Annotated in this window: 51 protein-coding genes and 1 tRNA gene (1 of these 52 running past the window's edge); 34 read left to right on the top strand and 18 right to left on the bottom strand. The window is 74.2% G+C overall.

The features are described from left to right. The 7 genes in view from steA to ACWPXV_RS14715 are tightly spaced (at most 26 nt apart) and all read left to right on the top strand, a layout consistent with a single transcriptional unit that may run on beyond the window. On the top strand, positions 1–859 hold the 3' portion of the coding sequence (steA, locus tag ACWPXV_RS14745; protein ID WP_454085925.1) for a putative cytokinetic ring protein SteA. The gene continues 353 nt to the left of window position 1, outside the view; the window shows 859 of its 1,212 coding nt (coding positions 354–1,212); the start codon falls outside the window, past its left edge; its stop codon occupies positions 857–859. A gap of 7 nt (positions 860–866) precedes the next feature. Then, entirely contained in the window at positions 867–1,982 is a 1,116-nt protein-coding gene (locus ACWPXV_RS14740; protein WP_454085924.1) for a copper transporter, read from the top strand. Next, the gene (locus ACWPXV_RS14735; RefSeq protein ID WP_454085923.1) at positions 1,894–2,715 is read left to right on the top strand and encodes a hypothetical protein; all 822 of its coding nucleotides are present in this window, start codon (positions 1,894–1,896) and stop codon (positions 2,713–2,715) included. The genes ACWPXV_RS14740 and ACWPXV_RS14735 overlap by 89 nt, the downstream gene beginning before the upstream one ends. A gap of 16 nt (positions 2,716–2,731) precedes the next feature. After that, positions 2,732–4,354 (top strand): murein biosynthesis integral membrane protein MurJ, encoded by a 1,623-nt coding sequence (murJ, locus tag ACWPXV_RS14730; RefSeq protein WP_454085922.1) that lies wholly within the window; start codon positions 2,732–2,734, stop codon positions 4,352–4,354. Between the two features lie 21 nt (positions 4,355–4,375). Continuing rightward, entirely contained in the window at positions 4,376–5,485 is a 1,110-nt protein-coding gene (locus ACWPXV_RS14725) for a glycosyltransferase family 4 protein (protein ID WP_454085921.1), read from the top strand. 26 nt (positions 5,486–5,511) lie between these two features. Beyond that, positions 5,512–7,341 (top strand): CTP synthase, encoded by a 1,830-nt coding sequence (locus ACWPXV_RS14720; RefSeq protein ID WP_454085920.1) that lies wholly within the window; start codon positions 5,512–5,514, stop codon positions 7,339–7,341. Beyond that, positions 7,338–8,036 (top strand): NUDIX domain-containing protein, encoded by a 699-nt coding sequence (locus ACWPXV_RS14715; protein WP_454085919.1) that lies wholly within the window; start codon positions 7,338–7,340, stop codon positions 8,034–8,036. The genes ACWPXV_RS14720 and ACWPXV_RS14715 overlap by 4 nt, the downstream gene beginning before the upstream one ends. A 322-nt stretch (positions 8,037–8,358) precedes the next feature. On the opposite strand, the gene ACWPXV_RS14710 is transcribed toward ACWPXV_RS14715, so the two are convergent. Then, a complete protein-coding gene (locus ACWPXV_RS14710) occupies positions 8,359–9,336 on the bottom strand; it encodes a COX15/CtaA family protein (RefSeq protein WP_454085918.1) in 978 nt (325 codons plus the stop codon). A gap of 133 nt (positions 9,337–9,469) precedes the next feature. Between ACWPXV_RS14710 and ACWPXV_RS14705 the strand changes: the two genes are divergently transcribed. The 8 genes from ACWPXV_RS14705 to ACWPXV_RS14670 all read left to right on the top strand — a co-directional run bounded on the left by ACWPXV_RS14705 (position 9,470) and on the right by ACWPXV_RS14670 (position 14,400). Next, a complete protein-coding gene (locus tag ACWPXV_RS14705; RefSeq protein ID WP_454085917.1) occupies positions 9,470–10,804 on the top strand; it encodes a glutamate-5-semialdehyde dehydrogenase in 1,335 nt (444 codons plus the stop codon). Between the two features lie 71 nt (positions 10,805–10,875). Beyond that, a complete protein-coding gene (locus ACWPXV_RS14700; protein WP_251304871.1) occupies positions 10,876–11,034 on the top strand; it encodes a hypothetical protein in 159 nt (52 codons plus the stop codon). A gap of 2 nt (positions 11,035–11,036) precedes the next feature. After that, a complete protein-coding gene (gene nadD, locus ACWPXV_RS14695) occupies positions 11,037–11,693 on the top strand; it encodes a nicotinate-nucleotide adenylyltransferase (RefSeq protein WP_454085916.1) in 657 nt (218 codons plus the stop codon). Then, positions 11,686–12,780 carry a hypothetical protein gene (locus ACWPXV_RS14690; protein ID WP_454085915.1) on the top strand — a complete coding sequence of 365 codons (1,095 nt, stop codon included), beginning with the start codon at positions 11,686–11,688 and terminating at the stop codon, positions 12,778–12,780. Before nadD ends, ACWPXV_RS14690 begins: the two co-directional genes overlap by 8 nt. Continuing rightward, complete coding sequence (rsfS, locus tag ACWPXV_RS14685) at positions 12,770–13,171, top strand: ribosome silencing factor (RefSeq protein WP_454085914.1); 402 nt, start codon at positions 12,770–12,772, stop codon at positions 13,169–13,171. The genes ACWPXV_RS14690 and rsfS overlap by 11 nt, the downstream gene beginning before the upstream one ends. Continuing rightward, positions 13,168–13,782 (top strand): histidine phosphatase family protein, encoded by a 615-nt coding sequence (locus tag ACWPXV_RS14680; protein WP_454085913.1) that lies wholly within the window; start codon positions 13,168–13,170, stop codon positions 13,780–13,782. Before rsfS ends, ACWPXV_RS14680 begins: the two co-directional genes overlap by 4 nt. Before the next feature lie 74 nt (positions 13,783–13,856). Continuing rightward, positions 13,857–13,929, top strand: a tRNA-Ala gene (locus ACWPXV_RS14675). Between the two features lie 132 nt (positions 13,930–14,061). Further along, positions 14,062–14,400: a TfoX/Sxy family protein gene (locus tag ACWPXV_RS14670; protein ID WP_454085912.1), complete on the top strand. Its 339-nt coding sequence runs from the start codon at positions 14,062–14,064 to the stop codon at positions 14,398–14,400. A 31-nt stretch (positions 14,401–14,431) separates the two neighbouring features. On the opposite strand, the gene ACWPXV_RS14665 is transcribed toward ACWPXV_RS14670, so the two are convergent. From ACWPXV_RS14665 to ACWPXV_RS14610, 12 genes are all read right to left on the bottom strand, one after another. Further along, the gene (locus tag ACWPXV_RS14665; RefSeq protein WP_454085911.1) at positions 14,432–14,626 is read right to left on the bottom strand and encodes a hypothetical protein; all 195 of its coding nucleotides are present in this window, start codon (positions 14,624–14,626) and stop codon (positions 14,432–14,434) included. A 35-nt stretch (positions 14,627–14,661) separates the two neighbouring features. Beyond that, positions 14,662–15,438, bottom strand: coding sequence for an ABC transporter permease subunit (locus ACWPXV_RS14660; protein ID WP_454085910.1), 777 nt, complete (start codon positions 15,436–15,438; stop codon positions 14,662–14,664). Beyond that, on the bottom strand, positions 15,435–16,223 hold the full coding sequence (locus tag ACWPXV_RS14655) for an ABC transporter ATP-binding protein (RefSeq protein WP_454085909.1): 789 nt from the start codon (positions 16,221–16,223) through the stop codon (positions 15,435–15,437). Before ACWPXV_RS14655 ends, ACWPXV_RS14660 begins: the two co-directional genes overlap by 4 nt. Positions 16,224–16,272: 49 nt before the next feature. Next, positions 16,273–18,477, bottom strand: a complete 2,205-nt coding sequence (locus ACWPXV_RS14650) for a peptidase domain-containing ABC transporter (protein ID WP_454085908.1) — start codon at positions 18,475–18,477, stop codon at positions 16,273–16,275. Then, positions 18,474–21,275, bottom strand: a complete 2,802-nt coding sequence (locus tag ACWPXV_RS14645; protein ID WP_454085907.1) for a DUF4135 domain-containing protein — start codon at positions 21,273–21,275, stop codon at positions 18,474–18,476. The genes ACWPXV_RS14650 and ACWPXV_RS14645 overlap by 4 nt, the downstream gene beginning before the upstream one ends. A 73-nt stretch (positions 21,276–21,348) precedes the next feature. Beyond that, positions 21,349–21,546, bottom strand: coding sequence for a class II lanthipeptide, LchA2/BrtA2 family (locus tag ACWPXV_RS14640; protein ID WP_454085906.1), 198 nt, complete (start codon positions 21,544–21,546; stop codon positions 21,349–21,351). A gap of 89 nt (positions 21,547–21,635) precedes the next feature. Further along, on the bottom strand, positions 21,636–24,680 hold the full coding sequence (gene lanM, locus ACWPXV_RS14635) for a type 2 lanthipeptide synthetase LanM (protein ID WP_454085905.1): 3,045 nt from the start codon (positions 24,678–24,680) through the stop codon (positions 21,636–21,638). 78 nt (positions 24,681–24,758) lie between these two features. Then, the gene (locus ACWPXV_RS14630; RefSeq protein ID WP_251840684.1) at positions 24,759–24,953 is read right to left on the bottom strand and encodes a plantaricin C family lantibiotic; all 195 of its coding nucleotides are present in this window, start codon (positions 24,951–24,953) and stop codon (positions 24,759–24,761) included. 220 nt (positions 24,954–25,173) lie between these two features. Beyond that, on the bottom strand, positions 25,174–26,370 hold the full coding sequence (locus tag ACWPXV_RS14625; protein WP_454085904.1) for a sensor histidine kinase: 1,197 nt from the start codon (positions 26,368–26,370) through the stop codon (positions 25,174–25,176). A 72-nt stretch (positions 26,371–26,442) separates the two neighbouring features. After that, positions 26,443–26,628 carry a hypothetical protein gene (locus tag ACWPXV_RS14620; protein ID WP_454085903.1) on the bottom strand — a complete coding sequence of 62 codons (186 nt, stop codon included), beginning with the start codon at positions 26,626–26,628 and terminating at the stop codon, positions 26,443–26,445. Between the two features lie 119 nt (positions 26,629–26,747). Continuing rightward, a complete protein-coding gene (locus ACWPXV_RS14615; protein ID WP_454085902.1) occupies positions 26,748–27,449 on the bottom strand; it encodes a response regulator in 702 nt (233 codons plus the stop codon). Then, entirely contained in the window at positions 27,446–29,227 is a 1,782-nt protein-coding gene (locus tag ACWPXV_RS14610) for a lipase family protein (RefSeq protein WP_454085901.1), read from the bottom strand. The genes ACWPXV_RS14615 and ACWPXV_RS14610 overlap by 4 nt, the downstream gene beginning before the upstream one ends. A 54-nt stretch (positions 29,228–29,281) precedes the next feature. On the opposite strand from ACWPXV_RS14610, the gene ACWPXV_RS14605 reads away from it, so the two are divergent. Beyond that, positions 29,282–29,968, top strand: coding sequence for an NAD-dependent deacylase (locus ACWPXV_RS14605; protein WP_454085900.1), 687 nt, complete (start codon positions 29,282–29,284; stop codon positions 29,966–29,968). A 52-nt stretch (positions 29,969–30,020) separates the two neighbouring features. Here ACWPXV_RS14605 and ACWPXV_RS14600 read toward each other — a convergent pair whose 3' ends face one another. Continuing rightward, positions 30,021–30,932 (bottom strand): AEC family transporter, encoded by a 912-nt coding sequence (locus ACWPXV_RS14600; protein WP_454085899.1) that lies wholly within the window; start codon positions 30,930–30,932, stop codon positions 30,021–30,023. A 69-nt stretch (positions 30,933–31,001) separates the two neighbouring features. On the opposite strand from ACWPXV_RS14600, the gene ACWPXV_RS14595 reads away from it, so the two are divergent. From ACWPXV_RS14595 to ACWPXV_RS14570, 6 genes are all read left to right on the top strand, one after another. Continuing rightward, complete coding sequence (locus ACWPXV_RS14595) at positions 31,002–32,642, top strand: sensor histidine kinase (protein WP_454085898.1); 1,641 nt, start codon at positions 31,002–31,004, stop codon at positions 32,640–32,642. Next, on the top strand, positions 32,642–33,769 hold the full coding sequence (locus tag ACWPXV_RS14590; RefSeq protein WP_454085897.1) for a hypothetical protein: 1,128 nt from the start codon (positions 32,642–32,644) through the stop codon (positions 33,767–33,769). Before ACWPXV_RS14595 ends, ACWPXV_RS14590 begins: the two co-directional genes overlap by 1 nt. 118 nt (positions 33,770–33,887) lie before the next feature. Then, a complete protein-coding gene (locus ACWPXV_RS14585; protein ID WP_454085896.1) occupies positions 33,888–34,466 on the top strand; it encodes an alternate-type signal peptide domain-containing protein in 579 nt (192 codons plus the stop codon). A gap of 37 nt (positions 34,467–34,503) precedes the next feature. Then, positions 34,504–35,010 carry an alternate-type signal peptide domain-containing protein gene (locus ACWPXV_RS14580; RefSeq protein WP_454085895.1) on the top strand — a complete coding sequence of 169 codons (507 nt, stop codon included), beginning with the start codon at positions 34,504–34,506 and terminating at the stop codon, positions 35,008–35,010. Continuing rightward, positions 35,007–35,903, top strand: a complete 897-nt coding sequence (locus tag ACWPXV_RS14575) for a hypothetical protein (protein WP_454085894.1) — start codon at positions 35,007–35,009, stop codon at positions 35,901–35,903. The genes ACWPXV_RS14580 and ACWPXV_RS14575 overlap by 4 nt, the downstream gene beginning before the upstream one ends. Before the next feature lie 15 nt (positions 35,904–35,918). Next, complete coding sequence (locus ACWPXV_RS14570) at positions 35,919–36,260, top strand: hypothetical protein (protein WP_454085893.1); 342 nt, start codon at positions 35,919–35,921, stop codon at positions 36,258–36,260. On the opposite strand, the gene ACWPXV_RS14565 is transcribed toward ACWPXV_RS14570, so the two are convergent. Further along, positions 36,247–37,038, bottom strand: coding sequence for a response regulator transcription factor (locus tag ACWPXV_RS14565; protein ID WP_454085892.1), 792 nt, complete (start codon positions 37,036–37,038; stop codon positions 36,247–36,249). The genes ACWPXV_RS14570 and ACWPXV_RS14565 overlap by 14 nt on opposite strands. Positions 37,039–37,103: 65 nt before the next feature. Here ACWPXV_RS14565 and ACWPXV_RS14560 point away from each other — a divergent pair, with 65 nt between their 5' ends. The 8 genes from ACWPXV_RS14560 (at position 37,104) to ACWPXV_RS14525 (ending at position 44,233) form a co-directional block, all read left to right on the top strand. Next, the gene (locus ACWPXV_RS14560; protein ID WP_454085891.1) at positions 37,104–37,904 is read left to right on the top strand and encodes a fructosamine kinase family protein; all 801 of its coding nucleotides are present in this window, start codon (positions 37,104–37,106) and stop codon (positions 37,902–37,904) included. Between the two features lie 42 nt (positions 37,905–37,946). Next, a complete protein-coding gene (locus ACWPXV_RS14555) occupies positions 37,947–38,285 on the top strand; it encodes an ArsR/SmtB family transcription factor (protein ID WP_454085890.1) in 339 nt (112 codons plus the stop codon). 19 nt (positions 38,286–38,304) lie between these two features. Continuing rightward, positions 38,305–39,282 carry an SRPBCC family protein gene (locus tag ACWPXV_RS14550; RefSeq protein ID WP_454085889.1) on the top strand — a complete coding sequence of 326 codons (978 nt, stop codon included), beginning with the start codon at positions 38,305–38,307 and terminating at the stop codon, positions 39,280–39,282. Between the two features lie 95 nt (positions 39,283–39,377). Further along, positions 39,378–40,313 carry a metal ABC transporter solute-binding protein, Zn/Mn family gene (locus tag ACWPXV_RS14545; RefSeq protein WP_454085888.1) on the top strand — a complete coding sequence of 312 codons (936 nt, stop codon included), beginning with the start codon at positions 39,378–39,380 and terminating at the stop codon, positions 40,311–40,313. Further along, a complete protein-coding gene (locus tag ACWPXV_RS14540; RefSeq protein ID WP_454085887.1) occupies positions 40,310–41,053 on the top strand; it encodes a metal ABC transporter ATP-binding protein in 744 nt (247 codons plus the stop codon). Before ACWPXV_RS14545 ends, ACWPXV_RS14540 begins: the two co-directional genes overlap by 4 nt. Beyond that, entirely contained in the window at positions 41,046–41,927 is an 882-nt protein-coding gene (locus ACWPXV_RS14535) for a metal ABC transporter permease (protein ID WP_454085886.1), read from the top strand. The genes ACWPXV_RS14540 and ACWPXV_RS14535 overlap by 8 nt, the downstream gene beginning before the upstream one ends. Beyond that, on the top strand, positions 41,924–42,928 hold the full coding sequence (locus tag ACWPXV_RS14530) for a metal ABC transporter permease (RefSeq protein ID WP_454085885.1): 1,005 nt from the start codon (positions 41,924–41,926) through the stop codon (positions 42,926–42,928). The genes ACWPXV_RS14535 and ACWPXV_RS14530 overlap by 4 nt, the downstream gene beginning before the upstream one ends. Positions 42,929–42,994: 66 nt before the next feature. Then, complete coding sequence (locus ACWPXV_RS14525; protein WP_454085884.1) at positions 42,995–44,233, top strand: MFS transporter; 1,239 nt, start codon at positions 42,995–42,997, stop codon at positions 44,231–44,233. Here the strand turns inward: ACWPXV_RS14525 and ACWPXV_RS14520 are convergent. The 3 genes from ACWPXV_RS14520 to ACWPXV_RS14510 form a co-directional block, all read right to left on the bottom strand. Further along, positions 44,230–44,910, bottom strand: coding sequence for a hypothetical protein (locus tag ACWPXV_RS14520; protein ID WP_454085883.1), 681 nt, complete (start codon positions 44,908–44,910; stop codon positions 44,230–44,232). The genes ACWPXV_RS14525 and ACWPXV_RS14520 overlap by 4 nt on opposite strands. Before the next feature lie 43 nt (positions 44,911–44,953). Continuing rightward, positions 44,954–46,975: a serine hydrolase gene (locus ACWPXV_RS14515; RefSeq protein ID WP_454085882.1), complete on the bottom strand. Its 2,022-nt coding sequence runs from the start codon at positions 46,973–46,975 to the stop codon at positions 44,954–44,956. A gap of 109 nt (positions 46,976–47,084) precedes the next feature. Next, complete coding sequence (locus ACWPXV_RS14510) at positions 47,085–48,824, bottom strand: pyruvate dehydrogenase (RefSeq protein ID WP_454085881.1); 1,740 nt, start codon at positions 48,822–48,824, stop codon at positions 47,085–47,087. Between the two features lie 463 nt (positions 48,825–49,287). On the opposite strand from ACWPXV_RS14510, the gene ACWPXV_RS14505 reads away from it, so the two are divergent. The 4 genes from ACWPXV_RS14505 to ACWPXV_RS14490 all read left to right on the top strand — a co-directional run bounded on the left by ACWPXV_RS14505 (position 49,288) and on the right by ACWPXV_RS14490 (position 56,295). After that, complete coding sequence (locus ACWPXV_RS14505; protein ID WP_454085880.1) at positions 49,288–52,821, top strand: PQQ-dependent sugar dehydrogenase; 3,534 nt, start codon at positions 49,288–49,290, stop codon at positions 52,819–52,821. Between the two features lie 67 nt (positions 52,822–52,888). Beyond that, the gene (locus ACWPXV_RS14500) at positions 52,889–53,902 is read left to right on the top strand and encodes a sugar phosphate isomerase/epimerase family protein (protein WP_454085879.1); all 1,014 of its coding nucleotides are present in this window, start codon (positions 52,889–52,891) and stop codon (positions 53,900–53,902) included. 17 nt (positions 53,903–53,919) lie between these two features. Next, a complete protein-coding gene (locus ACWPXV_RS14495) occupies positions 53,920–55,200 on the top strand; it encodes a hypothetical protein (RefSeq protein WP_454085878.1) in 1,281 nt (426 codons plus the stop codon). A 69-nt stretch (positions 55,201–55,269) separates the two neighbouring features. Continuing rightward, on the top strand, positions 55,270–56,295 hold the full coding sequence (locus tag ACWPXV_RS14490; RefSeq protein ID WP_454085877.1) for a WxL protein peptidoglycan domain-containing protein: 1,026 nt from the start codon (positions 55,270–55,272) through the stop codon (positions 56,293–56,295). Positions 56,296–56,321 lie beyond the last annotated feature (26 nt).

Below are 56,321 nucleotides of genomic sequence, written 5' to 3'. Positions count from 1 at the left end.
CGGTGACGTCCTCGTGGCCGAGGGCACCGAGCAGACCGAGGAGAGCGTCGCCGCGGCCATGGCCGAGGCCCGGGAGGGACTGTCCGTCCAGCTCGAGGCCTTCGCCGGCAACACGATGGACTTCCTCAACCGCGAGCGTGACCTCCTCCTCGACGGCGTGGGCGTGCCCGAGGTGCACACCGCCATCGAGGGCCGCCACGTCCTCATCGTCGTGCGCGGCTACCACTACAAGGAGGACCTGGCGATGCTGCGGTCCTACGTCCGCGAGTACCGCCCCGTCCTCATCGGCGTCGACGGCGGCGCGGACGCGATCATCGAGGCCGGGCTCACGCCGGACATGATCGTCGGGGACATGGACTCCGTGTCCGACTCCACCCTGCGCAGCGGCGCCGAGATCGTCGTCCACGCCTACCGCGACGGGCGCGCGCCCGGCATGGCCCGCGTCGAGCAGCTGGGAGTGGACCACGTCGTCTTCCCCGCCACCGGCACGAGCGAGGACGTCGCCATGCTGCTGGCCGATGACAAGGGCGCCGAGCTCATCGTCGCCGTCGGCACCCACGCCACCCTCGTGGAGTTCCTCGACAAGGGCCGCGCCGGCATGGCCTCGACCTTCCTCACGCGCCTGCGCGTGGGGTCCAAGCTCGTCGACGCCAAGGGCGTCTCCCAGCTCTACCGCACCCGGATCTCGACGCTGCAGATCGTGCTGCTCGCGCTCGCCGGGCTCCTGGCCATCGGGGTGGCGCTCTTCTCCACCGAGCTCGGCCAGGCGCTGTTCCAGATCGTCATGGCGCGGCTCGACGGCCTGTTCGCCGCCATCAAGGACCTGCTGGGCATCGCCCCGCCCGCGCCCACCTCGTAGGAGCACGATGATCGACTTCCGCTACCACCTCGTCTCTCTCATCGCCGTCTTCCTGGCCCTGGCGCTGGGCATCCTCCTCGGTGCCGGCCCTCTCAACCAACCCCTCGGTGACCAGCTCACCGGTCAGGTCGAGGAGCTGCGCGAGGACCGTGACAGGCTGCGCACCGAGCTCGAGGTCAGCGAGGTCGAGCGCGAGAACCGCGACCAGTTCCTCGAGGAGGTTGCCCCCGCCACCCTCGGCTCGCGTCTCGAGGGCCGCAGCGTCGCCGTCGTCGTCCTGCCCGCCGCGAACGAGGACGACGTCGCCGACGTGCGCCTGCGCCTCGAGCAGGCCGGCGCCACCGTCACCGGCCAGGTCCAGGTGACCGAGGCGTGGACCGACCCGGCGACCGCGACCTTCCGCTCGAGCTTCTCCGGCCAGATCCTCGGCTACCTCGACCCCGCGCCCGAGGACGGCGCCGACGCCGGTGACATCCTCGGCACCGCCCTGGGCCAGGCCCTCACCCGCAGCGACGTCGACGGCACACCCACGACCGACGCCGAGACGCTCCTCGAGCTGCTCGTCTCCGCCGACGACCCGCTCGTCGAGGTCGTCGAGGAGCCGGAGCAGGCCGCCAACGCGACCGTCGTCGTCGCCCCGCGCAGCGAGGCCACCGGCCCCGACGAGAGCCCCGAGCCTGCCGACGTCGAGACCCGTGAGCAGCGCCTCGCCGAGGAGGTCGCCCTGGCCCGCGGCATCGCCGCGACGGGTGAGGGCACCGTCGTGGCCGGCTCGGCCGCCACCGAGCTCGACCTCGTCAGCGCCCTGCGCGCCGGCTCCGAGGCGGCCGAGGCCGTGACGACCACCGACTCCGTCAGCGAGCTCACCGGTCGCCTCAGCGTGCCGATGGCCCTCGCCGTCGACATCTCCGGCGAGGTGGGGCACTACGGCGTCGGGGCCGAGGCCACCGCGCCCGTCCCGCCGCCGTCTACCTGCCCCCGCCGGCCGTGCCCGAGCCCGAGCAGGACGAGGCCGCCGACGAGGACGCCGCCTGATGGGGCGCCTGCGGGCCGCGCTGCTCGGGGTCGCCGCCACCGGTGCGGTGACCGTGGCGGCCGAGACCGCACCGCCCGGCGGGGCTGAGCGCTGGCAGCGCACCAACTACGCCGGCCGGCAGGTGAGCCTCCTCGGTGGCCTCGCCCAGGCCGGCGGCACGAGCCTCGCGCTGCTCGGCTCGGGCCGCACGGGCGCGGCAGCCGCCGTCGCCGCGGGGGCGGCGGGCGCGCTCGGCGCCGTCGACGACCTCACCGAGCGGGACGCCGACCGCCACGTCAAGGGCCTGCGCGGCCACCTCGGCGCGCTGCGCGAGGGCCAGGTCACCACCGGGGCGCTCAAGATCGCCGGGATCGGCGGCGGCGCGCTGCTCGCGGCGTTGATGCTCCCCGCTCGCGGCACGGGGCCCGTCGCGCGCCTCGTCCACCGCGGCACGAGCGCCGCGCTCATCGCCGGGACCGCGAACCTACTCAACCTCTTCGACCTGCGCCCTGGCCGGGCGCTCAAGGTCACCTGCGCCGCGGCGGCCGCCACCACGCTGGCCGGCGGGCCGGGTGCGCCCGTCGCCGCCACCGCGCTCGGCTCGGCGGCCGCCGGGCTGCGCGACGACCTGTCCGAGCGCACCATGCTCGGCGACACGGGCGCCAACGCCCTGGGCGCCACCCTGGGCACGGCGCTGGCCGCCCACCCCTCCCGCGTCCTGCGGGGCGGTGCGCTGGCCGCGGTCGTCGCCCTCACGCTGCTCAGCGAGCGCGTGAGCTTCTCCCGCGTCATCGACCAGACCCCGGCCCTCCACGCCCTGGACCAGTGGGGCCGGCGGTGAGCCCGGTGGCCGGGAGGTGACCGAACCGGTCACCGGCCGCCGCCGCGTCCTCGCCGGGGTCGCCGGCGCCGCGGGCATGATGGCGGCCGTCACGGTGCTCTCGCGCGCCGTCGGCTTCGTCCGGTGGTTCGTCCAGTCGGCGACGCTCGGCGACTCCGCCACCGCCAACGCCTACTCCACCGCCAACACCCTGCCCAACGTCCTGTTCGAGGTCGCGGCCGGCGGTGCGCTCGCCGGCGCGGTCGTCCCGCTGCTCGCCGCCCCGCTCGCCCGTCACCTGCGCGGGGAGGTCGACCGCATCGCCTCGGCGCTGCTCACGTGGACGCTGGCCGTCCTCGTGCCGCTCGGGCTCCTCGTCGCCGTCCTCGCCGGCCCGATCGTCGGGCTGCTGCCCGACTCCGTCGGCTCCGACGTCGAGACGCAGCGGCAGCTGGCCACCTACTTCCTGCGGATCTTCGCGCTGCAGATCCCGCTGTACGGCGTGGGGGTCGTCCTCACCGGCGTCCTCCAGGCACAGCGGCGCTTCCTCCTCCCGGCGATCGCCCCGCTCCTGTCCAGCGTCGTCGTCATCGGCGCCTACCTCGCCTTCGGGACGTTCTCCGGCGGGATGGCCGACGACCCTGAGCGACTGGCGCAGTCCGCGCTCGACTGGCTCGCCTGGGGCACCACCCTGGGCGTCGCGGCGATGAGCCTGCCGCTGCTCGTGCCCGTCGTGCGCAGCGGCGTGCGCCTGCGCCCCGCGCTCCACTTCCCGCCCGGCGTGGGCCGCCGCGCGCTCAACCTCGCCGCGGCCGGGATCGGCGCGCTGCTCGCCCAGCAGGTGAGCGTCGTCGTGTTCATCGTGCTGGCGCGTGCCGGGGGCGTGGAGGGCACGGTCACGATCTGGGAGTACTCCCGCGCCGTGTACTTCCTGCCCTACGCCGTCCTCGCGGTCCCGGTGGCCACCGCCGTCTTCCCGCGGCTGGCCGAGCTCTCCGGGGGCCACGACCGGGCCGCCTTCGCGGCCATGGCCGTCGGCTCCACCCGCTCGGTGCTCGCCGCGTCCTTCGTCGGCGCGGGCATCCTCGCGGCCGTCGCGCCGGGCGTCACGGCCGTCTTCTCCCTCAGCGGCACGATGGAGGGGATGACGACGGCGGTCACCTGGCTGGCCCCCGCCGTCGTCGGCTACGGGCTCGTCTTCCACGTGTCCCGCTGCCTGTACACCCTGGACCGCGGCCGGGCCGCCGTGACGGCGACGGCGGCCGGCTGGCTCGTCGTCAGCGTCGCCGCGGCCGTCCTCGTCCAGGTGACCGCGCCCGACGGCGGGAACGGGCCGGCCACGCTCAGGTCCCTCGCGCTGGGCACCTCGATCGGCATGACCGTCGCCGGCCTCCTGCTGCTGTGGGCGCTGCGGCGGGCCCTCGGTGCCGACGCGCCGCTCGGCGGGCTCGTGCGGACCATCGCGGTGGGCGCGGCCGGGGCGGCCGCCGGGGGACTGGCCGGCCGGCTCGTCACCGACGCCGTGCTCGGGGCGGTGGGTCCCCAGCTCCTGTCCGGCCTGCTCGCCGCCGCGGCCGGGGGCCTGTGTGCCGCGCTGCTCGGCGGGCTCGCGGTGGTGCTCGCCGACCGCACCGCGCTGCGTCCCGCGCGCTGGTCGTGAGGCCGTGACATGGTGAGGGCCATGCGGATCGTCCAGCTGACCTCGACGAGCGCGGGCGGCGTCGCCCGGCACGCACGTCAGGTCGCCGGACTCCTCGCGGACGCGGGGGAGCAGGTGCTCCTCGCCGGCCCGGCCGACGTCGTCGCCGAGTCACCCGTGCCGACCGCCGTCGTCGACATCGCCGACCGGCCGCGTCCCAGCGACGTCGCGGCCCTCAAGCGGCTGCGCGGCGTGCTCGCCGGCACCGACCTCGTCCACGCCCACGGGCTGCGCGCCGGGGCCGCCGCCGTGCTCGCCACCCGCGCGATGCGGGCGAGGCCCGCCGTCGTCGTCACCCTTCACAACCTCCCCGTGGGAGGCCCCAAGGTGCAGGCGGTGGCGGCCGTCCTCGAACGCGTCGTCGCGCGCGGCGCCGACCTCGTCCTCGGGGTGAGCGGTGACCTCGTCGCCCGCGCCACCCGCCTGGGCGCCTCCGCGCAGCGGGCCCTGGTCCCCGCACCGGCTCGCGCCGAGAGCGGCCCGCTCGACGACGCCGCCCGGCAGCAGCTGCGCGCCTCCCTCGGTCTCACGGCGCAGGAGCGGCTCGTCCTCACCGTCGGGCGCCTGGCGCCGCAGAAGGGCCTGGGACTCCTCACCGACACCGCCGCCACCCTCGTGCGCAGCGGTGCGCCCGCCTTCCGGTGGGTCGTCGTGGGGGACGGGCCCCTGGCCGATGAGCTCGCCGAGCGCGTCCGTGCCCAGGCGCTGCCCGTCGTCGTCGCCGGCCGCCGCGACGACGTCACCGCGCTCAACGCCGTCGCCGACGTCGTCGTGTCGACGAGCACGTGGGAGGGGCAGCCGCTCGCCGTGCAGGAGGCCCTGCAGGCCGGGGCCGCCGTCGTCGCGACCGACGTGGGCGGCACGCGCGAGGTGACGGCCGACGCCGCCGTCCTCGTCCCGCCGCAGGCCGAGCAGCTCGCCGCGGCCGTCTCCCGGCTGCTGACGGACGACGCCGAGCGGGACCGGCTGCGGGACGCCGCACGGGCCCGGGCGGGTCGCCTCCCCACTCCACAGGACGTCGTCGCCCAGCTGCGCGACGTCTACGCTCGAGCCGTGGTGCCGCAGCGCACTCGCGGCACGGACCGGACCTGACCGACCGACTGCTAAGGTGGAACTCCGTGGTCACCCTTCACCGCACTAGCGGCGACACAGTCCCTCGGCACATCTTCGTCACCGGTGGTGTGGCGTCATCCCTCGGCAAGGGGTTGACGGCCTCCAGCCTGGGCCAGCTGCTCCGGGCGCGCGGTCTGCGCGTCACGATGCAGAAGCTGGACCCCTACATCAACGTCGACCCCGGCACGATGAACCCCTTCCAGCACGGTGAGGTCTTCGTCACCGAGGACGGGGCGGAGACCGACCTCGACATCGGTCACTACGAGCGCTTCCTCGACGTCAACCTCTCGCGCGCCGCCAACACGACCACCGGTCAGGTCTACTCGACCGTGCTCGCCAAGGAGCGCCGGGGGGAGTACCTCGGTGACACCGTCCAGGTCATCCCGCACATCACCGACGAGATCAAGGCGCGGATGCGCGCCCAGGCGCAGCCGGTCGACGGCGCCCAGGCGCCCGACGTCATCATCACCGAGATCGGCGGCACGGTCGGTGACATCGAGTCCCTGCCGTTCCTCGAGGCCGCCCGCCAGGTGCGCCACGACCTCGGCCGCGACAACGTCTTCTACGTCCACGTCTCCCTCGTGCCCTACCTCGGCGCGAGCGGCGAGCTCAAGACCAAGCCCACCCAGCACTCGGTGAGCGAGCTGCGCAGCATCGGTATCCAGCCTGACGCCATCGTCTGCCGCACCGACCGCGAGCTGCCCGAGGGCGTGAAGAACAAGATCGCGCTCTTCTGCGACGTCGACCGCGAGGCCGTCGTCGAGTGCCGCGACGCGTCCTCCATCTACGAGATCCCCGCCGTCCTGCACCGTGAGGGCTTGGACGCCTACGTCGTGCGCCGCCTCAACGTCCCCTTCCGCGACGTCGACTGGAGCGACTGGGACGACCTGCTCCAGCGGGTGCGCAAGCCCCGCCACACCGTCGAGATCGCGCTCGTCGGCAAGTACGTCGACCTGCCCGACGCCTACCTCTCGGTCACCGAGGCCCTGCGCGCCGGCGGTTTCCACCACCACGCCCAGGTGGTCATCCGTTGGGTGCCCGCCGACGACTGCGCCGACCCCGAGGGTGCCCGCCGGGCCCTCAAGGACGTCGACGCGATCCTCGTGCCCGGCGGCTTCGGCGTCCGCGGTATCGAGGGCAAGCTCGGCGCGCTGCGCTGGGCGCGCGAGAACCAGGTGCCCACGCTCGGCATCTGCCTTGGCCTGCAGTGCATGGTCATCGAGTACGCCCGCAACGTCCTGGGCCTGGAGAACGCCTCGTCCACCGAGTTCGACCCCGGCACGCCGGACCCGCTCGTCGCGACGATGGCCGAGCAGGTCGACTTCGTCGAGGGCGGCGGCGGCGACATGGGCGGCACCATGCGCCTGGGCAGCTACGAGGCGGTCCTCACCCCCGGCTCCGTCGTCGCCGAGGCCTACGGCGCCACCCGGGTGACCGAGCGTCACCGCCACCGCTACGAGGTCAACAACAACTACCGCGACGCGCTCGCCGAGGCCGGGCTGCAGATCTCCGGGCGCTCCCCGGACTCCTCCCTCGTCGAGTTCGTCGAGCTGGACCGCGAGAAGCACCCGTACTACGTCGCCACCCAGGCCCACCCCGAGTTCAAGTCGCGGCCCACCAAGGCGCACCCGCTGTTCCACGGGCTCGTCGGTGCGGCGCTCGAGCGGCAGCGCGCCACCCGGCTGCTCGAGGTCGAGGGCGACGGCGTCCCCGCCGCCCCCAGCGGCACCGGCGTGGACGAGGCGGGCGTGCCGCGCACGACCGACCTCGTCGACGAGACGCCCGCGCCCGGCGCTGCCGAGCGGTCCCCGGCCTCCCGCAAGGCCGGCGCGTGAGCATCGCCGACCGGCGGGACGACGACCGCGAGGGCGTCGCCCGCCGGGTCCTGCACGAGGGCAAGGTCTTCGACCTCGCCGGTGAGGACGTGCGCCTGGGCGCCGACGACGCCGAGCCGGTGGTGCGCGAGTTCCTCGACCACCCCGGCGCGGTCGCCGTCGTCGCCCTGCGTGAGGGACCGCAGGGGGAGGAGGTCGCGCTCGTCGACCAGTACCGTCACCCCGTGCGCGCCGTGCTGTGGGAGATCCCGGCTGGGCTGCTCGACGTCGCCGGCGAGGACTACCTCGTCGCGGCGCAGCGTGAGCTCGCCGAGGAGACCGACCTGCAGGCCGGGCGCTGGGACGTCCTCGTTGACTACTTCACCTCACCGGGCGGCTCGAACGAGTCGCTGCGCATCTACCTCGCGCGCGACGTCACCGAGGTGCCCGAGGCGGAGCGCCACGAGCGCGCCGACGAGGAGCGCGACATGACGACCCGCTGGGTGCCGCTCGACGAGGCGCTCTCCGCGGTGCACGAGGGCCGGCTGCACAACCCGAGCGCCGTCGTCGGCATCCTCGCCGCCGCCAGCGCCCGCGCCGCCGGCTGGGCCACCCTGCGCCCCGCCGACGCCCCTGGTTCCGCTAGGTCCCGTTCCGCGCCACCCCCGTCGCCGAGCGCTGACTTGTTCCGCGCGAACCGTGTCGCCGAGCGCTGACTTGTTCCGCGCGAACCTCGTCGCCGAGCGCTGACTTGTTACGCGCCCGCTGCTGCGCCCGCCAGAGAGTTGACGTTGCGCCCTCAGCCCGTCCGTAACAACTCAGCGGTCGGCGCGTGGGAGGGGCCGGTAATAAATCAGCGGTCGGCGCGTGAGGGCCGGTAATAAATCAGCGGTCGGCGCGTGGGAGGGCCGGTAACAAGTCAGCGGTCGGCGCGTGGGAGGGCCGGTAACAAGTCAGCGGTCGGCGCCGGGGAGGGCCGGTAGCAACTCAGCGCTCGGCGAGAAGTGGTTGCCGGGCGCCGGGGAGGGCGGTAACAACTCAGCTGTGGGCGGGGAGGGCGCGCGTGGCCAGGGAGCCGACGGCGTAGACGATGGCGACGACGGTGAGCGCCGCGCCGAGCATGTGCAGGCCGACGAGGAGCTCGGGCAGACCGGTGAAGTACTGGACGTAGCCGATGAGACCCTGCAGCAGCGTGACCGCGAGCAGCCAGCCCCAGGCCCGGAGCGCCGCGGCGTTGCGCTCGCGCCGCGCGAGCAGCAGGCCGACGACGACGAGGACGACGAAGGCCCACACCGCCAGCGCGTGGAGCCGCGAGATGAGCGCCGGGTCCAGCGCCCAGCGGTAGGGCTCGGTCGCGTCACCGGAGTGCGGTCCGGCGCCCGTCGTCACCACCCCGAGGACGAGGAGGACGACACCGACGAGCACGACCAGCCCGCCGACGGTGCGGAAGCGGCCGGAGGACGCGGCCCGGGCGGGCGCGTCGGGCGAGGCCAGGCGCAGCAGCAGGTAGGTCGAGACCGCGACCAGGGCCAGCGAGATGAGCATGTGGGAGCCGACGATCGCGGGGTGCAGGTCCACCCACACGGTGACGCCACCGACGAACGCCTGGATGGCGATCCCGATCAGCGGCAGGAGGGCGAGCCGCTTGAGCGCCGCGGGCCGCGAGGCCGTCGGCTGGCGCCGGTACACCGCCCACACGAGGGCGAGCGCGATGATCCCCAGCACTCCGGTGAGCGTCCGGTTCCCGAACTCGATGTACTGGTGGACACCCATCTCAGGGTGTTCAACGGGGACAAAGGATCCCGGCTCGCACATCGGCCACTCGGAGCAGCCGAGGCCGGAGCCGGTGAGCCGCACGGCGCCGCCGGTGACGATGATCCCGATCTGCGCGACGAGGTTGGCGACGGCCAGCCCCCAGGTGAGGCGGTCGACGAGGCCGTCGCGGGAACGGGAAGGTCCGGGAGTGGCGGTGGCCGGGGGTGTGGCCGACGCGGGCAGGGGACTGGTCGAGGTCACCCCACCAGGGTACGTCGCCGCCACGCGGCGCCGGCTGGGACGGGCGTCACTGCTCGCGCGCCCCGGGGCACGCCGCGACCGCTGCGGGAGACGTGCCTACCGGCTGTCGGCGGTCCGGCCTACCCTGGAGGGCATGACGGACACGCCTGTGCTCGAGCCCGCCCACCTCGTCGCCGACCCAGGTCCCACCGCGCCGGTGACCGTGGACGTGCGCGCCGCCGTGGAGGACGTCGCACGGGCGGCCAAGACCGCCTCCCGGGTCCTCGCCACCGCCACCCGCGCCACCAAGGACGCCGCCCTCCACGCGATGGCGGACGCGCTCGTCGCGTCCTCCGCCCGCATCGTCGAGGCGAACGCCGAGGACCTCGAGCGCGGCCGGGCGAAGGGGATGAAGGACTCCCTCCTCGACCGCCTCGCCCTCACCGACGAGCGGATCGCCGCCATCGCCGAGGCGCTGCGCGAGCTCGCCGCCCTCCCCGACCCTGTCGGTGAGGTGGTGCGCGGCTCCACGCTGCCCAACGGCCTCACCCTGCGCCAGGTGCGCGTGCCCATGGGCGTGGTCGGGATGATCTACGAGGCCCGGCCCAACGTCACGGTCGACGCCGCCGGCCTGGCCCTGAAGTCCGGCAACGCCGTCATCCTGCGCGGCGGCTCGGCCGCGGCCTCCTCCAACGCCGTCATCGTCGAGGTCCTCGGCGAGGCCCTGGAGGCGCAGGGGCTGCCCGCCGAGCTCGTCCAGTCGATCGACGCCCACGGCCGCGCCGGCGCCGTCGAGCTCATGCGCGCCCGCGGGCTCGTCGACGTCCTCGTCCCGCGCGGCGGCGCCGACCTCATCCGCACCGTCGTGCGCGAGTCCCTCGTGCCCGTCATCGAGACCGGCGTGGGCAACTGCCACGTCTACGTCGACGCGGACGTCGACGTCGCCCAGGCCGTGTCGATCGTGCTCAACTCCAAGACCCAGCGCACCGGGGTGTGCAACGCGGCCGAGACGCTCCTCGTCCACCGCGACGCCGCCGCCCAGTTCCTCCCGGTCGCGCTCGCCGCGCTCGGGGAGGCCGGGGTGCGGATCCACGCCGACGACGACGCCGCCGCTCTCGCCCCGCAGGGCGTGGACGTGGTCCCCGCCACCGACGAGGACTGGGCCACCGAGTACCTCAGCCTCGACCTGGCCGTGCGCGTCGTCGACGACTTCGACGCCGCCATCGAGCACATCGGGCGCTGGTCCAGCGGCCACACCGAGGCGATCTGCACCACCAGCCTGCGCGCCTCGGAGCGCTTCACCCGCGAGATCGACTCCGCGGCCGTCATCGTCAACGCCTCCACCCGCTTCACCGACGGCGGGCAGTTCGGGCTGGGCGCGGAGATCGGCATCTCCACCCAGAAGCTCCACGCCCGCGGGCCCATGGGCCTGGGGGAGCTCACCACCACCCACTGGGTCGTGGTCGGCGACGGCCACGTGCGCGAGTAAGGTCCCTACGGTCCCACCTCCCCGACCGTGGGAGACTGGACAGCACGTCTCGACGGAAGGAAGCCGACACCATGACGAGCTCGCTCGTGAACCTCGCCCAGCAGACCGAGGAGCACGCCAACCACCTCCCGATGCCGGCGATCATGTACGGGATCATCGCCTTCGCGATCCTCCTGCTCCTGCTGCTCGTGACGCTGGCCTACCGCAACGTGCACACGCGCCGCCGCTGAGCATGACCCAGCACCAGGCGCGGCGGATCGGCGTCATGGGAGGCACCTTCGACCCGATCCACCACGGCCACCTGGTGGCCGCGAGTGAGGTCGCCGACGTGTTCTCGCTGGACGAGGTCCTGTTCGTCCCCACCGGCGAGCCGGTGTTCAAGCAGGACCGCGAGGTCACCCCCGCGGAGCACCGCTACCTCATGACGGTGGTCGCCACGGCGTCCAACCCGCGGTTCACCGTCTCGCGGGTGGACATCGACCGGCCCGGGCTCACGTACACGATCGACACGCTGCGCGACCTCAAGACCGCCTTCCCCGACGCCGAGCTGTACTTCATCACCGGCGCCGACGTGCTGCCGGAGATCCTGTCGTGGAAGGACGTCGACGAGCTGTGGTCCTTGGCCCACTTCGTGGGGGTGAACCGCCCGGGCCACCACCTCGACGACACCGGCCTGCCGAGCAGCGGGGTCTCGCTCATGGAGGTGCCCGCGATGGCGATCTCCTCCACCGACTGCCGCCGCCGGGTCCGGGAGGGCATGCCCGTCTGGTACCTCGTGCCCGACGGCGTGGTCCAGTACATCCACAAGCACGGCCTGTACCGGTCGCCGGTCCCCTCCGACGCCGGTGCGAAGCCGCCCAGCCGTGAAGGAGGACGAGCCGATGACTGAGGGGACGGACCGTCCCGCGGGGGAGCGCCGCCGTCGCCGAGAGGCCGAGCGCGCCGCCGCCCGGGCCGCCGAGCAGACCGGTGCCGACCGGCCGCTGACCCGTCGTGAGCTGCGCTGGCAGCAGGCGGAGGAGGCCGCGCGCCTCGAGGCGATCGCCACCGGTGAGCTGCCGCTCGGCCAGCACCACGAGCGCCCGGTGCCGCCGCCGATGACGACCCCCGACTCGGCGCCGTCGGCCGCCTCCGCGCCGTCGACGTCCGCCGCCCCGACGCCGCAGCCCGGGTCCGCACCGAGCGCACCTTCCGCCCCGGCGAGCGGCACGACGGCGGTCTCCGCGCCGTCGTCGGGCAGCGCACCGTCGGCCGCCTCCGCCGCCTCGAGCAGCGCGCGGACCGGCTCCGAGCAGCCGCGGATCCCCAGCCGCCGCTCCCTGCGGGAGCGCGCGCCCCAGCCGGAGACCGCCGAGCGCCCCCAGGAGCGCACCGCGACCGGCCGGCGACCGGTCGTCCGCACCCCGAGCACCGCCCAGGGCATCCGGGCGCTGGACGCCACGGGCCAGCTCACCGGCATCCAGCCCGTCGTCCGCCCGGACGCGCCCTCCCAGCCCACCACAGCTGAAGCCGACGCCGAGCCGGCCACCGGCCCGGCCGTCTGGTCCGAGCGCGCCACCTTCTCCCTCGACCTCGACGGACCGGCCCGCGCCGCCCGTGCCGCGCTGCCGGAGCCCGACACGGCGGAGAGTGCGGACGAGGCCGAGGACGACGTCCCCCTGCGGCCCCGGTGGGTGGCCATCGACGCCGTCTCCGGCGCCAGCCCCGACGCCGCCGCGGGCACCGCGCCCTCGCGCCGCTCGCTGCGCGCCGGCGACCCGGCGCCCGAGCCGGACTCCCAGCCCGCCCCCGCGACGCGGGCGCCCCAGGAGCACAACCCCGCGGTGACCGTCATCAAGGTCGCCGTGCTCGTGCTCGTCGCCGCCATCATCGGCGCGCTCATCTGGCTGCTCGCCACCGACGCCTTCGCCGGCTCGACCGACGCCTTGACCACCACCATCACCACCACACAACCCGAGGAGTCCAGTGCCAGCTGACGAGAGAGCCCGCCACCTTGCCGTCGTCGCCGCCCGCGCGGCCGCAGACAAGAAAGCCGAGGAGATCGTCGCGCTCGACGTGAGCGAGCGCCTCGTGCTCACCGACGCCTTCGTCGTCGCGTCGGGAGCCACCGACCGCCAGGTGCGCGCCATCGTCGACGGCGTCGAGGAGGCCCTGCACGGCGAGGGCGCCAAGGCGATGCGCAAGGAGGGCGTCACCGAGGCCCACTGGGTGCTGCTCGACTACGGCGACATCATCGTCCACGTCCAGCAGACCGAGGACCGTGAGTTCTACGCCCTCGAGCGCCTGTGGAAGGACTGCCCCGTCATCGAGCTGCCCGCCGACCTGCACGGGCCGGCCGAGGAGGACGACGCCGGCGCCACGGCATGACCGCTCGCACCATCGTCCTGTGGCGGCACGGGCAGACCGACTTCAACGCCTCCGGGCGGCTGCAGGGCCAGTCCGACATCCCGCTCAACGCGATCGGCACCGCCCAGGCCGAGGCCGCCGCCGCCCGGATCGCCGAGCTGGGGCCGACTCGCATCATCAGCTCCGACCTCCAGCGTGCGCTGGCGACGGCGGCGTCCCTCGGTGAGCTCACCGGCGTGCCCGTCGAGCCCGAGCCGCGGCTGCGTGAGCGCTCCTTCGGCCACTGGGAGGGCCTGACCCAGGCCGAGATCCGGGACGGCTGGCCGACCGCCTTCCGCGCCTGGCGGCAGGGGGAGGAGCCGGAGGGCATCGAGGCGGACACGCGCGTGGACGTCGGGCGCCGTGTCGCGGCAGCGCTCCTCGAGACGGCCGGTGAGGTCGAGGACGACGGCGTGCTCGTCGCCGTCGCCCACGGCGCGGCCATCACCCTGGGGCTCACGCACCTGCTCGACCTCGACTCCGGGGCCTGGTTCGGGCTCGGCGGCCTGGACAACTGCGCGTGGGCGCTCGTCGCCCCGAACCCCGGCCGGCGCCCCGGCTGGCGGCTCACCGCGCACAACCTCAGCGCCTGAGCAGTGTGGTGCGCACCACGGCCCAGCGATTGGTCAGCGAGGTCCGCCGTCGTCTAGACTCGGTGACGCAGCAAGGGGCTATGGCGCAGTTGGTAGCGCGCTTCCATGGCATGGAAGAGGTCGGGGGTTCGAATCCCCCTAGCTCCACAGTTGGTCGGAGGCGCGGCACCCACCGGGTGCCGCGCCTCTGGCGTTCCTGGACCGGAAAACCGCTCCGGAGCCCGCCCGTCCGCGGCAGACTCGTCCTCGGGCAGTGTCCGCCGGGACGAGGGAGCCGCGATGACCGCACAGACCGAGCTCGTCGAGCGGGTGCGAGCGCTGCTCGCCGGTGAGGAGCCGGTCCGGGAGGTGACGATGTTCGGCACGCGCTCCTTCCTCGTGAGGGAGAAGCTCGTCGCCAGCGCCGTCAAGGACGGCGGGCTGCTCCTGCGCGTCGACGCCGACCGTCACGAGGAGCTCCTCGCCCGGCCGGGTGCGGCGCAGGCGGTCATGGGACCGGACCGGGACATGGGCCCGGGCTGGGTCGAGGTCGCGGCGACCGCCCTCACCGGGGACGGTCTCGCGTCCTGGCTCGAGATCGCGCTCGAGCACAACCGGACCGTCACCGCGGGAGGGTAGGCCCCGCGCGGAGCCCGGCGGGCGGCGCCGGCTAGGACTCGCTCGTCAGGCCGGTGCGGCGCCGCCGCAGCGTGACCCCCTGCCACACGAGCAGCGCGGCGACGGCGAGGACCACCCAGGTGGCCCCGCCGTACCGCGGCGAGACGAAGAGGCCGAGGACGGCGCACAGCGCCGCGGCCGCGAACGTGACGATCTCGGACGCCCCGGGACGGGCCTGCTGGTTCATGACGGTTCCTCTCCTCGGACGGACGGACGGACGGGTCAGGTCACCTGGTAGCGGCGGAAGCGGTGCGCCCCCACGAGCGCGACGGCAGCGGTGAGGGCGAGCATGAGGATCAGCGCCGTGCCCTGCTCCAGCGCGCTGCGCCCCATCGCCAGGGACATCACCGTGCCGCCGCTGGCGGCGTCCGCGATGCTGCTGGGCAGGTAGTCGGCGGCGCGGCCCGGCAGGGCGATCCGCAGCATCGGCTCGACGGCCTGGCTGAGGACGACGACGGCGACGACGGCGACGAGCTGGTTGCGCACGAGGGCGCCGAGACCGGCGCCGATGACCGCCCACAGCGTGAGGGTGGCGACGGTTCCCCCGAGCCCCTGCGCCACGGCCGACTCCCCGAGGTGCGGGCTCAGTCCCTCCGTGGCGAGGAGGGCGGCGGTCGTGCCCACGCTCGCCGCGAGCGTGGCGGCGCCGAAGACCAGCCCGGACAGGGCCGCCGCGAGTACCTTGGACAGGTACACCGCGCGGCGGTTCGGGTTGGCCAGCAGGGTCTGGGCCATCGTCCCGGTCTGGTACTCCCCGGTGACGACGACGATGCCCGCCACGAGGGTGAAGACGTAGGTGATGCCCGCGCCCAGGCTGTACACGGCCTTGACCCCGGCGACGCTCGAGAGGTCGAGCGGGGACTGCTCGAGATGGAGTCCCGACAGCAGGAGCACCGCGACGAGCGCGGTGGTGCACAGGACCATGGCGGCGCCGATGGCCCACCAGCTCCACGTCGTCGTGAGCTTGCGGAGCTCCGAGGACAGCTGCGCCACCATCATGCCGCCACCTCCCGCTGCCGGGTCAGGGCGAGGTAGGCGTGCTCGAGGTCCCGCTCGCCGCCCTCGGGGGCGGCCACCGAGTCCAGCAGCTCGGCGAGGCCGCCCTGGTAGAGCACGACGCCGTCGCGGATGAGGAGGACGTCGTCGACCATCCGTTGTGCCTCGCTGAGCAGGTGCGAGGCGACGACGACGGTGCGACCCTCGCGCGCGAGGTCGCGCAGCGTCCGGCGCAGCCACAGGATGCCCTCGGGGTCGAGCCCGTTGGACGGCTCGTCGAGGACGAGGATCTGGGGGTCACCGAGGAGCGCCGTCGCCAGGGACAGACGCTGCTTCATCCCCAGGGAGTACGTCCCGACCCGGCGCCCGGCCGCGCCGGACAGGCCGACGAGGTCGAGCAGCTCCTCCACCCGCTCGCGGGACGCGCCGGCCAGGCCGGCCCAGCACCGCAGGTGCTGGCGGGCGGTGCGCGAGGCGGCGAAGGCCTGGCCGTCGAGCGAGGCGCCCACGGTCGTCAGCGGTGAGTCGAGCTCCGCGTAGGGCACGCCGTGGATCGTCACGCCCCCGAAGCTCGGCTCCAGCAGACCGAGCAGCATCCGCAGCGTCGTCGACTTGCCCGACCCGTTGGGGCCGAGGACCCCGACGACCCGCCCGCGGTGGACGTCGACGTCGATCCCGTCGACCGCGCGCACGTCGCCGAAGTGGCGGCTCAGCTTGCGCGCCATGATCACCGGCACGGTGGCCTGCGTCGGCTCGCGGCGGCTCGTCGCGCTCGCGGTGCTGTCCATGGGTTCGTCTCCGTGGTCGGCCGGGTGGGTCGGGTGCTCTCCCACGACGTTAGGAAGCATCGGGGCGCGATGGTGAGAGCCATTCGTCTAGTCCGGATGGCCGGTCCTCACCGGCGCCGGACTCGACCAGGCGCCGGTAGGGGCCGTCCACGGCGGCCAGCTCGTGGGGGGTGCCCGTCTGCACGACGCGTCCCTCGTCCATGACGACAACCCTGTCGGCGTCGCGGATCGTCGAGAGCCGGTGGGCGATGATGATCTGGGTGCACCGCAGCTCCCGCAGCGACCGCGCCACCTGGTTCTCCGTGGCGTTGTCCAGGGCCGAGGTCGCCTCGTCCATGACGAGGACCCGCGGCCGGCGCGCCAGCGCGCGGGCCAGCGCGATCCGTTGGCGCTGCCCCCCGGAGACGTTGGCGCCCATCTCGCGGATCTCGGTGTCGAAGCCCAGTGGCATCGCCAGCACCGCGTCCAGGACGTGCGCCTGGGCGGCCGCCTCACGCACCCGCTCCATGTCCGGCTCCCCGGCGGAGAAGTCGATGTTCGCCGCGATGCTCCGGTTGCTCAGCACGACGTCCTGCGGCACGTAGGCGACGCCGTCGCGGAAGTCGGTCTCGCGGACGGTGGTGATCGGCCGGCCGTCGAGGCGGATCGTCCCCGACGACGCGGGGTACAGGCCCACGAGCACCTTGGCGAGGGTCGACTTTCCCGAGCCGGTGCTCCCGACGACCGCCACCCGCTCACCGGGCTCGGCGCGGAAGGTGACGCCCTGGAGCGCCGGCCGCCCCGCGCCCGGGTAGGAGAAGGTGAGCTCCTCCGCCGCGATGGCGCCGCGCGGCTCGTGGGCGGCGGTGCCGAAGACCGTCTCCTCGGACGGCTGGAGGAGGATGTCGCCCATCCGCTGGACCTGCGCCTGCGCCTGGACGAACTGCCCCACGGTCGAGGTGAGGGACGTCGTCGTGCCCAGGGCGGTGGCGGCCAGGGCCTGGCTCGCGATGACGGCGCCGAGGTCGGCGTGCCCGGACAGCACCATGTTGAGCCCGACGACGAGGATGACGAAGGGCCCGAAGATCTGGACCCCGGAGACGAGCGCGGAGACGTAGCCCTGCAGCTCCATGCGCCGCCGTCCGTGGTGGACGGCCGCCGCGTAGCGCAGGCGCCAGTTGGCGTAGAAGCGCTCACCCATGCCCGAGGTCTTGATGGCCGCGACCGAGGACACCGCCTCCATCTGCACGCCCGAGGCCTCCGCGAGGGCGGTGATCTCCTGGTCGGTGCGGCGGCGCAGCCGGCCCCAGGTGAGGGTGTTGACGAGGACGACGACGCCGATGAGCGCGATCGTCACGGCGCCGAGCCCCGCGGAGCTCTGGGTGACGTAGAGGAGGGCGACGACGAGCGTGCCTGCGTCCAGCAGGGCGGCGGTGACCTGGTTCGAGAGCATGTCCCGGATCTGGGAGACGCTGCTGAGCCGCATCATGAGCTCGCCCTGGGACCGCGTCGCGAAGTACCGGTAGGGCAGCGTGATGAGCCGCCCGAAGGTCGCGGACATGAGGGAGGACCCGACGGTCGCGACGAGGGCCGCGAGGATCTTGGACCGCACCGCGGCGATGAGGACGTAGCCGAGCACCGGCACCGACAGGAGGAGGACCTGGGCCGACGCCGGGGCGGTGAGCAGCTCGGTCCCCGCCCCGTTGACGAGGCGTTCGGTGGCCATGGGGACGGCCAGCACCACCGAGTAGAGCACGAGCGAGAGGGCGCCGGCGGCGAGCATTGGGGGCCCGGTGCCCGAGCGCACCGCGCCGACGACCTCGCGCCACACCGAGCGCGAGTCCTCGGTGCCGCGCTCGAAGTCCGCGGTGGGGGTGCACACGAGGACGAGCTCGGAGAAGGAGCGCTCGAGCTCCTCCAGGCCCACCCGCCGCCGTCCGGACGCGGGATCGACGATCCACGCGCCACGCGGGGTGACCTTCTCGACGACGACGACATGGTTGCCGTTCCAGTGCGCGATGACGGGGGTGTCGAGGCGGGACAGGCCGGCGACGTTGGCGCGGAAGAAGGAGACCTGCATCCCCCGCCCGCGGAGGATCTCGGCGATGTCGCGCAGCGAGAGGCCGTCGCGGCCGGGGTCGACCTCCGACCGCAGGTTCCGGATGGCGGCGCGGCGCCCCCACGCCCCGAGGATCATCGCCGCGCAGCACAGTCCGCACTCGCTCTGCGCGTACTGCTGGACCACAGGCACGCGCTGGTGGGCCCGGGCGCTCACGTGAGGCCGTCCACGAGGCAGGGGACCCGGATGCCGGGGTCGGCGAGCGCGGCGCTGGCGAGGTCCCAGCCGGCACGGCCGACGAAGAAGCCCTCCGCGGCCGGACCGCGTCCCAGGCCCGACGTCCAGCCCGGGCCCTCGGTCTCCTCGAGGAGGCGGTCGCGGCGGGCGCGGGCGCGGTCGAGGAGCTCGGGCCGGTCGAGGTGACGCCCGAGCGTCGTGAGCGCGAGGACGTGCCCCGCGGCGCCGTGGCAGAGGCTGAGGTCGCGTGAGCCGGCGGGCGGGTCCGCGACGAGGACGTCGAGCAGCGCCTCGAGGCGTGCCTCGTGCGCCGTCGTCGGCTCCGCGCCGCTCAGGGCGTGGACACGGACCAGGGCCGGCGCGAGGCCGGAAGCCCCGCGGCACCAGCTCTGCCGCGCGCGCGGGTCCCGGAAGGCCTCCTCGGCGGGCAGGTTGTCCAGCACCCGGCCCAGCCGGGCCGCCACGAGGGCGCGCCACCCGTCCCGCTCCCGTCCGGTGAGACCCGCGACGAGGTCGACGGCCTCGGCGAGGCCGAGCAGCCGGCCGACGTTGCCGTGGGCGAGCCCGGCCTCGGGGGCGTCGAGGAGGGAGTCCAGCCGCCCCATGACCCGGGCGAGGGCGTTCTCGGCCGACGCGGGCCACGTGGGCGGGAGGTCCGCGCCGTCCTCCCACCACAGGTCGCGGAGCCTGTTGAGGGCGGTGAACGCCCCGCCCGCCCCGCCGAGGAGCTCACCGGTGTACCGGCGGCCCAGCTCGTCGAGCAGGGCGGGGAGCTGGAGCGCGGTCCGGGCGAGCTCGTCCTTCGCCCGGTCCGGCGCGAGGATGCCGCGCCCCGCCAGCTCGGCGTCGACGACGGCGTCCGCGAGGGCGCCGGTGAAGGGGGAGTAGACGATCTCGTGGACACCGTCGGGGTCGGCCGGCACGGGGTGGAAGGTGGCGCCGGCGACGACGCCCCGCAGGAGCTCGCGGGTCTCGGCGGTCCGCGCCGGGGCGCGGGTCTCCCACAGGGCGCACAGGACGCCACCGCCCTCGTAGAGAGAGGTCGAGACCGGCGCGAGGTAGAGGCCGTCGCCCACCTGGACGCTGCTCAGCCACGTCGCGGACAGGCCGTCCTCGGAGAGGGTCGGGGCCGGAGGGGGCGCGGGGACGCTGAGGTCCTCCCGCACGCCCCGGTCCGGGCCCGCCTGCCACGCGTCGTCGGCGGCGGCGTCCAGTGCCAGGCGCAGGGTGCGGAGGTGGTCCGCGAGCGGCTGGTCGAGGACGTGGTCCCACCACGCGGTCATCATCTGCGCCGGTGAGCGGTCGAGCCGGGCGAGCGGGACGGGGGAGCCGTTGGCGTGGAGCGCACCGGTGGCCGAGACCTCGAAGTAGGGGATGTCGCCGTCGGCGAGCGCCTCGACCTCCGCGTCGCGCACCGCGACCTGCACGTGCGGCGGGACGCCGCGCGCCGTGGGGGTGAGCAGCCGCAGGGTCGTTAGCCGCCGGTCGCGGCCGGCGAGCCGGGACGGGTGCGTCGAGGACTCGAGGAGGCGGGCGTAGCGCCAGGTGGCGCGGAAGACCTGACGGAAGGCGAGGTCGTGACGGTCGAGCACCGCCTGCAGCGCGCCACGGTGACGGCGGAGGAGGGCGATGCCCTCGGCGTAGCCCTCGAGCAGCTCGGGAGCGTACCGGCGCGGGTCGATCTGCTCGCCGCCGGCGGTGCAGAGCCGGTTGTGCACCTCCTCGAGGGGCAGGTGTGCGGTGTCGAAGCGGATGTCGTCGGTCCCGGCGTCGGTCACCGTGGTGCCCTCGTAGTGGCCCGCGGCCGCCGAGGGGACGCCGAGGGCCGAGAGGTCCAGCGGCATGCGGGCGCCGAGGATCCGGGAGGGGTACATCATCGTGCGCAGCACCCCGGCCTCCACGGAGCGGGCCAGGACCTCGTGGGCGGACCCCCGGCGCTCGAACGTGGGCAGGCTGCACAGCGTCTCGGTGTCGACGACGACGGGCCCGTCGGGCGTGGCGACGACGTTCTCGCGGTGGATGTCGGTGGCGCCGACGGCGTGGAGCAGGGCGGACAGCCGTCCGTACCGGCGCAGGTACCGGGCCGCCGAGGCGTCGGTGAAGGTGCCGGGGGCCACGAAGCGCTGCCACTCGTGGCCGTCGCCGGCCAGGGCGTCGGGCAGGACGGGACCGAGGAGGGATCCGTCGTCGTCGAGGAGGCGGACGAGCTCGGCGAGGGCGGGGTGCACCGTGCTCACCGTCGGCTTGAGCACGAGTCGTGGCCCGCTGCTCCACTCGAGGATGGCGACGGAGCGTCCCCCGCAGTGGGTGTCGCCCTGGCCCAGTCTGACAGCGGTGAGCCGTCCGCCGGTGCCCCAGCGCTCGGCCAGGCGCGCCCGGTCGGCGCCGGCTGCGGCGAGGACCCAGGTGACGTGGTCGAGCCAGCGCGTCGCGGTGAGGTCGAGCAGCCGGTCGAGCTCGGGCAGCTCGGCCCGCAGGTCCACGCGGACGGCGGGCAGCGTCGCGTCGAAGGTGGCGTAGTCGAGGGCCGGGTCGTGCCGGCGGCGGGACTGGAAGAGGGTGATGAGCGTCCGGACCGCCAGGGCGTCCAGGCGCAGGGCGAGGTCGGTGAGCAGCTCGGTGCGCACCCGGGTCGCGAGGGCGTCACCCAGGACGCCGTCGAGGGCCCGCGCCACCTCGTGCAGGTGGGCACGGTGGAAGGTGGGGAACCTGCCGTCGACGGCGTGCAGGGCGAGCTCGACGGACGCGTCGAGGGCCGTGGTGCTGGTGGTGTCCATGTCCCTGTCCCTTGGGTCGGTGCGTCGAGCCGGGGCCGTGCGGAGCACGGCCCCGGCTCGACGCGGGCTCAGCTCAGCAGCGCGTCGTACATGCGCCGGTCGGGCAGAAGTCGGGCAGGGCGGCCGAGATGGCGATGACGCCACCGCCGATCGCGCAGGGGACGGTGGTGGTCCCGGCGGCTGCGTCGACGACGGTGTCCTCGGTCAGCTCGACCAGCTCCGCATCACTGACGTAGCCGTTGGCAGGGGTGTAGTCCCTCGTGGTGAACATGGTGCTCTCCTCTCGTGTGTCGTGCGGTGTGCTTCCCGGCCGTCGTGACCGGGTCAGTCGGCCGGGTCGGCCGGCTGAGTCGTGGGCCCCTACTCCAGCGTGAGGACGTCGGGGCAGTCGGCCGGAGCCGTGGTGCGCAGCAGCGCGTGCAGCGCTCCGGCACGGCCGACCATGAGGCTGTCGGTGCCGGTGTAGCGGTCGCGGGCGGAGGAGTGGTCGCGGACCGCGGTGCGCCCGGCGCGGGACCGGGTCTCCGCCGTCCACCGGCGCCGGGCGGCGTCGTCCCCGGTGTGCACGGCGAGGCGGTGCAGTGCCGCGAGCGAGCCGAGGTCTCCGTGGCAGTACGTCGGGTTGTTGCCCAGGCCGCGGTCCTGCGTCTGGCGGCCGAGGGCGAGGAGCAGCCGCTCCGGCACCTCGGCGCCGAGCTCGGCCACCTCCAGGAGGCCGAGGAGGACACCGGGGGCGCCGTGGCACCACGCCCACGAGGAGTCCGACCCGCCGACGGTCCGGGGGAGGTCGCCGTCCTCGCCGGTCTGCTCGAGGAGCAGGCCCAGCAGGGCGGACCCGAGGGCGGCGAGGCGTGCGGACAGCTCGGGGTGCGTCCCGGACAGGGCGTGCGCGGCGCGGTGGGCCGGCGCGAGCATCCCCGCCAGCCCGTGCGCGTAGCCGGTGAAGACCGGCTGGTCGCCGTCCGTGGAGGCGGTGGTCACCCGCTCCAGCCCGGGCAGCACGCGGGCGGCCAGCCGGGCGAGGGCGTCGGTGGCGGCCTCACGGTCGATGTCCACGACCCGTCGGACGATCCCGCAGCCCGCGGCCAGGGCACCGGCGAGTCCGGCGGTGAGGTCGGGAACGGTGTCGGGTCGGACGGTGGTGGCCAGCGCGTCGACGAGGCGGGCGTGGTCACCGGTGCCCCGGCCGGACAGCCGGTCTCCGGCGGCGACGGCCCAGACGGTCCCGCCCATGCCGGTCATGCCCCCGGCCGAGACGGGCTGGCCCTCCAGGGCGCCGCCGAGGACCTGCGCGCGGATCGGGTCGAGGACGGCCCCGGCCACGTCGCGGGCCCGGGGCAGGTCGTGCAGCTGGCCGGCCTCGGCGAGCGCGAGCGCCACGCCCACGCTGCCGCCGTACAGGTCGTAGCCCAGGGAGCCCGGCGTCCACTGCGAGGCGTCGGAGGTGGTGACGAGGGGCCCCCAGAACGTGCCGGGGTGGGCCGGGTCCGTCGCGGGCACCCAGCGGGACAGGAGGCGGTCGACGGTGCCCGTGACGACGTCGCGGTCCGGCGCGGGCGGCGGCGTGGTGCGCGCGAGCGGGGCGGTGCGCTCCCCGCCGTCGGGGATGCGCGGGACGAAGGCGACGTCGACCAGGTCGGCCTGCCGCGTGACCTCCGCCTCGTCCAGCGCGTGCAGCCGCGAGAGCACCCGGTCCACCGGGGTGGCGTCGAAGAAGTCGGGGCCGAGCGTGCGGCGGCCGCGCGCGTCGAGCAGGTCGGTGCCGTGGGCGTCGACGGTGAACAGCGGCACGTCGTCGCCCAGCAGCTGGGCCACCTCGTGACCGGCCGCGGAGCGGGCGGCGGTGCCGCGCAGGCTCACCCGGCCGAGGACGGCGAGGTGGGCGTCGGGGTCCTCCAGGAGGTCCGGGTGGGAGCACATGCGCAGCAGCTGCGCGTAGAACACCGTGGGGATGTTGACGTGCCGGACCCGCACGCCGGTGAGCTCCCGGCGGACCAGGCCCTCGACGACGTCGCGGTGCTCGACCACGCGGCGCAGGGTGTCCTCGAGGCCGCGCCGCACGCCGTCGCGGAAGCCGACCACGGCGTCGAGGTCGGTGCCGGCGTGGGGGTTGGCGTTGCCCGTCCCCACGCGCCCCGGCTCCAGGACGATGTGCATGTCATCGCGCCCGGCGTCCCGCACGGCCAGACTGCGGAAGGGGGAGGCCTGCCCGGCGGTCATCGAGCCCGACGCGCCGATGTCGAGGGACTCCGGGCGCCCGGGGACGCTGACCCGCAAGGGCAGGAGCCCGATGCCGATGACGGAGTCCTCGAGCAGGGCCCGCGCGTGCCGTGAGCCGGCGCCGTCCGCGTAGCTGGGCTCACGGACGGGGGCGGCGGACAGGATGGTCTCGGCGTCGACGACGACCGGCCGGCCGGCCGCGTCGGTGACGACGTTCTCGTAGTGCATGTCGGTGCTGCGCAGCAAGTACAGGACGGCGGCGAGCTCGCCGAGCCGGTACGGGTGGCGGCCGTCGGACGTCGGGGCACCGGTGCCGTCGATGAGCTCTGCCCAGCCGTGGTGGTCGCGGGTGAGGGTGCGCGGGACCCGCAGCGACGTTCCCAGCGCGGCGTTGAGGCCCCGGGCGAGACCCTCGAAGGCGCGATCGGCGGCGAGGCTGCGGGGCTTGTAGACGACGTGACCGTGCGGTCCGAGGTCGAGGAGGCCGACGGTCCGGCCGCCGTCGTGGGTGTCGCCTGCTCCCAGGTGCAGGGAGTGGACGCGGACGTCGCCGTCGAGGCCGGGCAGGGTGGCCCGCAGGTCGGGGAGGTCGGCGAGAAAGCGATCGAGAAGCTCGCGCACGCTGCGGGAGCGGCGCACGACGAGCGCGTGCGCCCGGACCACGGCGGTGGGGTAGCGGCGCGCGAGGGCCGAGGCGCCGTCGGGGGAGCCGATCCATGCCCGGAAGTCGTCGAATCGCGCCTCGGGGGTCGCGCCGGTCAGTGCGCCCGCCTGCCGGCGCTCGGCCAGCACCTCGACGAGCGTCCGGACGAGGGTCTCGCTCGCGAGGGCGACCCCGTCCTCGACGAGTGGACCGACGAAGGCCGCGCCGTCGGCGAGGGCGGGGTGGGAGGACAGCGACTCGTGCTCGGCTCGCAGCCAGGCGCCGACCAGCACGCGGGACCACCCGATGAACCGGGGGTCCCGGCCGTCCTCGGCGCCGCTCGCGGGGCCGGGGGCCGGGTCGAGGAAGGGTGCGAGCAGCTCGTGTGCGAGCCGGGTGCGGTCGCTGCCGCCGAAGGTCTCGTCCCGGTCCCGGCGGTGGTGGGAGAGCAGAGCGGTCAGGCTCGGACGCCTCGTCCCGGCGAGCTCGGGGACGTAGGTGGCGACGGCCTGGTCGAGGCCGGCGGTGCTCGCGATGGTCATGGGATGCCCCTCGGCGGACGGATCGGGTGGACTCGGCGGCGGTACCGGTGCCCGGCTCGCGGGCACCGGTACCGGGCCTCACGAACAGTTCTTCTGGCACTCCACCGTGGCGGTGCAGAAGTTGCCGTCGTTGCCGATGGCCCAGCTGACGCCGTAGCAGGTCAGCGTGGTCACGATGGTTCCCCAGCCCTGGCCGGCCTGGTCGGCCGTCACCGCCTGGTCGTCGATCTCCATCAGGACGTCGGCATTGGGGCTGAACTTCGGCTTGCTCATTGGACTCCTCACTCTCGTCGTCGAGCTGCTGCGGGAGGTGACTCCCCGGATGCGTCACCGACCCGGTCCACCGTGGACAGGAGCGCTGGTGACGGGCACCACTCCATCGGAGGCGCGGGCCGCGGCCAATGTCCGTGCGTCCAGAGCGGCCGGGCGGAACGGCACCCGTCCGTTGGCCATCGGGCTGGCCGATCGGTCAGCCCGTCGGGGCAGCGGTGCCCTAGAGGGGCAGGGCCACCTGGACCGACCAGGTCGAGCCGACCGGCCCGATGATCGCCTCGCCGCCCAGCAGGGCCGCCCGCTCCTGCATGCCGATGATCCCCTGGCCGGTCCCGAGCTCGGGGCTCATCCGGCGACGTGCCGGGGCCACCTCGGACTCGACGGTGAGGGACAGCGCCTCGGGGGAGAGGCGCACGGCGATGACCACGGGAGAGGCAGGAACCGCGTACTTGACGACGTTCGTCGTCGCCTCCTGCAGGATTCGCAGGATGGACTCGACGGTGGTCCGCGGCGTCCTGATCTCCCTGGGCGCGTCGATGGTCAGGTCGACGGGGAAGCCGAGGTCGAGCAGGCGCTGGGCGAGGTGGTGCACGCCGTCGTGCAGGCCGACGTCGACCAGGCCGTGCGGGGTGGGGTCCGCCTCCGTGCCGACGCCCGAGGAGTCACGCAGCACGCGCAGCAGCTTGCGCAGCTCGACGAGCGCCTCGCGGCTGAGCTCGCTCGTCTCCTGGAGTGCCGACCGGAGCTTGTCGGGGTCCGAGCTGCGTGCGCGGCTGCCCCCGACGAGCGAGATGAGGGTCAGCTGGTGGGCGACGACGTCGTGCAGGTCGCGCGCCAGGGACTCGCGCTCGCGGGCGCGGACCTCGGCCTGGCGCCGGAGCAGCTCGCGGTTGTGCCGCTCGGTACGGGAGGAGTGCAGGCGCAGGCGCCCGAAGGCGAGCCCCACGAGCGTGGCGGGTACCGCGAAGAGGAGGTACGGGCCGAGGTGGGTGAGGTCGCCGTACACGGCGACGGAGACGCCGGCCGCCCACGCCGTGAGGACGGCCAGGACGACGGCGGCCGCCCGTGCGCTCGCGACCGTCGCGACGACCGCGACGAGCACGCACGCCATGATGGTGACGATGCCGATCCGGTCGGTGGCGACGGCGGCGACGGCGCTGCCCGGGAGGAACAGGGCGGTCGCTGCCGCCGGGTAGCGGGTGCTGACGGGCAGGCCCAGGCAGGCGAGGCCGAACAGCACGCACCGGAGCAGCTCGGCGAGCGTGACGACCGGGGTGTCGAGGAGGAAGTCGAGGAGCAGGACGGCGCCGAGGAGCGCGAGGACGGTGGCGGCCACCCTGGACAGCGGGCTGGGAGCCGCCTGGAGCACGCGCCCCAGCCGGCGGAGAGTCCCCCTCGGCTCACCGTCGTCGGCCATCGCCCGGACGATAGCACCGGGGCGTGCGGGTGGGGCTGGTGACGGTGGTCAGTGACGGTGGTCAGGCGCGGTTCAGCACTTCTCGAAGAAGTCCCCGAGCACCTGGCACGCGAGGTCGCCGAGGAAGGTCGCCGGCTCCGCGACCGGCGGGGACGGGGCCCCGACGGCGGGGCCGGTGTCCGCGGCCAGGGCCGGTGGCCCGAGGACGACGGCGGCGGACAGGACCAGGGACGCTGCGGCGATGCGGCGAAGCCTCACGGGAGGAACCTCCTGCACTGGAGTCGGTGTGACGTTCGCCAGTCTGCCCCCGCGCGGCCCGCGCCCGCGATGGCCCATCGTCCACTGCTGCGTGGACGGTCGGCCAGTGCGCGGCGCCGTCAGCGGTAGCGGTCCATCGCCGTCTCCGGCTTGAGCAGGCTGGGGGTGACGAGCCCGAGCTCCACCGCCCGGACGAGCAGCTGGACGCGGTCACGGGCACCGAGACGGTCGCAGGCGCGGCCGAGGTGCAGCTTGACGGCGCCCTCGGACAGGTGCAGCTCGGCCCCGATCTCCCGGTTGCTCAGGCCACCGGCGAGCAGCTGCAGCACCTGGTACTCGCGCTCGGAGAGCTCCGGCGCGTCAGGTGCCGGCTGCGGGGTGGCGGTGGCCGGCAGCGTGGTGACGTGAGCAGCGAGGAGCTTGACCACGGACGGGGAGAGCACCATGGAGTCCTCACGCACCTGGCGCACGGCGTCGACGATCTCCTCGGGGGTGGCGTCCTTGACGAGGTACCCGCTGGCGCCGGCGCGCAGCGCCGCCAGCACGAGGTCCATGGAGGAGAAGGTCGTCAGGGCGATGCTCCTGACCTCCCCGCCGGTGGACAGCTCCCCGATCGCCTCGACGCCGCTCATCACCGGCATGTCGAGGTCGCACAGGAGGATGTCGGCGCCGCTCTCGCGGACGATCTGCACCGCCTCCGCGCCGTTGCTCGCCTGTCCGACGAGCTCGAGGTCCGCCTCGCTCTCGACGAGCTCGCCGATGGCTCGTCGCATGAGCGGCTGGTCGTCAGCGACGACGACGCGCACGGCCGGTGTGCTCATGGGTGTGATCGTAGCGGCGCCTCCGGCCCGGCGTCGCGGACCGAGCGGCAGTCCCGCGGGACGGGAGCAGCGCTGAGCCGCTCGGCCGTCCACGCGAGGAGCTCGGGGACGAGCGGGGAGTCGGCCGCCACGAGCGAGAGGTGGTCGCGGCCGTCGTAGGTGCGGTGGTCCACGGTGGCGCCCTGCGCACACAGCCGCCCGACGTAGGCGTCCTGGACCGCCGGCGTGATGAGCGTGTCCGCCCCGCCCTGCGCGAGGAGGACCGGGAGCGGCGGGGGCGGCGGCTCGTTCTGTGCCAGGCGTGCCCCGAAGGGTCCGGATGCCGGGTCGGTGGCGAGGAGCGTGGGCTCGGCGGACAGGGCCAGCGCCGTGAGGACCGAGACGAGCACGCCCGGCGGCTCGAGGCACCGGTCGGCCATCTGCCGCAGGACGACCTCGGCGCCCGGCCGGACGTACTGCCGCCACGTGACGTCGTCGTACTCGGCGGCGTAGGCCGCGGCGACGTAGGAGGCGAGCACGCTGCCCCCGGTGACGTCCTCGAGACCCGCGACGAGGCCCCGCAGGTCGCTCGCGGGGGCGAGGGCGGCCACGCCCGCCAGCTCGACGTCCGGCGCGTACTCCGGCTGGAGCGCACCGCTCCACAGGGCGGCGCCGCCACCCTGGGAGTGGCCCCACGCGACGGTGCGGTCGTCGAGGTCGACGAGCTCGCGCGCCGCGCGGACCGCGTCGAGGGCGGCGTGCGCGCTGTCCGGTCCGACGAGGTAGGGGTGGGGCCCGCTGGTGCCGAGCCCGATGTAGTCGGTGGCGACCAGCGCCCACCCGGAGTCGAGGACCTCCGGGAGGACGAGCAGCGCACCGGACGCGAAGGGCTCGGGCGACAGCGACGGCGCACAGTGCTCGGCGACGCCGGTGGTGCCGTGGTGCCAGTCGACCACCGGCCACGGGCCCTCGCCCTCCGGGACGACGACGAGACCGCTCGCCACCGCCGGGGTGCCGTCGCCCCTGGTCGTCGTGTACAGCACCCGCCAGCCACGGGCACCCTCCGGGACGTCGCGGGTGAAGTCCTCCGCCCGGACGAGGCGTCCCGGCTCGTCCGGGACGTCGCGCGGCGCGGCGTAGAAGTCGTCGCTCACCGTCGAGCCCTCGCGGAGCGTGCCGCTGAGCACCGCCGCGCCTGCCGTGACCGCCACGGCGGTGAGTGCGGCGACCGCGCGCCTGCGGGGCCGGTGGCGGGGCGAGCGGCGGGTGCCCGCCGTCGTCCACGCCAGGGCGACACCGCTCATGACGAGCCGAGCGCCGACGGCGACGGCCGTCGCCAGCGAGGTGATGTCCGGCCAGGCGAGGGCGAGGAGGCCGAGGAGGACACCGGCGGCGCCGAAGGCGGCGTCGGCGAGCCGGTCGGCGCCCGCCCGGCCCCGCCGGAGCGCCGAGATCAGGAGAAGCGCGCCGTGGACGAGGAGCGCGACCGCGACGACGACGGCGAGCGCCCGGACCGTGAGCCCGGGCAGGAGGAGCACGACGACGCCCGCGAGGACCCAGCCGGCGGCTGCCACGACGGCGCGCCCGCGGGCGCCCGGGGACGCGCCGACGAGCTCGACGACGCCCTGGACGACGAGCCCGGCGCCGAGCAGGAGTGCGATGGCGCCGAGCGAGGACGTGGGCCGCAGCACCGTGAGGACCCCGAGCGCGGTGACGGCGGCCGCGAGCAGGAGCCGGCCCCAGCGCGGGACCCGGTCGAGCGCACGAGCGGCACGTCGCAGGACGGGGCGGGGGCTCACCGCCCCACCGTAGCGGCGGGCGCGAGCGGCGCGGGGTGCACGCACAATGGCGTCATGCGCGTCGTCGTCCTCACCGGTGCCGGGATCTCCGCAGAGTCGGGGGTGCGGACCTTCCGCGACTCCGGTGGGCTGTGGGAGGGCCACGACGTCGAGGACGTCGCCACCCCCGAGGGCTTCACCAGGGACCCGGCGCTCGTCCACCGCTTCTACGACGCCCGCCGCCGCGACCTCGCGCTCGTCGAGCCGAACCCTGCCCACCGGGCGCTCGCGGCCCTGGAGGAGACGCTCGGGGAGGACCTGCTCGTCGTCACGCAGAACGTCGACGACCTTCACGAGCGGGCGGGCTCACGCCGCGTCGTCCACATGCACGGCGAGCTGCGCCGGGCCCGCTGCGAGGCCTGCGGCGCCCGGCCCGGCTGGGACGCTGACCTCCTCGACGCCCCGCCCTGCCCCTCGTGCCGACAGGCCCGGCTGCGCCCCGACGTCGTGTGGTTCGGCGAGGTGCCCTACGAGCTCGACAGCATCCACGGCGCCGTCACGGCCTGCGACCTCTTCGTCGCCGTCGGCACGTCCGGGGCGGTGTACCCGGCCGCAGGCTACGTCGCCCTGGCGGCGAGCAGCGGGGCCCGGACGCTCGAGCTCAACCTCGAGCCGAGCGAGGTCTCGCGCTACTTCGACGAGGTCCGGACCGGGCCGGCCGCCCGGCTCGTGCCCCAGTGGGTCGCCGAGCTCGTCGGCTGACGGACGGCGGGCGGAATCCAGCTGTCGGCGGGAAGGGGGGCGGGGGAGGGCCTCAGCCGAGCCGGGGGAGGCCGAGGGGCATGGCGACGATGCCGACGAGGATCGTCACCGAGGTCATGAACGTCGACAGCTCGACGTCGCCCCGCACCTCGGCGGTGTAGCCCGGGGCCATCGCCGCGATCGGCGCGAAGTACACCATGCAGAGCACGATCTTCACCTCCGTGGGCACCGGCAGGAGCAGCCACGTCCCCAGCGCGAAGAGGACGGCGTAGCCGTAGCGCACCGTGAGCAGCATGAGGGCCTGGCGGTACTTGGCCCGCGGCAGCCGTAGCTCCAGCCCCACGCCGATCATGAACATCGCGAGAAAGGTGTTGGCGGCGCCGATCGTGCCGGTGAGCTCGATGACGGGGTCGGGCAGGCGGAGGTCGAGCAGCCGCAGCGGCAGCATGACGAGGTAGGTGACGAAGATCGTCGAGCGCAGCATCGTGCGCACGAAGCCACCCAGGCCCATCCGGCGCTCCCCGGGGACCAGTGCCACCGCCCACGCGTAGCCGATGCCCGCGGCCGCCACGGCGTTGCCGACGTCGAAGAGCGAGGCGAGGACCAGGGCCTGGGGACCCATGAAGCCGGCGAGGTAGGGCATGGCGAAGGCGCCCATGTTGTAGCTGCCGACGTTGAGGACGCCGAAGGCCTGCGCCTCCCGGCCCTTGCGGCGCCCCATGAGCATGCCGGTGCCCTGCTGGAGGACGTTGACGACCAGCCCCACCACCGCCAGGGACAGCAGCGCCCACGTGAGGTCGAAGTCGTTGAAGCCCGTGATGATCGCCGCGGGCAGGGTGATCCGCAGGACGATGGTCGCGAGGACCGGGAAGTGGGCCACCGACACCCAGCCGAGCCGCTTGACCCCGAGGCCCAGCGCGATGATCGCCACGAGCGACAACGCCTGGACGAGAACGTCGCCCACCACGCCTCCAGTCCGGCCGGCCGCGCGCCGCCCGCGCCACCCTACGCCGTGCAGCCTAGGCTCGGACCCGTGCCCCGCCAGCAAGCCCCCGTCGCCGACGAGACCACCCAGCGCCGCTTCGCCGTCCTCGGCCGGCAGCTGCCCTTCTTCGTCGTCTACGGCGTCATGACCGTCGCCCTGGTCGCCTGGGACGAGTTCGGTCAGGGCGTCCCCGACGCCGTCCTCGTCGGCGCGGCGGTCAACCTTCTCGCGACCGCGGTCGCCGCCGTCGTGCCCTGGCACCTGCTGCCACGCGGGGCCGAGGGCGTGGTCCCGCTGCTCGACATGCTCGCCGTCGTCTGCCTCCTCAGCGTCGGGGCGCGTGCCTCGGTGCTCCTTCTTCTCCCGGTCGTGTGGCTCGCGCGGATGGGGTGGGGCGCGACCACGACGGCCGTGGCCGCCGGCGTGGCCTCCTCCATGGGGGTGGACATCGTCCACGCGTTCCAGGCCGACGCGCTGTCCATCACGCCGGACAACGCCGCCCGGATGTTCACCGTCCCGGCCGCGATCATCGCCGTCGCCAGCTCCCTGCACCTGTCGGAGAAGAGGTCCGCGGCGCGACGCGAGCTCCTCGCGGGGCAGAGCGCGCTCGTCGAGGAGCTGCTCGAGGAGACGGCGCTGGACCGCGCGCGTCTCGAAGGCGTCCTCAACACGATCGACGCGGGTGTCGTCGTGCTCGACCCCAAGGGCACCGTCGTCGTCGCCAACAGGGCGCTGCGCGAGGCGAGCGGTGGCGGCTTCGCCGTCGGCTCCCACCTCGTCGACGCCGCGCCGCGGCTCTTCTCCGCCGACGGCACCACGCCCGTGGACTCCGAGCGGCTCGCCGCCGTCGCGGCCGGCGAGTCGCTCGACCGCAGGGTCGTGTGGTGGGAGCGGGCCCCGGGTGACCGCGCCGCCTTCCGCATCAGCGCCAGCCGCCTCCCGCACGAGGACGGCGGCAGCGAGGGCTCGGTCGTGGCCCTGCACGACATCACCGACGAGCTGCTCGCCCTGTCCCAACGCGACGACTTCGTCTCCTCCGTCTCCCACGAGCTGCGCACCCCGCTCACCTCCGTCGCCGGCTACCTCGACCTCGCGATCGACGACCCCGCCCTGCCGCCGCACGTCAGGGGCCACCTCGAGGTGGCCGAGCGCAACGCCGGTCGCCTGCGCATCCTCATCGACAACCTCCTCAGCGCTGCGCGCACCGCGTCCGACGTCGGCTCGCGGGAGGACGTGGACCTCGCCGCCGTCGTCGACGACGTCGTCGAGTCCCAGTCCCCGCGCGCCGCCGACCGCGACATCGAGATCGCGGTCTCCACGTCGAGCGCCGCCGTCGTCTGCGCGGACGTCGGGCGCCTCACCCAGGTCGTCGACAACGTCGTCTCCAACGCCGTCAAGTACTCCCACCAGGGGGGCCACGTCAGCATCGAGATCAGTGACAGGGGCAGCCGGGTGTGCCTCACCGTGACCGACGACGGTCCCGGCATCCCCACCGCGGACCAGGCCCAGCTCTTCAGCCGCTTCTACCGGGCGCCGCAGGTGCGTCACACCTCGGTCCAGGGCACCGGCCTGGGCCTGCACATCAGCCGCCAGATCGTCGAGGCTCTCGGCGGCTCCATCACGCTCACCTCCGAACCCGGTCGCGGTACCCGCGTCGATGTCGTCCTCCCGGCCGGGAAGGGCAGCTGATGCTCGACGCCATGACGCTCTACGTCGTCTCGATCGTCGTCATCACGCTCATCGCGACCGCCTTCGTCATCGAGGTCGCCAGCCGGGGACGCTCGCCGGTGGACCTCCTGTGGACGCTCGCGCTCAGCAGCGCCGTCACGACCGCCCTGTTCTACCTGGCCGCGTCGGCGAGCGAGACGCTCTGGTGGTTCGTCGCGCTGGGCAACGCCTCCTCCGTGGTCACCACCCTGGCGATGTGGAACGGCATCCGCGCCGACGACGGGCGGCGCCCGCTCCTGGGCGTCACGAGCGGGTTCGCTGCCCTGGCCGGGCTCGCGGTCCTGCCCGCCGGCCCACTCGCCCCCGTCGGGGCCGGCGGGCGGCTGGGGGGCGCCGAGGCGTTCCGGGGCCGGCGGATGGGGCACCGGCTGAGCCCGGTGCTCGGCGGGATCCTGCTGCTCGTCGGCGTCTACTACGGCGCGCGCCTCGCGGTGTACCTCGCGCAGGGACCGGACTCCCCGACGTTCACCGGACCGCTCGGCACGTCGACGACGCTGCTCATGCTCATCGTCCTCATCACCACGGCCGGGCACTGCATGGTCATCATCCGGACGGATGAGGTCCACGCCCGGGAGACCCGGACGAGCGCCTTCGACCCGCGCACCGGCCTGCGTACGCCGACGAGCTTCGTGCCACGGGCCCGTGAGGCGGTACGGGAGGCGCAGCGCGCGGGGGACCCGCTGGGTGCCGTCGTCGTCGTCATCGAGGGCCGCGACAACCTCACCACCGCCTTCGACCGGACCGTGGCGGAGGCGGCGCTCGTCGCCGTCGTCGACAGCGCCCGCGTCCTCGCGCCACCGTCCAACTCCCTCGCCGGGCGCGTGGACGACGACGCGAGCGACGTCTTCGAGGTGCTCCTGCGCGGCTTCACCGGCGTCGAGGCCCACGCGTGGGCGGAGAACCTGCGCCGCCGTGTCATCGCCGTGCCCCTCCGGGTCGACGGCGCCCGGCTGCGCCTGCGGGTGAGCCTGGGGGTGGCCGCCGACGCCGAGACCGGCTACGAGCTCGACGCCCTGCGCGAGCTGGCTGCGCGGCGGGCGGAGCGGGCCGTGGCGGAGGGTGGCAACCGGGTGCTCAGCTGGCTCTGAGGAATCCTGAGCCAGTCCTGAGGTGGGACTGAGGTGCGGGGGAGGGGTCGCTGAGGTCGGCCGCCGATATTTGGTGCAGCGCCGGACAGACCGGCACCCCGCACCGAGAGGCACGACCATGGCTCGCTCCACCACCTCCCGCTCCACCGGCACCACGTGGAAGGCCGTCGCGGCCACCGCCGTGGGTGTCGTCGTCCTCGGCGCCGGCGGCGCCACCTTCGCTGAGTGGTCCGACTCCGAGGCCGCGGCGACCGACACCGCGATCACCGCCGGTGTCCTCGACCTCGCCGCCGGCCAGGGCACGTGGACCAACGTCGCCGGCGCGGACGTCACCGCCGCCGTCGCGGACGGGTCCTATCTCGTCGTCCCGGGCGACGCCCTCACCTACAGCGAGACCATGACGATCGACGCGCGGGGCGACCTGCTCCGCGCGACCGTCGCCCACAACCTCGAGGGCCTCACCGGCGACGCCGAGCTCCTCGCCCAGCTCCGCGAGAACGCGACGATGTCGCTCAGCGGTGAGGCCGTCACCGGCACCTCCGCCGCCGTCGTCGCCGAGGACGAGAAGCAGACGCTCGACGTCGCCGTCACCGTCGCCTTCGACGCGACCACCGCCAAGCTCGTCGGCCAGGGCCAGGATGTCTCCCTCGGTGGCCTGGACGTCACGCTCCAGCAGGACACCGTCCCCGCCCGCTGACCCGCACCCGCACCACCCACCGGAGAGGAGAACCATCGTGCCCAGCCGCCTGACCCGCGCCGCACTCGCCGCAGTCGTCGCGGTGGTCCTCCTCTCCGGCAGCGGGACCACCCTCGCCGGGTGGAACGACGCCGAGCTCCGCGAGGGGCAGGTCGTCTCCGCCGGTGAGCTCACCGTCGAGCCGGGCAGCTCGAGCACCGTCGTCCTGCGGCCCGGCACCCCCCAGCCGCTGCCCACGAGCACCCCGCTCGTCCCTGGCGACGTCGTGCGCCTCACCTCCACGGTGAGCGTGAGCGCCGCCGGTGAGCTCCTCACCGGCACTCTCGGCCTCGAGGTCACCGGCCTGCAGGGCCTGACCCGCTCCGCCCCGCGGGTGACGACGACGCTCCCGGCCGCCGGCACGCGCGGCTGGACCGTCACACCCGCCGACGACGGCGCCACCGTCACCGCCGTCGTCGACCTCACCGTCCCGGCGACGGTCGCGCAGCACACCACCCTCGACGCCGGCGCGATCCGCTGGACGCTCACCCAGGAGATGCCATGACCACGCGGCTCACCGCCTGCCTCCTCGCCCTCGCCGTCGTGCTGGGCGGGGTCCTCCTCCTGCGTCCGAGCGAGTCCACCCTCGCCGCGTGGAGCGACGAGGCCTCCGTGCCCGTCGCGCAGCTGCGCACCGGCGGCGTCCAGGTGGACGTCACCACCGCCGGCACCGGCACCACGGCCACCCTCGGCATGTCCGGTGACACGAGCGGCACGTGGCGCCCCGGCGCCGTGACCGTCACCTCCGGTGGACGCGCCCTCACCGGCGCCGAGCTCGACGGCTCCCGCGTCGACTACCGCCTCGCCGGCAAGAACGGCACCTGCGCCGCGACGGACCCGGTCGCCTACACCGCCGGCCTCAGCGGCGCCCGTACCTCCTTCACCGTCACCGGCGGCGAGCGTCTGAGCGGCGCCCGCACCCTGTGCCTCACCTTCGTCCCCTCCGACCAGGTCCGCGTCCAGCTCGGGGGCCGCACCCTCGCCTTCGCCACGGCCGTCGACGGCGTCGCCACCGCGGGCACGTGGACCGCCGCGAACACCTGGACCGCGACCCACCAGCTGCCGGCCGCCCCGAGCGTCTCCGCCATGCGCTGCACGCCCGGCTGGCTCAACCAGTGGGTGACCCTGGGCTGGGACTGGGACGCCGGTGGTCTCAACCAGACCGTGGCCCGGTGGAGCCTCCAGCTCGAGGACCGTGGGACGTGGCGCGAGGTCGGCACCGTCCCCGCCCGCCAGCGCACGACGACGGTCAGCCCCTACCAGTTCGACTTCGTCAGCTTCGACAGCTACACCATGCGCGTGGCCGCGGTGCTCACCGACGGCACGACCGTCCCGGCGCCGTCGAGCACCAAGGTGCGCGTCGAGCGTGTCGGCATCGGCGCGGCGTACTGTGGCTGAGCTCGGACGGACACCGTGACCGGGGACCTGCTGGACCGCGGTCCGCTGACCGACCTCGTCGCCCAGGTGGGGGCGCAGGCAGCAGCCGGGATGATCGACCGCTTCCTCGACATGACGGGTGAGCGGCTCGCCCGGCTCCGGCAGGCCGTGGCCACCGGCGAGGACCTGCGGGACGTGTCCCTCAGCCTCGCGTGCTCCGCGCAGATGCTCGGCGCGCTCGCCCTCGCGGACGCCGCCACCCGGTGCCGCACCGCGCAGGGCGCGGGGGTCGAGCGGGCGCTGGCCGAGGTCGAGGCCCTCGCCGGGCCCACGTGCCACGCGCTGCGCGGGGCACGGGCAGCCCTCAGCGGGCGTTGAGCGCCAGCCGGTAGCCCACGCCGCGGACCGTCTCGACGTACCGCGGGCTGGTGGCGTCCTCGCCGAGCTTGCGGCGCAGGTTGGCGACGTGGACCTCGACCGAGCGGCGGTCCGCGTCGGTTGCCTCGAGGCCGGTGTCGTAGCCGTTCTCGGACCACAGCACGCCGGCGAGCTGGGACTTGCTCAGCACACGCCGCGGGCTGGACAGCAGCGCGGTGAGGATGTCGAACTCGCTGCGGGTCAGCTCCAGCGGCGTCCCGCCCAGCTCGACGACGCGGGCGTCGCGGTCCAGGCGCAGGTCGCCGTGGACGAGCAAGGCGTCGTCCTGCGTCCCCGCGGCCTCGGCCGCGGCGGGCAGCTCGGCGGGCGGTGCCGCGGGCGGCGCCTCACCGGCCACCGTGCGCGGACGGCGGAGCAGGGCCTCGATGCGGGCCCGGATCTCGCGGGGCCGGAAGGGCTTGGTCACGTAGTCGTCGGCCCCGGCCTCGAGCCCGAGGAGGGTGTCGATCTCGTCCGCCCGGCCGGTGAGCATGAGGATGTAGGTGTCGGAGAAGGCGCGGATGCGCCGCGCCACCTCGAAGCCGTCGAAGTCGGGCAGGGAGATGTCGAGGGTGGTGATGACGGGTTGCAGCTCGCGCACCGCGTCGACGCCGGCCTGCCCGTTCGGCGCCGACGTCACGGCGAAGCCGGCCTGACCCAGGGTGACCTCGAGGAGGAACCTGATGTCGGCGTCGTCCTCGATGACCACCGCGTTGCCCCGCGCGCCCGTTTCACTCACGGTGACGACTGTAGCGAACCGGGCCTACCCTCGCCGGGCGGCCCACGCCTTGCCACGATGGCCCCATGAGCTCCTTCCACAAGACCGACGAGCCGGTGACGCTGCGCTTCGAGGCGGCCGGCCTGCGCTGGCTCACCGAGGCGGTGGAGGAGGGTGGCGCGCCCGTCGTCGAGATCCTCGCCGAGGGGGAGGGCTGGATGGACCTCGTCCACCTGCCCTCGGCCGAGCCGACGGCGCAGGCTGCTGCGGCCCTCGGCCGCGGCCTGGCCCACACGCACGCCGCCGGCGCACCGTCCCTGGGCTGCACCCCGCCCGGGTGGCGCGGGGAGGTCCCGCGCAGCTCGGGGCCGATGCCCCTGCACGAGCACGACGCCGACGCGCCCTTCACCCGGTGGGGGGAGTTCTACGCCGAGTACCAGCTGCGCCCGTACGTGCCGCGTGCGCTGGCGAACGGCTCCATCGACGACGACGGCGCCCGCGCCCTCGAGCGCGTCGCCGACCGGCTCGCGGCCGGGGACCTCGACCACGACCAGCCCGGCCTCGTCGGGGACGGGGCCGCGCGCCTCCACGGTGACCTGTGGGGCGGCAACGTCGTGTGGACCCAGCGGGACGGCGCCGTCGCGGGCGTGCTCATCGACCCCGCGGCGCACGGCGGGCACGCCGAGACCGACCTCGCGGCGCTCGCGCTCTTCGGCGTCGACCGCCTGCCCGACGTCCTCGCCGGCTACGAGGAGGTCTCCCCGCTGGCCGCGGGGTGGCAGGAGCGGGTGGGGCTGCACCAGCTGACGATGCTCGTCATGCACGCGGTGATCTTCGGCGGCCACTACGGCCCGCGGACGGTAGAGGTTGCCCGGCGCTATGCCTGAGGGGGTTGACGGACGCGTCGTCCGTCACTAATGTACAACCACATGGTTGTACAACGCGTGCTGGACGACGCCGCGACGGACCGGGTGTTCCGGGCCCTCGCCGACGCCACCCGGCGCGACATCGTCCGGCGCACCCTCGTGGGGGAGGCGACCGTGACCGAGCTGGCAGGCGACTACGACATGTCGTTCGCGGCCGTGCAGAAGCATGTCGCCGTCCTGGAAGGAGCTGGTCTGGTGACCAAGCACCGGCAGGGCCGCGAACGTCTCGTGCGCGGCAACCCCGACACGATCCGCCGGGCCCAGCTCCTGCTCGACCAGTACGAGCAGCTCTGGCGCGGACGGGTCACCCGGCTCGACGCGCTCCTCACCGAGGACGAGTGACCGCCAGAAAGGCACCGCCATGCCCGTCACCACCGTCGAGAAGGACCTCGACGCGCTCACCATGACCGTCGTCGCCGACTTCCCCGTGCCGGTCAGCCGGCTCTGGGACGCCTACGTCGACCCCCGCCAGATCGAGAAGTTCTGGGGCCCGCCCGGCTGGCCCGCGACCTTCACCCGACACGACGTCACCGTCGGTGGCCGGTCGGACTACTACATGACCGGACCGGACGGCGAGCGGGCGGGCGGGTACTGGGAGTTCCTCACCGTCGAGCCGGGCCGGTCCTTCGAGGTCCGCGACGGCTTCGCCACACCCGACGGCGAGCCCGACGCCGGCCTGCCCTCCACGCGGATGGTCTACACCTTCGAGCCGACAGGCACCGGTTCGCGGCTGATGACGCGGACCGTCTTCCCCTCCCTCGACGCGCTCGAGCAGCTGCTCTCGATGGGGATGGAGGAGGGCCTGACCGCCGCCATGGACCAGGTGGACGCCGTCCTCGCCGACCTCACCTCCTTCGCCGCGGACCTGCCCACTGCGGCGCAGCTCCTCGACGACACCCGCGTCCGCATCAGCCGGGTCATCCACGGCCCGGTGCAGACCGTGTGGGACGCCCACCACGACCCCGCGCTGATCCGCCGCTGGATGCTCGGTCCCGACGGGTGGAGCATGCCGGTGTGCGAGGTCGCGACGACCGTCGGGAACACCTACCGCAACGAGTGGGAGCGCGACGGCGGCGGGGACCGCTTCGGCTTCACCGGCGAGCTCCTCGAGTCCGCGCCGCCGTACCGGGAGGTGACGACCGAGCGGATGATCGGCGTCGAGGGTCCCGGCGCGGTCAACGAGCTCACCCTCACGCCCGTCGACGGCGGGACCCTGCTCACCGTCGTCGTCACCTACCCCGACGCCGAGACGCGCGACGCCGTCCTCGGGACCGGGATGGTCGACGGCATGGAGACGAGCTACGCGCGGCTCGAGGCCGAGGTCCTCACACCGGCGTAGACCGTGGATCCTCGGAGCCGTGCGCCCGCTGGGACGACGAGCGGGCGCACAGCGCTGCGGTGCGCGGAACGCGCGAGTTCGACTACCCTTGCCGCATGAGTTCGGGTACCCGAAACCGTGTGGCGCTCGCGGCGGGTCTCGTGCTGCTCGCAGCAGCGTGCGCGGGCCCCGCGGGCGGCGCCGACGACGGCCGCGTGGACGTCACGGTGACGACGACGCACGCGGCAGACCTTCTCCGCGCCGTCGGCGGTGCGCACGTCGAGGTCACGGCCCTCATGGGGCCGGGCGTGGACCCGCACCTGTACCGCGCGAGCCAGGGCGACGTGCGCGCCCTCGTCGAGGCGGACCTCGTCGTCTACCACGGGCTCTTCCTCGAGGGCCGGATGGAGGAGGTGCTCGAGGCCGGGGCGCTCGAGCGGGTGCTCGCGCTGACGGACACCCTGCCCCGCGCGCAGCTCCTCGCCTCCGCCGACCACGCCGACCAGCACGACCCCCACGTGTGGTTCGACCCCGAGCTGTGGGTACAGGTCGTCGACCCCGTCGTCGCGGAGCTCAGCGAGATCGCCCCCGAGCACGCCGCTGACTTCGCCGCCGGCGGGCGTGCCTACGTCGAGGAGGCGCTGGCCGCCCACGCCGAGGCCACCGAGCTCCTCGCCGCCGTGCCCGAGCGGCGCCGCCTCCTCGTCACCTCCCACGACGCCTTCGGCTACCTCGGCCGCGCCTACGGCCTGGAGGTCCGCGGCGTCCAGGGCCTGTCCACCGAGGACGAGGCCGGCGTCGCGGACGTCCGCGGCCTCGTCGACCTCCTCGTCGAGCGGCAGGTACCCGCCCTCTTCACCGAGTCGAGCGTCTCCCCGGCGAGCATCGAGGCCGTCCGGGAGGCCGCCGCCGACCGCGGCTGGCAGGTGCACCTTCCCGAGCGGGGCCTCTACTCCGACGCCCTCGGTGCGCCCGGCACGCCCACCGGCAGCTACGCCGGGATGCTCCTCGCCAACGCCGAGACCATCGCCACCGCCCTGGGAGGGTCATGACCGCGCCGCTGTCCGTCCACGGGCTCACCGTCGCCTACCGCGACGAGCCCGTCCTGTGGGACGTGTCCTTCACCGTGCCCGAGGGCCGCCTCGTCGGCGTCGTCGGCCCCAACGGGGCGGGCAAGACGACGCTCCTCAAGGCCGCCATGGGCCTCGTGCGGCCCGTCGCCGGCGGCGTCGAGATCTTCGGCCGGCCCCTCGAGCGGGTGCGCCGCGAGGTCGGCTACGTCCCGCAGCGGGGGAGCGTGGACTGGGACTTCCCCACCGACGCCCGCGACGTCGTCGAGATGGGCACCTACGGACGGCTCGGCTGGCTGCGCCGGCCCGGCGCCGCCGAGCGCCGCACCGCCGAGCGCTGCCTCGAGCGCGTGGGCATGCTCGAGCTCTCCGGACGGCAGGTCGGGGAGCTGTCCGGGGGCCAGCAGCAGCGCGTCTTCCTCGCCCGGGCCCTGGCCCAGGACGCGCGCCTCTACCTCGCCGACGAGCCCTTCGTCGGGGTCGACTACCTCACCGAGCGCGTCGTCGTCGACCTCCTGCGCGAGCTGCGCGACGAGGGGCGCACCGTCGTCGTCGTCCACCACGACCTGTCCACCGTCGCCGAGTACTTCGACACCGTCGTCCTCCTCAACCGTGAGCTCGTCGCCGCCGGCCCGACGGCGGAGGTCTTCACCCCCGAGAACATCGCCCGCACCTACGGCGGGACGGCCCGCCGCGAGCCGGAGCCCGGCCGCCGTGGGTGAGCTCAGCGCCTTCCTCGGCGACTACACGCTGCGGACCGTCGCGCTCGGCGCCGCCGTCCTCGGCCTGCTCGGCGGGACCCTGGGCACCTTCGCGGTGCTGCGCCGCCAGAGCCTGCTCAGCGACGCGCTCGCGCACGCGACGCTGCCCGGCGTCGTCATCGGCTTCCTCCTCACCGGCACGACCTCCGGCTCCGGGCTCATGCTCGGCGCGGCGGCGACGGCGGCGCTCGCCGCCGGGCTCGTCCTCGTCGTCGTCCAGCGCACGCGGGTCAAGCAGGACGCCGCCCTGGCCCTGGTCCTGTCGGTGTTCTTCGGGGCCGGCACCGTCCTGCTCACCTACGTCGCGGGCACCGGTGCCTCGGGACAGTCGGGCCTGGACCGCTTCGTCCTCGGGCAGGCCGCCAGCCTCGTCGCCGCCGACGTGAGGGCCATGGCGGTGGCGACGGCGGTGGCGCTCGCCGTCGTCGCCGTCACGTACAAGGAGCTCAAGCTCGTCGCCTTCGACCCGGCCTTCGCCCGCGCTGTCGGGTACCCGGTGCGGCGGGTCGAGGCGCTGCTCACCGTGCTGCTCGTCGTCGCGATCGTCGTCGGGATCCAGACCGTGGGCGTCGTGCTCGTCGCCGCGCTCCTCATCACCCCGGCGGCGGCCGCGCGGCAGTGGACCGACCGGCTCACGGTGATGATCGTGCTCGCCGCGCTCATCGGTGCCCTCAGCGGCGCGACCGGGGCCGTGCTGAGCGCGACGACCACCGACCTGCCCACCGGCCCGCTCGTCGTCCTCGTCGCGACGGCGGTCCTCGTCCTGTCCCTGCCCGCGCGCCGGCTGCGCGCCCGGGCGGGTGCCCGGCGCGCTGCGGTGGGGGAGGCGGCATGAGCGTCGACGTCGTCATCATCGTCACCGCGCTGCTCGTCGTCGCCCCGTGCGCGCTGCTCGGCTGCTTCCTCCTCCTGCGCCGCAGCGTCATGGTCGGTGACGCGATCTCCCACGCCGCCCTGCCCGGGATCGTCCTCGCCTTCCTCCTCACCGGTTCCCTCGGCCCGCTCGCCGCCGTCGCCGGGGCCGCCGCCTTCGGCCTCCTCACCGTCGTCCTCGTCGACCTCCTCGAGCGCGGCGGGAAGGTCCGTGGCGACGCCGCCACCGGCATCGTCTTCACCGGGCTCTTCGCCCTCGGCGTGCTCCTCGTCGCCCGCTACGGCGGCAACGTCCACCTCGACCTCGAGCACGTCCTCTTCGGGGAGATCGCCTTCGCGCCGCTCCACGTCCTCACCGTCGGCGGGGTGGACCTCGGGCCCCGGTCGTGGTGGACCACGGGGACCGTCGCGGTCGTCGCCGTCGCCGCCGTCGTCCTGCTGTACAAGGAGCTCAAGGTGACGACCTTCGACCCGGCGCTCGCCGCCGTCGTCGGGATCTCCCCGGTGCTCGTCCACCACGTGCTCATGGCGCTCGTGTCCGTCACCGTCGTCGGCGCCTTCGACTCGGTGGGCGCCATCCTCGTCGTCGCCCTCCTCGCCGGCCCCGCGGCCACCGCCTACCTCCTCACCGACCGGCTCGGGCTCATGCTCGTCACCGCGCTCGGCGTGGGGGCCGTCGCGGTGCTCGGCGGGTACGGGCTCGCCGTCGTGTGGGACCTGTCGATCGCCGGGATGATCGCGAGCGTCGTCGGTGCGGCCTTCCTCCTCGCGCTCCTCGCCGCGCCGCGCCACGGGCTCGTCGGCGCCGCGGTGGTGCGCCGCCGGCGGCGGACGGTGCTGCGCCGCCGCCTCGTCGACCACGCCGCCCGCGCCCTCGGCGAGGACGCGACGACGGCGCAGCTCGCCGCCCGGCTGCAGTGGCCTGTCTCGCAGGTCGAGAGGGTCCGCGCTCGGCTAGACTGAGCCGCTACAGGGTTCGCAGCGCTTCCGGGGTGGGAGGAGCGCAGACCGATCCTCCGTGGAGACCGATTGTCCGCCCTGTCCTCCTACCGCAGCCTCTTCTCGCTGACCGGTCCGCTCTACGTCGTCGTCGCGCTCGTCGCGCGGCTGCCCCTCGCCATGGCGCAGATGGGCACGCTCCTCCTCGTCGCCGAGGTGAGCGGCAGCTACGGCGGTGGCGGCGCCGCGGCCGGCGCCTTCGCCATCGTCAACGCGGTCGCCTCGCCCGTCGCCGGTGCCCTCACCGACCGGATCGGGCAGCGCCCCGTTCTCCTCGTCCAGTCCGCGGGCGGCTCGCTCGCGCTCGTCGCCCTCGTCGTGCTCTCCGGGCAGGACGTGCCGTGGCAGGCCCTCGCCGTCGTCAGCGGCGTCGCGGGCCTCTTCGTGCCGCAGATCGGGACGATGGCCCGCGTGCGCTGGCGCGAGCTCGCCAAGACCCGCGGCAAGGAGCGCTTCACGCTCCTGTCGACCGCCTTCTCCTACGAGGGCGCGGCGGACGAGGCCGGCTTCGTGCTCGGCCCGGCCATCGTCGGCACGATGGCGGCGCTCGTCTCCCCGGCCGGCGCCCTCCTCGTCGCCGCCGGCGGCCTCGCCGTCTTCGCGACGTGGTTCGCCGTCCACCCCACCGTCGAGCTCGTGCGCGGGCACCGCGGCGAGAGCGGGGCCACCGGCCCCCGGGTGAGCCCGCTCCTCGTCGGGCTGGGCGCCGGTCAGCTCATCGTCGGGACGATCTTCGGCTCGGTCCAGGCCGGGACGACGGCGATGGCCACCGAGGCCGGTGAGCCCGGTCTCGCCGGGCTGCTCCATGCCGTCCTCGGTGTCGGCAGCGTCGTCGCGGGCCTGACGATCGTCATCCTGCCGGTGCGCTTCCGGCTCGCCGACCGGCTGCCCGTCTTCGCGGCGGGCCTGGCCGTGCTCACCCTGCCGCTGCTCGTCGTCGGCTCGCTGGGCGCGCTCGCCCCCGTCCTCGCCGTGCTCGGCCTGGCGGTGGCGCCCTACATGATCACGCTGTACTCCGCGTGCGAGCGGGTCGTGGACCCCTCGCGGCTCGGTGCGGCGATGATGATCCTCGCCGCCGCCACCTCCCTCGGCTACGCGCTCGGCTCGAGCACGGCCGGGCGGCTGGCCGACGTCGCCGGCTACACCGGCGCCTACCGGGTGACGGTCGTCGCGGGCACCGTGGCGCTGCTCCTGTCCCTCGTCCTGCGCGTCGCCCTGCACCGCAAGCGCCGCGAGCTCGAGGCCGCGGCGCCCACGCTGGCGGTCTAGGCGACCGGTGCGGGGGTGACGACCTCCCGCCAGTGCTCGGGGGCCAGCGGCTCGCGCTGCTGCTCCTCGCGCCCCGCGAGGTGCTCGCACAGGGTGATCGCGTCGGCGAGCAGGTCGCGCAGCATCCCCGAGGGGTCGGGGACGCAGGCCGTGGCCAGCCCCACCGTCGCGATCTCGACGACGGCGGAGCCCGGGTGGTGGGCACCCACGCCCCCCACCTGCTCGACGAAGGCGCGGGCCCAGCGCTCGGCCAGCGGCACCGCCTCGAGCGCGCGGCGGCTCGCCGGGTGCAGGGCGGCGTCGGCCCCCGCCCGCTCGGCGCGCCGTCGCTCGCAGCTGAGAATGCCCACCGCCAGGGCCCGCTGGTGGTGCTCGCTCACCACCGGCAGGGCCCGCGACGCGGCGAGCAGCGTGAGCTCGTCGTCCCACCGCGGGTCCTCGCTGCGCAGCCCGATGACCGCCGGGATGAGCGTCGCGAGCCGCGGCCGCTCGGCGTCCTCGGTGAGGTCGTTGACGAGCCGCGCCAGATGGGCGAGCAGCGGATGCGTGCAGGCGGGCTTGTCGCTCCACCGCTCACCGGCCAGGTAGGAGGCCAGCTCCATGAAGCAGGCGCCCCTGCGCGGACTGCGGTGCTTGCCCCGCGACAGCATGGGCAGGATCTCGATGTCGGCGTCCACGACGTCACCTCACACTCTCGACGTCTGCATAGTGTGGCCCCTGTCACACGGCGTCCGCAATCGCTACGGGGGCGGCCGTGAGGAGGTCGAGGGTGAAGACGGCCCAGCCGCGCAGCTCGGACCGCGCGTCCTCGCTCAGGGTGTCCGTCCGGCGCGGGCCGTCCAGGTGTCGCAGCACCCGCTCCAGGGAGCGCACGGCGGGAGTCTCGCGGCCGCGGTCGAGGTGGCTACGGGCCTGGTCGAGCGCGGTCGCGAGCTGGTGGGCGATCGGCCCGGCGACGTCCCCCGAGGCGACGTGCCGCGCGAGCGAGGCGTCCAGCCCGGTCAGCGCATCCGCAGGGTGCGTGGGCGCGAGGGACCCGTCCGCCGTGACGCGGGTCCAGCCGTCAGCGACCATCGTCGCCCGGTCGGCGAAGTCCCAGTCGTCGAAGGTGCCCGGGACCTGGATCCGGTCGACGTAGATGCCGCGGCCCGAGTAGACGGCGTCGGTCGCGTAGCGCAGCCGCAGCTCCACGTCGCCGCTGAGGCCCGCGAGGTCGAAGCGGCCCTCCCACCAGCGCCCCTCGCCGTCGCCCGAGGCGCTGCCGGCCGCCGTGACGGTGTGGTCGCCGGCGGTGAGCGTGCCGTCCAGGGGCTGCCAGGTGGCGCCGTCGTCGGTGGAGGCCTCGACGTGGAGCAGGTCGGTCGGCTCGGTGTGGAACCACAGGTCGACGACGAGCTCGTCGTCCCCGTCGAGCGTCACCGGCACGGTGAGCGTGTACTCCATGGCGTCACCGATGCCGGAGTACCAGGCGGCGCCCCGGGTGAAGCCGGTCATCGGGCGGGCCAGGCCCGCGGCGCGCGCGACGGCGCGGCGCACGGGGTTGATGTTGCCCCAGTCGCGGCTGGGGTGGACCCGGTTGGTCATGAGGATGGCGATGGTCTCGGTGTGCGGGTCGATGACGAGCGAGGTGCCGGTGAAGCCGGTGTGCCCGGCGGACTCCGCGCTGGTGAGGACGTCGTGGTAGAACCACGCCTCCAGCTCCGGGCCGAGCCCGCGGTGGGAGGAGGAGAGCCGGCCGGTGTAGTCGCGCATCATCAGCTCGACCGTCGCGGGCTCCAGCACGCGGGCGCCGTCGTAGCTGCCGCCGTTGAGCAGCATCTGCCCGAAGACGGCCACGTCGTCGGCGGTGGAGAAGACGCCGGCGTGCCCGGCCACGCCGCCCAGCCGCCACGCGGCCTCGTCGTGGACCTCGCCGTGGACGAGCCCGCGGGCCGGTGTCGCCTGGTACTCGGTGGCGGCGATGCGCGGGAGCAGCTCGGCCGGCGGGTTGTACATCGTGTCGCTCATCCCGAGCGGGCCGGTGATGTGCTCGGTGACGTACGCGTCCAGCCCCTGGCCGGAGACCCGCTCGACGATCTCGCCGAGGGTGATGAGCCCGAGGTCGCTGTAGAGGTAGCCGGTCCCTGGGGTGCTCGTCGGCGTGACGTCCCAGACCCGCTGGAGCGCGGCGGCCTCGTCCGGCGCGCTCCACAGGTTGATCCACGCCGGCAGGCCGGCGGTGTGGGTGAGGAGCTGCTCGACGGTGATGGCCTCCTTGCCGTTCGCGGCGAAGGCGGGGACGTAGGAGGCGGCAATGTCGGCGAGGTCGACCTCGCCGGCCTCGACGAGCTGCATGACGGCGACGGCGGTGAAGAGCTTGGACAGGGAGGCGAGGTCGAAGATCGTGTCGGTGCGCATCTCGACCTGCTCCTCGGCGGGCAGCTCGGTGGTCGTGTCCGCCCACCGCACCGCATGGCCGACGGCAGTGCGCTCGACGACGACCCCCTCGGCGGCGACCAGCGCCACCGCACCGGGGTAGAAGGGGGTGGGCTCGCGGGTGAGGCCCTCGCGGAGCGCGGGCTCGATCCGCTCGAGCTCGCGGGCGACCAGCCCCACCTCCTCCGCGGTGCCGTCCCGCAGCACCCGCTGCGTGGCGCCGGTGCGGTCCCAGCCCACCCGGTCGTCCGGCACTCCCGCGGCGGGCAGCACCGGCCCGGTCATCACGACGCCCAACGTCGCACCGACAGCAAGCAGCCTGCGCATGACCATCCCCTCCCGTAGGTCCCGGCGTCCTCGCCGGCACCACCCACTGTGACGACAGGCCGCTGCCCACGTCAAGGGTTGACGTGGGCAGCGGTGTCACGCAAAGGAGTTACGGGCGCGGGATGTTGCGGAGGTTGGAGCGCGCCATGGCCATGACCTCGCCCGAGCCGCCGCCGAAGATCTGCTTGGTCATCGACGTCGCGAAGCCCCGCACCTGTCCCGCCGAGATGCTCGGCGGGATCGACAGCGCGTTCGGGTCGGTCATGACCTCCACGAGCGCCGGACCGGGCCGGTCGAAGGCGTCGCGGAAGGCGTCGGTGAGCTCCCGCGGGTCCTCCACCCGCACCGCCGGGATCTCGAGCGCCTGGGCCACCCGGCGGTAGTCGACGGCGGGGGAGTCCGTCGCATGGTGGGGCAGGCCCTCGACGAGCATCTCGAGCTTGACCATCCCGAGGGAGGCGTTGTTGAGGACGACGACGGTGACCGGCAGGTCGTAGTGGCGCAGGGTGACGAGCTCGCCCAGGAGCATCGAGAGGCCGCCGTCGCCGGCCAGTGCGACGACCTGGCGGCCCGGGTCGGCGAAGGCGGCGCCGATCGCGTGGGGCAGGGCGTTGGCCATGGAGCCGTGGATGAAGGAGCCGATGACCCGTCGCCGGCCGTTGGGGGTGAGGTAGCGGGCGGCCCACACGTTGTTCATGCCGGTGTCCACCGTGAAGACGGTGTCCGGCCCAGCAGCCTCGTCCAGCTTCACCGCCGCGTACTCCGGGTGGATGGGGCGGTGCTTCTCGACCTTGCGCGTGTACGCGCCGACGACCTTCGTCATCACCTTCTCGTGGCGCTTGACCATGTCCTTGAGGAAGGCCCGCGACTTCTTGCGCCGCACGAGCGGCAGCAGCATGCGCAGCGTGGCGCCGACGTCGCCGTGGACGGGCACGTCCAGGCGGGTGCGCCGCCCGAGGTGGGTGACGTCGACGTCGATCTGCGCGGTGCGCACGTCGGCCGGCAGGAAGTCGGTGTACGGGAAGTCGGTCCCCACGAGGACGAGGAGGTCGGCCCCCTCCATCGCGTCCTGGCAGGCGCCGTAGCCGAGCAGGCCCGACATCCCGACGTCGTAGGGGTTGTCGTACTGGATGACCTCCTTGCCGCGCAGCGAGTGGCCCACCGGCGCGCCGACCTGCTCGGCGAGGGCGAGCACCTCGGTGCGGGCGCCGCGCGCCCCGGCGCCGACGAAGAGCGTGACCTTCCGCACGGCGTTGATCGCCTCGGCGAGGGCGGCGACGTCCTCCTCGGCCGGCACGAGGGTGGCCGCGCCGGTGGCGGGGACGAGGTGCTGGCCGTCGTCGTCCAGCTCGGCGTCGGCGACGTCGCCGGGCAGGGTGAGGACGGCGACGCCGGGCGTGCCGACGGCGTGCTGGATCGCGCTGCGCGTGACGCGGGGCAGCTGGGCGGGGGTGGTGATGAGCTCGGAGAAGACGGAGGCCTCGGTGAAGAGGCGGTCGGGGTGGGTCTCCTGGAAGAACTGCGTCCCGATCTCGCTGCTCTGGATGTGCGAGGCGATGGCGAGGACGGGCAGCCGCGAGCGGTTGGCGTCGTAGAGGCCGTTGATGAGGTGGAGGTTGCCCGGTCCGGCGGACCCGGCACAGACGGCGAGCCGGCCGGTCACCTCGGCCTCGCCCGCCGCGGCGAAGGCCGCCGCCTCCTCGTGGCGGACGTGGACCCACTCGATGCCGTCGGTGCGCCGGACGGCGTCGACCACCGGGTTGAGGGAGTCCCCGACGATGCCGTAGACGCGCTCGACGCCGGCGGCGGCGAGCTGGCGGACGAGGTGCTCGGCGATGCTCGTGGCCATGGTGCTCCTTCAGGCGGTGGGCGGACCTCGATCGTCGCCCGCGGCCGACCGCCGCGCAGGTCGAGGGCGGTCCCGGTCCGACGACCGGAGGAGGGCCACTCCTCCCTTCGACCAGTTCACCCACTCGCTTGACCAAAGCACTCGTCTTGACTGGTGAACTTTTGGTTGACAGGCGGCATAACTGTCCCTAGGTTCAGCGGCATGGTCAATGCAGACCTGCCGGCACCCGCCGGCACCTCTTCTCCGGGGCCGCTTCCTCACGAAGCCACCCGTCCCACCGCACCCGCGGTCCGCTAGACCCGCCTCACTGCCGCACCGTCGCGGCGTGCACGACCCCCGAAGGAGGTACGACCCCGACCGGCAGCGCCGGTCGCTCGACAGGACAGACCGGGCCCCCACCTCTTTGCACGGACGTAAGGGCCCGGTCCCCGTGAACAACACCTGTGAAGGAGTTGCACCACAGATGAAGGCTAACAACTCCCGGTCACGACTGCGCCGCGGCGTCGCCGCAGCGGTCACCGGGCTCCTCACCGCCAGCGCACTCGCGACGGCGGGCGTGCCGGCCACGGCACACGACGGCGTCGACCACGCCGCCGAGCCGGGCGCCGAGGCGGCGCTCGACTGGTCCAACTACGAGAAGACCACCCTGACCAAGGACGTCGGTGAGCCGCTCGACATGGCCGTCCTCCCCGACGGCCGGGTCCTGCACACCGCCCGCAACGGCGACCTGCGCCTCACCGACCCCGGCACCGGCATCACGCGGATCACCAACAAGATCCCCGTCTACGCCAACTCCGAGGACGGGCTCCAGGGCATCGCGATCGACCCGGACTTCGAGGAGAACGGCTGGGTCTACGTCGTCTACGCGCCGGTCGAGCTGTCCGGCGTCTCACCGTCCACCGGGCGTCCCTACCCGGCGACGACGCCTGCCGGCAACGCCCCGAACTCCCTGCCCGCCGGGCAGGACGCCACGTACTGGGACCAGTGGCTGGGCTACAACCTGCTGTCCCGGTTCCAGTGGGACGACGAGGCCGGTGCCCTCGACCTCGACTCCGAGCAGGAGATCATCAAGGTCGAGGCGCAGCGCGGCCAGTGCTGCCACGTCGGCGCGGACATCGACTTCGACGGGGAGGGCAACCTCTACCTCAGCACCGGTGACAACACCCCCGCCTCGACACCCGGCGCCAACGGCTTCGCGCCGAACAACGACGCCCCGGGGATGAACCCGGGCTTCGACGCCCGCCGCGGCGCCGGCAACACCAACGACCTGCGCGGCAAGATCCTGCGGATCTCGCCGCTCGAGGACATCGCCGACGGCGTCGAGCCTGGTCCCGGCACCTCGTACACCGTCCCGGAGGGGAACCTCTTCACCGGCGAGGAGTACGACGACGTCCGCGACAAGGTCCGCGAGGAGGTCTTCGTCATGGGGGCGCGCAACCCCTTCCGCATCGAGGTCGACCCCGGGACGAACTCCCTCTCGTGGGGTGACTACGGACCCGACGCCAGCGCCGCCGTGGCCGCCGCCAACCCCAACCGCGGCCCGATGGGCTACGTCGAGTGGAACGTCGTCTCGCTGGACACCCCGGTCAACGCCGGGTGGCCCTACGTGCACGGGCCCAACGCCCCGTACAACGAGTGGGACTACGCCACCGCGAGCCCGCGCGAGTTCTTCGACCCCGAGAACCTGCGCAACAACTCGCGCTGGAACAACGGCCTCGTCGAGCTGCCGCCGGCCTTCGCGGCCACGCTCTACTACGGCGACAACCCCGGCGACCAGCCGTGGGACGAGCTCGTCACCTTCGGCGCCGGCTCCGGCCAGGGCCCGATGGGCGGGCCGGTGTACCACTACGACGCCGAGAACCCCTCGACGGCCAAGTTCCCCGAGTACTGGGACAAGAAGAACTTCTTCTCCGAGTTCTCGCAGGACTACATCGCCGCCTTCACCGTGGACTGGGAGTCCTTCGACGTCACCCACATCGAGGACTTCATGCCCAACCGGGCACTGACCTTCGACAACGTCCCGCCGATCGACAACCCGATGGACCTCGAGTTCGGTCCCGACGGCTCGCTCTACGTCCTCGACTACGGCGACGGCTTCTTCCGCGCGAACCCGGACGCCGGGCTCTACCGGATCTCCTACGCCGAGGGCAACAAGGCCCCGCGCCCCGCGTTCACGGCCACCCCGATCTCCTCCTCCGCGGCTCCGCTCGAGGTCACCTTCGACGCCTCCGCGTCGGTGGACCCCGAGGGCGGTGCCCTCACCTACGAGTGGGACTTCGACGGTGACGGCACCTTCGACGCCACCGGCGTCGAGGCCACCCACACCTACGACGAGCTCGGCCTGTACTTCGCCCGCCTGCGGGTGACGGACGCGCAGGGCTCGTTCGGTCTCACCTCCCAGCAGATCTCCGTCGGCAACCAGGCCCCGGTGGTCACGGTCGAGGGGCCCGTCAACGGCGGCTTCTTCGACTGGGGCAACGTCGTCCCGCTGAAGGTGAGCACCCAGGACGCCGAGGACGGCAACGAGACGGTGTGCTCGCGCGTGTCCTGGACCTACGGTCTGGGCCACGACGAGCACGCCCACCCGGAGGTCTCGGGCACCGGCTGCCAGGCCGGCATCCGGACCGACCCGAACTCCCCGGAGCACGGCGCCGGCGCCCTGCTCTACGGCGCCATCGTCGTCACCTACCGCGACGCGGGCCACGACGGCGTCCCCGCGGCGACCGGCGAGGCCACCGTGCGCCTCAACCCGAAGCTCCAGCAGGCCGAGCACGCCATCGGCCGCCAGGGCGTCGTCGTCTACACCGACGAGGAGGCGAGCGGCGGCAGCGCCGTGCGCGGCCTCGGCAGCGGGGACTTCCTGCGCTACGACCCGGTGAGCTTCTCCGGGATCGACAGCGCGGTCGTCCGCGCCACCGGTGGCGGCCAGGTCCAGCTGCGGTGGGGTGCGGCCGACGCCGCGCCCTTCGCCGTCGCCCAGGTCCCGGCCGGGTCCGGCTGGAAGGACGTGACCGTCGCGCTCACCGGCGCCCCGCAGGGCACCGGCGCGCTGTTCGTCACCTCGGCCGACGAGCTCGCCGTCGACAGCCTCACGATGGTGGGCGCCGGCGTCGCCGACGTCCAGGCCCCGACGGTCGCCCACACGCTGGCCCCGGCCACCCCCACCGGTGTCGGCGGCGTGTTCAACCAGCCGGTCCGCCTCTCGGTGCAGGCAGTGGACAACGGTGCGCTGCAGTCGGTGCAGTACTCCGTCAACGGCGGCCAGTCGTGGTCGAACCTCTCCGCCAACCAGCAGTACGGCGTGACGTTCAACGCCAACGGCGTCTACGACGTCCAGTACCGGGCCACCGACACCGCGGGCAACGTGTCCGAGGTGGGCCGCGTGTCCTTCACCATCGACCTGTCCGCTCCGAACGAGCCCACGGTCGACTCGGTGACGCGGGCCTCGGTCCCGTCCCTGCGGGCCGTCTACGGCGCGCCGGGCGAGGTCGCGGTCACCGTCTCCGGTGAGGGCGGCACGCCGTCCGGCGTCGTCGTCGTCACCAGCGGCGGCACGGAGGTCGGCCGGGCCACCCTCAGCGAGGGTGCGGCCACGGTCGAGCTCGACCGGGAGCTGGCGGTGGGCACCCACACCCTGCGGGTGACCTACCAGGCCGACGAGACCTTCAAGGTCTCTTCGACGACCGCGCGGCTCATCGTCACCAAGGCGGCGACCTCGGTCACCGCCGACGTCGCCTCCGTCAAGCCGGCGGTCGCCGCGAAGGTGAACGTCCACGCCGAGACGGAGACCGGCCTCGCCGGCGACGGTGAGGTCACCATCCAGGTCAAGCGCGGTGTGTCGACCGTGGCGATGCTCAGCGCCACGCTCGACGAGAACGGTGACGCCGTCGTCACCCTGCCCAAGCTCGCGGCCGGCAGCTACTCGCTGACCGTCGTGCACAAGGCCACCGCGAACACCACGGCGAGCTCGGTCATCACGAGCCTCGTCGTCAAGTAGCTCCACCCCTCCCGTGCGGGGCCGGCCGCGTGCCGGCCGGCCCCGCACACCCACTCGAAGGAGAGTCATGAGTCACCAGCACGCCCACCCCACGATCCCCAACCGGCCGATGAGCCGCCGCAGCATGCTCAAGGCGCTCGCGGCGTCGTCGGTGGCCGTCGGTCTCGGCGCCGCGATCGGCACCACCGCCGGTGCCGCCGTCGGCTCCATCCCCGGCGCCGCGCCCTCCGGCGGCCGCAACCGCCTCGTGCCGGTCAACCGGATCGGCATCCAGCTCTACAGCGTCCGCGACAAGCTCAGCGGCGCGAACAGCATCGGCTTCCGCCGCCTCTTCGAGGAGCTCTCGGACATCGGCTACTCGCAGATCGAGTTCGCCGGCTACACCCAGGGCGGCGCCGGCGCGATCACCCCTCAGGAGATCCGCCAGCTGCTCGACGACAACGGTCTGCAAGCCGTGGGCAGCCACCGCACCCTGCGCCCGGAGAACATCGACGCCGAGCTCGACATCGCCGAGATTCTCGGCACGCCGTTCCTCGGCCAGGGCGGCGCGGTGACGAACAACAACACCGAGGCCGGCTGGGCGCAGGCCGCCGAGAACTGGAACCTCATGGGCGAGAAGGCGCGCGCCCGCGGCATCAAGATCTACGCCCACAACCACAACGGGGAGTTCCACTACCTCACCGACAAGCCCGACACCCGGCGCTACGACTACTTCCTGGCCAACACGAACCCCGAGTGGGTGTTCCTCCAGCTGGACGTCTACTGGGCCTTCGTCGGCAAGCACCAGGTGCCCGGCTTCGAGCCGATCGACTACGTCCGCAACGACCCGCGCCGCTTCCCGCTGCTCCACCTCAAGGACGGGAAGATCAACCCGACCAGCGGCAACGGTTACGACATCATCGAGTTCGGCGCCGGCGACATCAACTTCCAGGAGTTCCTCTCCGCCACCCGGGACCGCGGCCAGCGGTACGGGCTGTGGGAGCAGGACAACGCCGCGAACACCGCCGTTCCCCCCAACCCCGCCGACTCGCTGGGCAACGCTGCCCGCAGCTACGACGCCATCGCCGCGCTGCGCGGCTGACCGAGGAGAGAGCAGACATGATCCTGAAGCACTGGAAGACGCCGACCGCCGCGCTCGCGGCCGCGGCGCTCGTCGCGATCGCCGCGCCCGCGGCGAGCGCGGCCACCACCGACTGCACCGACGACCTCGGTGACACCGCCGTCGCCGGCGACCTCGTCGTGCCCGACGGCGCCACGTGCGTCCTCGGCGGCGCGACCGTCAGCGGCAGCATCACCGTCGGTGACGACGCGTGGCTGGACGCCACGTCCGTCACCGTCGAGGGCGACGTCATCGGCATCGACACCTACGGCATCTCCCTCGACGGCACCTCCGTCGGCGGGGACGTCGTCTCCTACTCCGAGGGCCGCCGGGGCGGCTTCCTCTACCTCAACGACCTCGCCGTCGGCGGAAACGTCGAGGCGGGAGGCATCGACGTCGAGATCAGCGACAGCTCGGTGGCCGGCGCGGTCGCCACGCTCGCCGCCAACTACGTCGACGTCCTGCGCACGAGCGTCGAGGGCGACCTCTCGGTCGACGGCAGCGACTGGGGCGTGTCCCTGGCCGGCGCCGTCGTCACCGGCAGCGTGACCGTCAGCGGCAGCTCCCACGACGTGCTCCTCGGTGCGACCACCGACGGCGGCGCGGACCAGTGGGGCAACACGGTGGGCGGTGACCTCACGCTGTCCGGCAACACGGCCAACCTCCAGGTCGCCGGCACCACCGTGCTCGGCGCCGTCAGCCTCGACGGCAACGAGCCCGCCGCGAACTTCGGGCCCGGCAACACTGCCGGCTCCGTGGACGGCGACTACACGGGCGCCGCGCCCGCCGCCGGCCCGGCCGACGGCGACCAGTCCGTCGTCGTCGTCGTGCCCGAGGCCGACGCCGGGGAGTTCACCTGGACGATCGACTCGACGAGCAACCTCGTCGACCTCGGTGTCGCGGTGGAGAACGGCGACCACTTCGCGGCCGACGGCACGCTCAACCCCGTGCGCGTGACCGACACCCGCGTCGACGCCCCCCAGTGGTCGATCTCGGGCCAGGTCTCCGACTTCCGCGCCGGTGACCAGACGGTGTCCGGCAAGTACCTCGGCTGGACGCCGCAGGTGCTGGAGAACGACGGCGGCGCCGTCGCCGGCCCGCACGTCGCCTCCGGCTTCGACGAGGGAGAGGGCCTGTCCGTCTCCCGCACGCTCGGCAGCGCGGACGCCGGGCACGAGCGCGGGTCGGCCCTCCTGGGCGCCGACCTCGAGCTCAAGCTCCCGGTGTCCGTCGAGTCGGGCACGTACAACGCGACGCTGACGCTGACCGCGCTCAGCTGACCCAGACCGGTGCCGCCCGTCCCGACCGCCCGCGGGACGGGCGGCACCACCCACCGAAGGACACCTGCCATGGACTCTCCCGCCCGCCGCGCCGCAGCCGCCCTGCTGACGGTGCTCGCCGTCGTCGGCGCCACCCTGCTCGCCTGGACCCTGCCGGCCGGCGCCGCCACCGAGCCCGACGAGGTGACGTGGAGCGTCCAGACGGCCGACAACGCCAACGGCGAGAGCCGGCCCAACTACCAGTACGAGCTCGTCCCGGGGCAAACTCTCGACGACGCGATCGTCGTGACGAACTACTCCGAGCGTGAGCTCACCTTCGCCGTCTACGCCGCCGACGGCTTCCTCAACGAGGCGGCCCAGCTCGACCTCCTGCCCGCCGGTGAGGAGTCCGAGCACGTGGGCCGGTGGGTGTCCGTGGCCGCCGACGAGGTGACGGTCGGCGCCGGTGAGGCCGTGTCGATCGACTTCCGTCTCACCGTCCCCCCGGACGCGACACCCGGTGACTACGCCGGTGGCATCGTCACCTCCCTCGGCCCGTCCGACAGCGGGGAGGGGGTGCAGGTGGACCGCCGTCTCGGCTCGCGGGTCCTCCTGCGCGTGGGTGGCGAGCTGCGCCCGGCCCTCACGATCAGCGACGTCGAGGTCGACCACCGCGGGTCGTGGCTGCCGTGGCAGCCCGGTGACGCCACCGTCACCTTCACGCTGGAGAACACCGGCAACGTCCGCCTCAGCGGCGCCCAGACGGTGAGCTTCGCGGGGCTGCTCGGACTGGGTGGGCGCAGCGCGGCGACCGTCGAGGTCGAGGAGATGCTGCCGGGGAGCAGCTTCGAGCGGACGGTGGAGCTCGAGGGCGTGTGGCCCATGGTGCGCACGACGGGGACGGTCGCCGTCGACGGCGCCCCCGTCGGTGGGGAGGACGAGCGGCCGCTGGCACGGGAGGCCTTTGCGCTGTGGACGGTGCCGTGGTCGGTGCTCGCGGGCCTCGCCGTCGTCGTCGCGGTCGTCGTGCTGAGCCGGGTGCGTGCACGCCGCCGTCGTCAGGGCGAGGACCGCCACGTGGCCGCCGCCGTCGCGGCCGCGGTCGCCGCCCTCTAGCCCGAACCCGCCCCCCTGCTCTGACC

It is taken from the genome of Georgenia sp. Marseille-Q6866 (genome assembly GCF_965111665.1).
Note: the sequence above shows the minus strand (reverse complement) of the source record. Positions and strands in the feature narration are given on the sequence as shown.

What these genes read in the sequence shown, in the direction of transcription:
- ACWPXV_RS14740 (WP_454085924.1), top strand. Translation starts at nt 867, where the DNA reads ATGATCGACTTCCGCTACCACCTCGTCTCTCTCATCGCCGTCTTCCTG.
- ACWPXV_RS14735 (WP_454085923.1), top strand. Translation starts at nt 1,894, where the DNA reads ATGGGGCGCCTGCGGGCCGCGCTGCTCGGGGTCGCCGCCACCGGTGCG.
- ACWPXV_RS14725 (WP_454085921.1), top strand. Translation starts at nt 4,376, where the DNA reads ATGCGGATCGTCCAGCTGACCTCGACGAGCGCGGGCGGCGTCGCCCGG.
- ACWPXV_RS14705 (WP_454085917.1), top strand. Translation starts at nt 9,470, where the DNA reads ATGACGGACACGCCTGTGCTCGAGCCCGCCCACCTCGTCGCCGACCCA.
- ACWPXV_RS14700 (WP_251304871.1), top strand. Translation starts at nt 10,876, where the DNA reads ATGACGAGCTCGCTCGTGAACCTCGCCCAGCAGACCGAGGAGCACGCC.
- nadD (WP_454085916.1), top strand. Translation starts at nt 11,037, where the DNA reads ATGACCCAGCACCAGGCGCGGCGGATCGGCGTCATGGGAGGCACCTTC.
- ACWPXV_RS14690 (WP_454085915.1), top strand. Translation starts at nt 11,686, where the DNA reads ATGACTGAGGGGACGGACCGTCCCGCGGGGGAGCGCCGCCGTCGCCGA.
- ACWPXV_RS14680 (WP_454085913.1), top strand. Translation starts at nt 13,168, where the DNA reads ATGACCGCTCGCACCATCGTCCTGTGGCGGCACGGGCAGACCGACTTC.
- ACWPXV_RS14670 (WP_454085912.1), top strand. Translation starts at nt 14,062, where the DNA reads ATGACCGCACAGACCGAGCTCGTCGAGCGGGTGCGAGCGCTGCTCGCC.
- ACWPXV_RS14665 (WP_454085911.1), bottom strand. Translation starts at nt 14,626, where the DNA reads ATGAACCAGCAGGCCCGTCCCGGGGCGTCCGAGATCGTCACGTTCGCG.
- ACWPXV_RS14660 (WP_454085910.1), bottom strand. Translation starts at nt 15,438, where the DNA reads ATGATGGTGGCGCAGCTGTCCTCGGAGCTCCGCAAGCTCACGACGACG.
- ACWPXV_RS14655 (WP_454085909.1), bottom strand. Translation starts at nt 16,223, where the DNA reads ATGGACAGCACCGCGAGCGCGACGAGCCGCCGCGAGCCGACGCAGGCC.
- ACWPXV_RS14645 (WP_454085907.1), bottom strand. Translation starts at nt 21,275, where the DNA reads ATGGACACCACCAGCACCACGGCCCTCGACGCGTCCGTCGAGCTCGCC.
- ACWPXV_RS14640 (WP_454085906.1), bottom strand. Translation starts at nt 21,546, where the DNA reads ATGTTCACCACGAGGGACTACACCCCTGCCAACGGCTACGTCAGTGAT.
- lanM (WP_454085905.1), bottom strand. Translation starts at nt 24,680, where the DNA reads ATGACCATCGCGAGCACCGCCGGCCTCGACCAGGCCGTCGCCACCTAC.
- ACWPXV_RS14630 (WP_251840684.1), bottom strand. Translation starts at nt 24,953, where the DNA reads ATGAGCAAGCCGAAGTTCAGCCCCAATGCCGACGTCCTGATGGAGATC.
- ACWPXV_RS14625 (WP_454085904.1), bottom strand. Translation starts at nt 26,370, where the DNA reads ATGGCCGACGACGGTGAGCCGAGGGGGACTCTCCGCCGGCTGGGGCGC.
- ACWPXV_RS14615 (WP_454085902.1), bottom strand. Translation starts at nt 27,449, where the DNA reads ATGAGCACACCGGCCGTGCGCGTCGTCGTCGCTGACGACCAGCCGCTC.
- ACWPXV_RS14605 (WP_454085900.1), top strand. Translation starts at nt 29,282, where the DNA reads ATGCGCGTCGTCGTCCTCACCGGTGCCGGGATCTCCGCAGAGTCGGGG.
- ACWPXV_RS14590 (WP_454085897.1), top strand. Translation starts at nt 32,642, where the DNA reads ATGCTCGACGCCATGACGCTCTACGTCGTCTCGATCGTCGTCATCACG.
- ACWPXV_RS14585 (WP_454085896.1), top strand. Translation starts at nt 33,888, where the DNA reads ATGGCTCGCTCCACCACCTCCCGCTCCACCGGCACCACGTGGAAGGCC.
- ACWPXV_RS14575 (WP_454085894.1), top strand. Translation starts at nt 35,007, where the DNA reads ATGACCACGCGGCTCACCGCCTGCCTCCTCGCCCTCGCCGTCGTGCTG.
- ACWPXV_RS14560 (WP_454085891.1), top strand. Translation starts at nt 37,104, where the DNA reads ATGAGCTCCTTCCACAAGACCGACGAGCCGGTGACGCTGCGCTTCGAG.
- ACWPXV_RS14555 (WP_454085890.1), top strand. Translation starts at nt 37,947, where the DNA reads ATGGTTGTACAACGCGTGCTGGACGACGCCGCGACGGACCGGGTGTTC.
- ACWPXV_RS14550 (WP_454085889.1), top strand. Translation starts at nt 38,305, where the DNA reads ATGCCCGTCACCACCGTCGAGAAGGACCTCGACGCGCTCACCATGACC.
- ACWPXV_RS14545 (WP_454085888.1), top strand. Translation starts at nt 39,378, where the DNA reads ATGAGTTCGGGTACCCGAAACCGTGTGGCGCTCGCGGCGGGTCTCGTG.
- ACWPXV_RS14540 (WP_454085887.1), top strand. Translation starts at nt 40,310, where the DNA reads ATGACCGCGCCGCTGTCCGTCCACGGGCTCACCGTCGCCTACCGCGAC.
- ACWPXV_RS14530 (WP_454085885.1), top strand. Translation starts at nt 41,924, where the DNA reads ATGAGCGTCGACGTCGTCATCATCGTCACCGCGCTGCTCGTCGTCGCC.
- ACWPXV_RS14515 (WP_454085882.1), bottom strand. Translation starts at nt 46,975, where the DNA reads ATGCGCAGGCTGCTTGCTGTCGGTGCGACGTTGGGCGTCGTGATGACC.
- ACWPXV_RS14510 (WP_454085881.1), bottom strand. Translation starts at nt 48,824, where the DNA reads ATGGCCACGAGCATCGCCGAGCACCTCGTCCGCCAGCTCGCCGCCGCC.
- ACWPXV_RS14505 (WP_454085880.1), top strand. Translation starts at nt 49,288, where the DNA reads ATGAAGGCTAACAACTCCCGGTCACGACTGCGCCGCGGCGTCGCCGCA.
- ACWPXV_RS14500 (WP_454085879.1), top strand. Translation starts at nt 52,889, where the DNA reads ATGAGTCACCAGCACGCCCACCCCACGATCCCCAACCGGCCGATGAGC.
- ACWPXV_RS14495 (WP_454085878.1), top strand. Translation starts at nt 53,920, where the DNA reads ATGATCCTGAAGCACTGGAAGACGCCGACCGCCGCGCTCGCGGCCGCG.
- ACWPXV_RS14490 (WP_454085877.1), top strand. Translation starts at nt 55,270, where the DNA reads ATGGACTCTCCCGCCCGCCGCGCCGCAGCCGCCCTGCTGACGGTGCTC.